General features: G+C 64.6%; 40 protein-coding genes and 4 tRNA genes (1 of these 44 running past the window's edge). 34 read left to right on the plus strand and 10 right to left on the minus strand.

Annotation, left to right across the window (positions count from 1 at the left end; genetic code table 11):
* Both kynA and kynU read right to left on the minus strand, forming a co-directional pair.
* Positions 1-353: the start of a tryptophan 2,3-dioxygenase gene (kynA, locus tag AC6H42_RS15900; RefSeq protein ID WP_057157941.1), read on the minus strand. The gene continues 544 nt to the left of window position 1, outside the view; 353 of the gene's 897 nt are visible here — the first part of the coding sequence; the start codon lies at positions 351-353; the stop codon falls past the left edge of the window.
* A gap of 11 nt (positions 354-364) precedes the next feature.
* Positions 365-1,624, minus strand: a complete 1,260-nt coding sequence (kynU, locus tag AC6H42_RS15905; RefSeq protein ID WP_057157942.1) for a kynureninase — start codon at positions 1,622-1,624, stop codon at positions 365-367.
* A 525-nt stretch (positions 1,625-2,149) separates the two neighbouring features.
* Between kynU and flhD the strand changes: the two genes are divergently transcribed.
* The 15 genes from flhD to AC6H42_RS15980 all read left to right on the plus strand — a co-directional run bounded on the left by flhD (position 2,150) and on the right by AC6H42_RS15980 (position 15,901).
* Positions 2,150-2,467, plus strand: a complete 318-nt coding sequence (flhD, locus tag AC6H42_RS15910) for a flagellar transcriptional regulator FlhD (protein ID WP_057157943.1) — start codon at positions 2,150-2,152, stop codon at positions 2,465-2,467.
* 44 nt (positions 2,468-2,511) lie between these two features.
* The gene (gene flhC / locus AC6H42_RS15915) at positions 2,512-3,054 is read left to right on the plus strand and encodes a flagellar transcriptional regulator FlhC (protein WP_057157944.1); all 543 of its coding nucleotides are present in this window, start codon (positions 2,512-2,514) and stop codon (positions 3,052-3,054) included.
* Between the two features lie 46 nt (positions 3,055-3,100).
* Complete coding sequence (locus AC6H42_RS15920) at positions 3,101-3,871, plus strand: SAM-dependent methyltransferase (RefSeq protein WP_057157945.1); 771 nt, start codon at positions 3,101-3,103, stop codon at positions 3,869-3,871.
* A gap of 94 nt (positions 3,872-3,965) precedes the next feature.
* On the plus strand, positions 3,966-4,826 hold the full coding sequence (gene motA, locus AC6H42_RS15925) for a flagellar motor stator protein MotA (RefSeq protein WP_057157946.1): 861 nt from the start codon (positions 3,966-3,968) through the stop codon (positions 4,824-4,826).
* A gap of 59 nt (positions 4,827-4,885) precedes the next feature.
* Complete coding sequence (gene motB / locus AC6H42_RS15930) at positions 4,886-5,851, plus strand: flagellar motor protein MotB (protein WP_057157947.1); 966 nt, start codon at positions 4,886-4,888, stop codon at positions 5,849-5,851.
* Positions 5,852-5,890: 39 nt separating this feature from the next.
* Positions 5,891-6,439 carry a hypothetical protein gene (locus tag AC6H42_RS15935; protein WP_057157948.1) on the plus strand — a complete coding sequence of 183 codons (549 nt, stop codon included), beginning with the start codon at positions 5,891-5,893 and terminating at the stop codon, positions 6,437-6,439.
* 63 nt (positions 6,440-6,502) lie between these two features.
* The gene (locus tag AC6H42_RS15940) at positions 6,503-6,868 is read left to right on the plus strand and encodes a response regulator (RefSeq protein ID WP_057157949.1); all 366 of its coding nucleotides are present in this window, start codon (positions 6,503-6,505) and stop codon (positions 6,866-6,868) included.
* Between the two features lie 38 nt (positions 6,869-6,906).
* Positions 6,907-9,120: a chemotaxis protein CheA gene (gene cheA, locus AC6H42_RS15945; protein ID WP_057157950.1), complete on the plus strand. Its 2,214-nt coding sequence runs from the start codon at positions 6,907-6,909 to the stop codon at positions 9,118-9,120.
* 77 nt (positions 9,121-9,197) lie between these two features.
* Positions 9,198-9,683 (plus strand): chemotaxis protein CheW, encoded by a 486-nt coding sequence (locus tag AC6H42_RS15950; protein WP_057157951.1) that lies wholly within the window; start codon positions 9,198-9,200, stop codon positions 9,681-9,683.
* 71 nt (positions 9,684-9,754) lie between these two features.
* Entirely contained in the window at positions 9,755-11,473 is a 1,719-nt protein-coding gene (locus AC6H42_RS15955; protein ID WP_497548461.1) for a methyl-accepting chemotaxis protein, read from the plus strand.
* A 67-nt stretch (positions 11,474-11,540) separates the two neighbouring features.
* Positions 11,541-12,371 carry a CheR family methyltransferase gene (locus AC6H42_RS15960; RefSeq protein WP_057157953.1) on the plus strand — a complete coding sequence of 277 codons (831 nt, stop codon included), beginning with the start codon at positions 11,541-11,543 and terminating at the stop codon, positions 12,369-12,371.
* A gap of 17 nt (positions 12,372-12,388) precedes the next feature.
* A complete protein-coding gene (gene cheD, locus AC6H42_RS15965; protein WP_496314151.1) occupies positions 12,389-12,988 on the plus strand; it encodes a chemoreceptor glutamine deamidase CheD in 600 nt (199 codons plus the stop codon).
* A gap of 36 nt (positions 12,989-13,024) precedes the next feature.
* Positions 13,025-14,095, plus strand: a complete 1,071-nt coding sequence (locus AC6H42_RS15970; RefSeq protein WP_057157955.1) for a protein-glutamate methylesterase/protein-glutamine glutaminase — start codon at positions 13,025-13,027, stop codon at positions 14,093-14,095.
* A gap of 122 nt (positions 14,096-14,217) precedes the next feature.
* Positions 14,218-14,607: a chemotaxis response regulator CheY gene (gene cheY, locus AC6H42_RS15975; RefSeq protein ID WP_028104141.1), complete on the plus strand. Its 390-nt coding sequence runs from the start codon at positions 14,218-14,220 to the stop codon at positions 14,605-14,607.
* Between the two features lie 70 nt (positions 14,608-14,677).
* Positions 14,678-15,901, plus strand: coding sequence for an EAL and HDOD domain-containing protein (locus tag AC6H42_RS15980; protein ID WP_057157956.1), 1,224 nt, complete (start codon positions 14,678-14,680; stop codon positions 15,899-15,901).
* Here the strand turns inward: AC6H42_RS15980 and AC6H42_RS15985 are convergent.
* From AC6H42_RS15985 to AC6H42_RS16000, 4 genes are all read right to left on the minus strand, one after another.
* Entirely contained in the window at positions 15,898-16,920 is a 1,023-nt protein-coding gene (locus AC6H42_RS15985; RefSeq protein WP_497548462.1) for a porin, read from the minus strand. The two genes, AC6H42_RS15980 and AC6H42_RS15985, sit on opposite strands and share 4 nt — an antisense overlap.
* A gap of 101 nt (positions 16,921-17,021) precedes the next feature.
* The gene (gene panC, locus AC6H42_RS15990) at positions 17,022-17,861 is read right to left on the minus strand and encodes a pantoate--beta-alanine ligase (RefSeq protein ID WP_057157958.1); all 840 of its coding nucleotides are present in this window, start codon (positions 17,859-17,861) and stop codon (positions 17,022-17,024) included.
* Between the two features lie 26 nt (positions 17,862-17,887).
* Positions 17,888-18,733 (minus strand): segregation and condensation protein A, encoded by an 846-nt coding sequence (locus tag AC6H42_RS15995; RefSeq protein ID WP_497548463.1) that lies wholly within the window; start codon positions 18,731-18,733, stop codon positions 17,888-17,890.
* Positions 18,734-18,765: 32 nt separating this feature from the next.
* Positions 18,766-18,975: a DUF3460 family protein gene (locus AC6H42_RS16000; RefSeq protein WP_057157960.1), complete on the minus strand. Its 210-nt coding sequence runs from the start codon at positions 18,973-18,975 to the stop codon at positions 18,766-18,768.
* A 95-nt stretch (positions 18,976-19,070) separates the two neighbouring features.
* On the opposite strand from AC6H42_RS16000, the gene AC6H42_RS16005 reads away from it, so the two are divergent.
* Positions 19,071-19,961 carry a DMT family transporter gene (locus tag AC6H42_RS16005; protein ID WP_057157961.1) on the plus strand — a complete coding sequence of 297 codons (891 nt, stop codon included), beginning with the start codon at positions 19,071-19,073 and terminating at the stop codon, positions 19,959-19,961.
* Between the two features lie 247 nt (positions 19,962-20,208).
* On the opposite strand, the gene AC6H42_RS16010 is transcribed toward AC6H42_RS16005, so the two are convergent.
* The gene (locus AC6H42_RS16010; RefSeq protein WP_057157962.1) at positions 20,209-21,144 is read right to left on the minus strand and encodes a LysR family transcriptional regulator; all 936 of its coding nucleotides are present in this window, start codon (positions 21,142-21,144) and stop codon (positions 20,209-20,211) included.
* Between the two features lie 153 nt (positions 21,145-21,297).
* Between AC6H42_RS16010 and AC6H42_RS16015 the strand changes: the two genes are divergently transcribed.
* From AC6H42_RS16015 to AC6H42_RS16030, 4 genes are all read left to right on the plus strand, one after another.
* Complete coding sequence (locus tag AC6H42_RS16015) at positions 21,298-22,071, plus strand: putative hydro-lyase (RefSeq protein WP_057157963.1); 774 nt, start codon at positions 21,298-21,300, stop codon at positions 22,069-22,071.
* Between the two features lie 84 nt (positions 22,072-22,155).
* Positions 22,156-23,442 carry an MFS transporter gene (locus AC6H42_RS16020; protein ID WP_057157964.1) on the plus strand — a complete coding sequence of 429 codons (1,287 nt, stop codon included), beginning with the start codon at positions 22,156-22,158 and terminating at the stop codon, positions 23,440-23,442.
* A 44-nt stretch (positions 23,443-23,486) separates the two neighbouring features.
* On the plus strand, positions 23,487-27,116 hold the full coding sequence (locus AC6H42_RS16025) for a hydantoinase B/oxoprolinase family protein (RefSeq protein WP_497548464.1): 3,630 nt from the start codon (positions 23,487-23,489) through the stop codon (positions 27,114-27,116).
* Between the two features lie 74 nt (positions 27,117-27,190).
* Positions 27,191-28,258, plus strand: coding sequence for a porin (locus AC6H42_RS16030; RefSeq protein ID WP_497548465.1), 1,068 nt, complete (start codon positions 27,191-27,193; stop codon positions 28,256-28,258).
* 4 nt (positions 28,259-28,262) lie between these two features.
* On the opposite strand, the gene AC6H42_RS16035 is transcribed toward AC6H42_RS16030, so the two are convergent.
* A complete protein-coding gene (locus AC6H42_RS16035; protein ID WP_497548466.1) occupies positions 28,263-28,742 on the minus strand; it encodes a GNAT family N-acetyltransferase in 480 nt (159 codons plus the stop codon).
* 4 nt (positions 28,743-28,746) lie between these two features.
* Entirely contained in the window at positions 28,747-30,918 is a 2,172-nt protein-coding gene (gene metG / locus AC6H42_RS16040; RefSeq protein WP_497548467.1) for a methionine--tRNA ligase, read from the minus strand.
* A gap of 133 nt (positions 30,919-31,051) precedes the next feature.
* Between metG and apbC the strand changes: the two genes are divergently transcribed.
* From apbC to AC6H42_RS16055, 3 genes are read left to right on the plus strand one after another with little or no spacing between them, the layout of a single operon-like run.
* Positions 31,052-32,140, plus strand: coding sequence for an iron-sulfur cluster carrier protein ApbC (gene apbC, locus AC6H42_RS16045; protein ID WP_057157969.1), 1,089 nt, complete (start codon positions 31,052-31,054; stop codon positions 32,138-32,140).
* Positions 32,133-33,317 carry a WD40/YVTN/BNR-like repeat-containing protein gene (locus AC6H42_RS16050; RefSeq protein WP_057157970.1) on the plus strand — a complete coding sequence of 395 codons (1,185 nt, stop codon included), beginning with the start codon at positions 32,133-32,135 and terminating at the stop codon, positions 33,315-33,317. Before apbC ends, AC6H42_RS16050 begins: the two co-directional genes overlap by 8 nt.
* 33 nt (positions 33,318-33,350) lie before the next feature.
* Positions 33,351-33,749 carry a DUF4399 domain-containing protein gene (locus AC6H42_RS16055; protein WP_497548468.1) on the plus strand — a complete coding sequence of 133 codons (399 nt, stop codon included), beginning with the start codon at positions 33,351-33,353 and terminating at the stop codon, positions 33,747-33,749.
* A 53-nt stretch (positions 33,750-33,802) separates the two neighbouring features.
* Here the strand turns inward: AC6H42_RS16055 and AC6H42_RS16060 are convergent, their stop codons facing one another.
* A complete protein-coding gene (locus tag AC6H42_RS16060) occupies positions 33,803-35,254 on the minus strand; it encodes a serine hydrolase domain-containing protein (RefSeq protein WP_497548469.1) in 1,452 nt (483 codons plus the stop codon).
* Positions 35,255-35,340: 86 nt separating this feature from the next.
* On the opposite strand from AC6H42_RS16060, the gene gltX reads away from it, so the two are divergent.
* From gltX to AC6H42_RS16115, 11 genes are all read left to right on the plus strand, one after another.
* Entirely contained in the window at positions 35,341-36,750 is a 1,410-nt protein-coding gene (gene gltX, locus AC6H42_RS16065; RefSeq protein ID WP_497548470.1) for a glutamate--tRNA ligase, read from the plus strand.
* An 85-nt stretch (positions 36,751-36,835) separates the two neighbouring features.
* Positions 36,836-36,911, plus strand: a tRNA-Ala gene (locus AC6H42_RS16070).
* 29 nt (positions 36,912-36,940) lie between these two features.
* Positions 36,941-37,016: transfer RNA gene (locus AC6H42_RS16075), tRNA-Glu, on the plus strand.
* Between the two features lie 188 nt (positions 37,017-37,204).
* Positions 37,205-37,696 (plus strand): hypothetical protein, encoded by a 492-nt coding sequence (locus tag AC6H42_RS16080; RefSeq protein WP_057157972.1) that lies wholly within the window; start codon positions 37,205-37,207, stop codon positions 37,694-37,696.
* Positions 37,697-37,789: 93 nt separating this feature from the next.
* Positions 37,790-38,977: a cytochrome c oxidase subunit II gene (locus AC6H42_RS16085; RefSeq protein ID WP_057157973.1), complete on the plus strand. Its 1,188-nt coding sequence runs from the start codon at positions 37,790-37,792 to the stop codon at positions 38,975-38,977.
* Between the two features lie 13 nt (positions 38,978-38,990).
* Entirely contained in the window at positions 38,991-40,817 is a 1,827-nt protein-coding gene (locus AC6H42_RS16090; RefSeq protein ID WP_497548471.1) for a cytochrome c oxidase subunit I, read from the plus strand.
* A complete protein-coding gene (locus tag AC6H42_RS16095; protein WP_497548472.1) occupies positions 40,814-41,560 on the plus strand; it encodes a cytochrome c oxidase subunit 3 in 747 nt (248 codons plus the stop codon). Before AC6H42_RS16090 ends, AC6H42_RS16095 begins: the two co-directional genes overlap by 4 nt.
* Positions 41,561-41,563: 3 nt before the next feature.
* Complete coding sequence (locus tag AC6H42_RS16100) at positions 41,564-42,241, plus strand: heme-copper oxidase subunit III family protein (protein WP_057157974.1); 678 nt, start codon at positions 41,564-41,566, stop codon at positions 42,239-42,241.
* A gap of 12 nt (positions 42,242-42,253) precedes the next feature.
* Entirely contained in the window at positions 42,254-42,571 is a 318-nt protein-coding gene (locus AC6H42_RS16105; RefSeq protein WP_497548473.1) for a cytochrome C oxidase subunit IV family protein, read from the plus strand.
* A 68-nt stretch (positions 42,572-42,639) separates the two neighbouring features.
* Positions 42,640-42,715, plus strand: a tRNA-Glu gene (locus AC6H42_RS16110).
* A 29-nt stretch (positions 42,716-42,744) separates the two neighbouring features.
* Positions 42,745-42,820 (plus strand) — tRNA-Glu (locus AC6H42_RS16115).
* The last annotated feature ends 63 nt before the right edge of the window (positions 42,821-42,883 follow it).

Here is a 42,883-nt window from a genome sequence, read left to right on the forward strand (position 1 = left end):
CAGGCGTGCACCAGCTGGTCCATGATGCGGGCCACGCGGGCCAGCATCTTGAACGCCGGCGATAGCTCGCCGGCCTGCAGCTTGGCGCACACGGCGTGCATTTCGTGCAGCATCAGCTTCATCCACAATTCGCTGGTCTGGTGCTGCACGATGAACAACATCTCATTGTGCTCGGGCGAGAGCGGGTGCTGGGCGGTCAGGATGCGGTCCAGGCCCAGGTAGTCGCCGTAGCTCATGGATTTGCTGAAATCCATCTGCGCGCCGTGCCACTGGGCGTTGCCGGTGTCGCCGGCCGGGCCGGCCGCGGCCGCGTGCATCGGGCAGCCGCTGGGGATAGTGTTGTTGTCGCTCATGGCATGCTTTCTCAGGTCACGGCGCCGCGCTCGGCGGCGACGTCGTAGTCTTCATTGTCCAGGATCTGTTTCAGGATTTCGACCGCATCCCACACGTCGGCGTAGCTGGTGTACAGCGGCGTGAAGCCGAAGCGCATGATTTCCGGTTCGCGGTAGTCGCCGATCACGCCGCGCGCGATCAGGGCGCTCATGACGGCGTAGCCGTGCGGGTGCGTGAAGCTGACCTGGCTGCCGCGCTGCGCGTGCCCGCGCGGCGTGACCAGGCCCAGCGGGTGGCCGCCGCAGCGCGCCTCCACCAGCTCGATGAACAGGTCGGTCAGCGCCAGCGACTTGCTGCGGATGGCGGCCATGCTGGTCTGTTCGAACACTTCCAGCCCGCTTTCCACCATGGACAGCGACACGATGGGCTGGGTGCCGCACAGCGCGCGGCCGATGCCGGTGACCGGCTCGAAGTCGGGCGCCATGGCGAACGGGGCGGCGTGGCCCCACCAGCCCGACAGCGGCTGGGTAAACGCGTCCTGGTGCTTTTTCGGCACCCAGATGAAGGCCGGCGCGCCGGGGCCGCCATTCAGGTACTTATAGGTGCAGCCGACCGCGAAATCGGCGTGGGCCGCGTTCAGGGCGACCGGCACTGCGCCGGCCGAGTGCGCCAGGTCCCACACCACCAGCGCGCCGCGCGCCTGGGCCAGGGCGGTGACGGCGGCCATGTCGTGCTGGTAGCCGGTGCGGTAGTTGACGTGGGTGAGCATCAGCACGGCGGTGTCGCCGTCCACGGCGGCAGGCAGCTCGTCCACGCTGTCGACCAGCTTGACGGTGTAGCCGCGCTCCAGCCAGCTCGACAGGCCCTGCGCCATATAGATATCGGTCGGGAAGTTGCTGCGCTCGGTTACGATCACGCGGCGCGTGGCGCGCGCCGGCGTTTGCGCCTGCAGGTGCACGGCGGCGGCCAGCGCCTTGAACAGGTTCAGCGAGGTGGTGTCGGTAACCACCACTTCGTCCTCGGCGGCGCCGATCAGCGGCGCCAGGCGGTTGCCCAGGCGCTTGGGCAGGTCGAACCAGCCGGCCGTGTTCCAGCTCTTGATCAGGTCCTTGCCCCATTCGCGGGCAATGACGTCCTGGGCGCGCGCCAGCGCCGCTTTGGGGCGGGCGCCCAGGGAGTTGCCGTCCAGGTAGATCACGCCGGTGGGCAGATCGAACTGGTCGCGCAGGGGGGCGAGCGGGTCTTGCGCGTCGCGGGCCAGGCAGTCGTTGCGGTTGGTCTGTGCAGTCATTGCTTTAGGCTTCAACTAGTGTGGGGATGGCGAAGTGTAGCAAACCGCGGGCGGGCGCGAAGTTTTTTGAAGTTTTTTGAAAAAAAAAGTCAAAGCCACCCTAAAGTTCCCCAAAACCCCGCCGTTACCTGTTCTAGATGCGGCGCAAAGCGTCTTCGGGAGTTGTCTGAGGGGCAAGAAAAAAACTTCAAAAATAGGCAAATATTTTTGTGCTGCCCCCTAAAGTTCCTGAAAACCGTGCCGTTACCGGTTTAGATGTAGCAAAAAAGAGTCAGATCACCCCTTTGTTTTTTGCCTGAAAACAAGGTTGTATCTTGAAAGTAATAAGTCCGCAAACCCGCACCAGCTCTGGTGTTGCACTATGATCGCCCTGCGTTTGTCAGACAAATGCTGACAGGGCGCGTCCGCCATTTCCCGACCCAAAATACAGCCGCCGTCCGCTTCTCGTGCTGTGTCCGCTCCAGCAGAATGTATCTCAACGGAAACGCAATTGCGTTACTAACGAGTGCTGATGAGGAGATGGAAATGACTGCGAACGACATGATGGCTGAGATCCGCGATGCAAACCTGAGCTACTTGATGCTGGCTCAGCAGATGATCCGTGCCGACAAAGTGACCGCAATCTTCCGCCTCGGCATCTCGGCCGACATCGCCGAACTGATCGAAGGCATGAGCAATGCCCAAATCCTGAAACTGGCCGGCGGCAACATGATGCTGGCCCGTTTCCGTTTCGACGACGGCGCCATCCTGGGCATGCTGACCAATTACAATAAAGACCGCTCGCTGGCCCAGTCGCACGCCGCCATCCTGATGGCCGGCCAGCCCGCCGAAGAAATCGCTTAAGATGCGCGCGTAAGATTCGTCTACCCAGGTTCCAGGAGCACACCATGAGCAAGAAGAGCGTCGTTAGCGAAGCGCAGGAAATCCAGCTGGCCATCGAGCTGATCAACCTGGGCGCCCGCCTGCAGCTGCTGGAGTCGGAAGTGTCGCTGTCGCGCGAACGCCTGCTCAAGCTGTACAAGGAACTGCGCGGCGTGTCGCCGCCCAAGGGCATGCTGCCGTTCTCCACCGACTGGTTCCTGACCTGGCAGCCGAACATCCATTCCTCGCTGTTCATCAACATCCACAGCTTCCTGGTGCTGCACGCCGGCGCCACCGGCATCCAGGCCGTGATGAAGGCGTACCAGCTCTACCTCGAACAAATGCCGCCGGAACCCGGCCAGGAAGCGGTGCTGTCGCTGACCCGCGCCTGGACCCTGGTGCGCTTCTTTAATAGCGACATGCTGAAATTGGCCCCGTGCGGCAAATGCCAGGGCAAGTTCGTGGTCAACACCATGGACCTGCACGGCGACTACGTGTGCGGCCTGTGCCACATGCCTTCGCGCGCCGGCAAGACCAAAAAAGCCAAAGAAGACGCGCTGGCCGCTTGAGCCACCTTACCCCCATCTTCCTCGCCAGCCGGGGCAGGGTGCGAGCATGAGTCTCCGCCTGCGCCGGCTGTTGCACGTTCCGGCCCTGCGCGCCGCCCTGATCCAGGCCGGCGCCTATCCCATCACGCTGGTCATCATCTACCTGCTGGCCACCCTGGGCATGAAGCCCGGCCTGCCGGACGTGGCCGTGGTGCAGGGCGTGATTGCCGCCTTGCTCACCGTGCGCTACGGCCTGGCGCCGTGGTGGCGCCTGATCCAGCTGCTGTTCCCGCTGGCGCTGGTGGCCGCCGGCACGCTGGCGCTGCCGCCGGCTTTCTATTTAATAGTGTTTGTTGTGCTGATGGGCCTGTTCTGGTCCACCTACCGCACCCAGGTGCCGCTGTATCCGTCCGGCCCGGCCGCGTGGGCGGCGGTGGCGGCCGAGCTGCCGGCCACGCCGGGGCTGCGCCTGATCGACATCGGCAGCGGCATGGGCGGCATGGCGCTGCACCTGGCGCGCGTGCGGCCGGACGCGCACGTGACCGGCATCGAACTGGCGCCGCTGCCCTGGCTGTATTCGACGCTGCGCGCCGCACTCAGCGGCAGCCGCGCCCGCTTCGTGCGCGGCGACTACGAGCAGCTCCATTTCGGCGACTACGACATGGTGTTCGCCTACCTGTCGCCGGCCGTCATGAGCGGCCTGTGGGCCAAGGCCGCGGTCGAGATGCGGCCCGGCAGCTTGCTGATCAGCTACGAATTCGAGATCGAGGCTTGTCCGCCCGTCAAGACCATAGTTACCACAGAGCACGGTCCCGCACTCTACGTCTGGCGCTTTTAACGCGTCTTTTGCTTGCCCGCCCCCCCTGTCTCACGCTATTGTAGTTCTACCTGTTAATTTAGCGTTCCCCTATCATTCTACGGAGCTGGCACTCTTGTTAGTCATACTTGGATATTTAGTCGTTCTCGCCTGCGTGTTCGGCGGCTTCGCCGCCGCCGGCGGGCACTTGGCCTCGTTGTTTCAGCCCATAGAACTGCTGCAGATCGGCGGCGCCGCAATCGGCGCTTTTTTTGTGGGCAATAACGGCAAGGCCATCAAGGCCACGCTGGCCGCCATCCCCGGCCTGTTCCGCGGCTCGCGCCACACCAAAGACCTGTACATGGAGCTGATGTCGCTGATGTTCGACGTGCTCTCCAAGGTGCGCAAGGAAGGCCTGATGTCCATCGAGGGCGACATCGATTCGCCCAGCGACAGCCCGCTGTTCAGCAAATACCCCGCGGTTCTGCAGGACCACCACATCGTCGAATTCATGACAGACTATTTGCGCCTGATGGTATCGGGGAATATGGATGCGTTCCAGATCGAGAACCTGATGGACAACGAGATCGACACCCACCACCACGAGGGCATGGTGCCGGCCGGCGCGATCGCCAAGCTGGGCGACGGCATGCCGGCGTTCGGCATCGTGGCCTGCGTGATGGGGGTGGTGCACACCATGGAATCGGTCGGCATTCCGCCGTCCGAACTGGGCCTGCTGATCGCCAAGGCGCTGGTCGGTACCTTCCTCGGTATCTTGCTGGCCTACGGCTTCGTCGGCCCGCTGGCCGGCCTGCACGAGCAGAAGCTGGAAGAAGAAACCAAGATGTACCAGTGCGTGAAAGTGACGCTGCTGGCCAGCCTGAACGGCTATGCACCGGCGCTGGCCATCGAGTTCGGCCGCAAAGTGCTGTACTCGACCGAGCGTCCGACGTTCTCCGAATTAGAAGAACACATCAAAAAATCCAAGACCAAATAAGCCCGGCTTGGCGTATGATTCGTATCATTATTGAATTATGGAAACACTAAGGAAACGCGATGGCTGATGAGGGCTTGCGGCCAATCGTGGTCAAGCGCATCAAGAAGGGCGGCCATGCCCACCATGGCGGCGCCTGGAAGATTGCGTACGCCGACTTCGTGACGGCGATGATGGCCTTCTTCCTGCTGATGTGGCTGCTGGGTTCGACCACCAAGGGCGACTTGAACGGCATTTCCGAATACTTCAAGACGCCGCTCAAGGTGGCCATGCAGGGCGGCTCCGGCAGCGGCGACAGCTCGTCCGTGATTCCCGGCGGCGGCAAGGACCTGACGCGCAAGGAAGGCCAGGTCAAGCTGGCCGACGACCCGACCGTGAGCAAGAAGACCTTCAACCTGACCGCCGCCAAGGCCGAGCTGGAGCGCCAGGAAACCGAGCGCCTGCAAAAGCTGAAGGAAAAAATCGAAGCCAAGATCGAGAGCAATCCGCTGCTGGCCAAGTACAAGAAGCAGCTGCTGCTGGACTTCACCAGCGAAGGCTTGCGGATCCAGATCGTCGACGAGCAGAACCGGCCCATGTTCGCGCTGGCCAGCGCCCAGCTGCAGCCCTACACCAGGGAGATCCTGCAGGAGATCGGCGTGGTGCTGAACGACGTGCCGAACAAGATCGGCCTGTCCGGCCACACCGACTCCACGCCGTACTTCACCGATGCCGGCTACAGCAACTGGGAACTGTCGGCCGACCGCGCCAACGCCTCGCGCCGCGCGCTGATCGCCGGCGGCATGGCCGACACCAAGATCCTGCGCGTGGTGGGCCTGGCTTCGGCCGTGCACCTGGACCGGCTCGATCCCTTCAATCCCATCAACCGCCGCATCAGCATCGTGGTGATGAACAAGAAAACCGAGGACGCGGTGTCGCGCGACGGCGCCAAACTGGACGTGGGCACCGACACCGACGCGACCAATGCAGCGGCGGCAGCGGCCGCAGCGGCGGGGCAGCCGGCGCCGGCCGCACCGAACAAGAAGTAGCAACGCCGCACCACGGCGGGTATCGAGAACGAGACTGATATGACGAGAAAAAAAATCCTGGGTTCCCATGTGAAGCGCCTGCTGTCGGGCGTTTCGGACCACGGGCGGCGCCACCTGACGGAAGTCGAGACCGACCTGATCCAGACCAATCTGCTGCTGGAAGAGGCGATCGACAAGCTGTCGCGCAATTTCATGGCCATCCATGAAACCGTGACGGCGCAGCAGGCCGCCATCAACCTGCTGCTGGACGGCGGCTCGCCGTCGCCCGAGCAGAAGGCCGAACTGTCGGCCCTGTCCGAGCAGGTGGGCGCCTATGTGAACGCGGCCGTGACCAGCATGCAGTTCCAGGACATGACCAGCCAGCTGATCGACCGCACCCTGAAGCGGGTGACCGGCCTGCGCGAATTCCTCGGCACCCTGGGCGCGCACGGCGCCGAGATGGTGCCCGACAGCGACAATGAAGAAATCGTGGACCTGCTTGGAAAAGTCAGCATGGCGCTGGCGATCCAGAGCCTGGAGCTGCGCAGCGTGCTACGCAAGGCGGTGAGCCAAAAACACCTGGAAAGCGGCGACATCGAGCTGTTCTGAGCCCGGTCTGCCGCCCTGAATGCAATTCGAATGTAACACCTTTGAACATAGCGAGAAAACATAATGGCTAAAACAATACTTGCAGTTGACGATTCCAGCTCCCTGCGCCAGATGGTGGCCTTCAGCCTGAAGGCTGCCGGCTACCAGGTGGTGGAAGCGGTCGACGGCCAGGATGGCCTGGAAAAAGCCAAGCTGCAGGCAGTGGACCTGGTGCTGACCGACCAGAACATGCCGCGCATGGACGGCCTGCAGCTGATCAAGCTGCTGCGCGAGCTGCCGACCTACCAGAAGACGCCGATCCTGATGCTGACGACCGAGTCGTCCGACGAGATGAAGGCCAAGGGCCGCGCGGCCGGCGCCAACGGCTGGCTGGTCAAGCCTTTCGATCCGCAGCGTCTCATCGAGGTTGTCAAAAAGGTCATTGGCTAAGGGGCTGCCATGTATTTAGCACTTGATGGAGTCGCGCCATGACCATCGACATTAGCCAGTTCTACCAGGTCTTCTTCGACGAGGCCGAGGAGCTGCTGGCTGAAATGGAACGGCTGTTGCTGGCGGTCGACCTGGCCGCGCCCACCGAAGAGGATCTGAACGCGATCTTCCGCACCGCCCATTCCGTCAAGGGCGGCGCCGGCACGTTCGGCCTGAACGACATGACGGAAGTGACCCACATCCTGGAAACGCTGCTGGACCGCATCCGCAAGGGCGAGATGGCGCTCACTTCCGAGCACGTGGACGCCTTCCTGGCGGCCAAGGACATCCTGAAGATGCAGCTGGACGGGCACCGCCTCGGTTCGGCGGTGGACCAGGACGCGGTGGCCAATGTGCGCATGATGCTGCAGTCGCTGTCGCAGGACGTGGTGGCCGAGCTGTCGCACGTGGCGCCGTCCTTCCTCAGCGCTGCGCAGGAGGAGGCCGTGGACCACAGCGGCGGACGGCGCTACCGCCTGGAACTGCCGCAGATGGAGCTGCGCGAGATCAACGCGCTGTCGGCCGAAGTGGGCCTGCTGGGCGCGGTGAGCACCACGCCGCTGGACGGCGGCCGCACCGCGCTGCTGGTGACCACGCACGAGAGCCTGGACGACATCATTTCGATCTGTTCCTTCATCCTGAACCCGGACGACATGCAGGTGTCCGAACTGCCGGCGCTCACGCCCGAGCAGCAGGCGGTCGAAAGCGCCGAGCGCAAGCGGGTGGAACAGGACCAGGGCTACGGCTTCTTCGACCCCGAGCCGGCGGCGGCGGCCGCCCAGCCGGCGGCCGCAGCAGGCCCGGGCTACGGCTTCTTCCAGCCGCTCGACCAGATCCGCGCGGACGCGGCCGCCGGCGCCGACGACGCGCGCGGCTACGGCTTCTTCGAGCCGGTGGAGGCGATCCGCGCCAAGGCCGGCATCAAGGACGAGCCGGCAGCGCCGGTGACGCCGGCCGAGGAGGAGAAGAAGGCCGCCGTGGTCAAGAAAGAGGCTGACAAGCCCGCCGCCGCGGCCGGTGGCGCCGAGTCGTCCTCGATCCGCGTGTCGATTGAAAAGGTCGACCAGCTGATCAACCTGGTGGGCGAACTGGTGATCACGCAGGCCATGATCGAGCAGCGCGTCGATACCCTGGACCCCATGGTGCACGAGCGCCTGCTCAACAGCGTGAGCCAGCTGACCCGCAACACGCGCGACCTGCAGGAAGCGGTGATGTCGATCCGCATGATGCCGATGGACTTCGTGTTCTCGCGCTTCCCGCGCATGGTGCGCGACCTGGCCGCCAAGCTGGGCAAGAAGGTCGACTTCATCACCAACGGCGCCGCCACGGAACTGGACAAGGGCCTGATCGAGCGCATCGTCGATCCGCTGACGCACCTGGTGCGCAACTCGATCGACCACGGCATTGAAATGCCGGAGGTGCGGCGCGCCGCCGGCAAGACCGACGCGGGACGGCTGTTCCTGTCGGCCAGCCACCAGGGCGGCAATATCATCATCGAAGTGTCGGACGACGGCGGCGGTTTGAACCGCGACAAGATCCTGGCCAAGGCCAGGTCTTCCGGCCTGCCGGTGGCCGACAACATGGCCGACGCCGACGTGTGGCAGCTGATTTTCGCGCCGGGCTTCTCCACCGCCGAGCAGGTGACCGACGTGTCCGGGCGCGGCGTGGGCATGGACGTGGTCAAGCGCAACATCACCGCCATGGGCGGCACGGTGGACATCCGCTCGGCCAAGGGCTTCGGCACCACGATTTCGATTTCGCTGCCGCTGACGCTGGCGATTTTGGACGGCATGTCGATCAAGGTGGGCGAAGAGATCTACATCCTGCCGCTGGGCTTCGTGATCGAATCGATGCAGCCGGTGCCGGAGGACGTGAAGGAAATTTCCGGCAAGGGCAAGGTCATCAAGGTGCGCGGCGAATACCTGCCGCTGATCCCCCTGTACCAGATGTTCGACATCACGCCCCGCTTCACGGACCCGTCCGAGGGGCTGGTGGTGATACTGGAAACAGAAGGGCGCAAGGCTGCGCTGTTCATCGACGACCTGGTCGGGCAGCAGCAGGTGGTGGTAAAAAACCTGGAGTCGAACTACCGCAAGGTGGCGGGCATTTCCGGCGCCACCATACTGGGCGACGGCGGCGTGTCGCTGATCCTGGATGTGGCGGCGTTGATACGCTCTTCGCGCCAACTGGCCGACGAATCCATTTTTTCCTGAATAAACCAATACACTGAGTTCGTATCGGTAAGCACGGTAAGTACATCAGTAAGTACATTAGCTAGAAGGAAGCCATCATGTCAGACGCAATCCAGAACGCCGGCGATATCGCCGGCCGAGAATTCCTCGCCTTCACCCTCGGTAAAGAGGAGTACGGCATCGACATCCTGAAGGTGCAGGAGATCCGCGGCTACGAAGCGGTGACCCGCATCGCCAACGCGCCGGAGTTCATCAAGGGCGTGATCAACCTGCGCGGCATCATCATCCCGGTGGTGGACATGCGCATCAAGTTCAACCTGGGCGAACCGGTGTACGACCAGTTCACCGTCGTCATCATCCTGAACATCAACGGCCGCGTGGTCGGCATGGTGGTCGATTCGGTGTCCGACGTGACCACGCTGATGCCCGAGCAGGTCAAGCCGGCGCCGGAAATGGGCACGGCCTTCAGCACCGAGTACATGATCGGCCTGGGCACGATCGATGAGCGCATGCTGATCCTGGTGGACATCGACAAGCTGATGTCGAGCCCCGAGATGGGCCTGATCGACAAGCTGGCTGCGTAAGACCGCGCAGTAGCGGTGGCGACTGCCCGCAGAGGCGGCGCCGCCGCGCATAAAAAAACAGGGAGATAGAGATGAATTTACGCGACTTTAAAATTGGTACCCGCCTGCGTTTGGGCTTTGGCAGCATTTTGCTGATCCTGGTCGCGATGGTGTTGCTGACGAACGTACTGAACTACCGCAACAAGGGCGAGCTGCGCACCGGCCTGGAACTGACCACGGCCAAGACGCTGCAGGCCGCCGCCATGAAGAGCGCGATGCTGGAAACCGGCATCGCCATGCGCAATATCGGCCTGCAGTCGGACGTGAGCCTGATGCAGAAGGAAGAGAACAAAGTCAAGGAACAGCGCAAGCGCTACGACGGCGCGCGCGAGAAGCTGCAAAGCCTGGGCCTGGACGACGCGGAAAAGAAAGCGCTGAGCGACATCGCCGCGCTCGACAAGGAAGTGGACGTGGCCTTCAAGGAAGCCATCGGCCAGGTACTGGCGTTTAACAGCGAAGGCGCGGCGAAAGTGATCGCCAGCCGCATCGACCCGCTCAACCAGCAGACGCTGGCGGCGCTGAACGGCCTGGTGGACATGCAGCAGAAAGCGGCCACCAACGTGCTGGAAGGCTCGGTCTCGGCCGACACCCGGCTGATGGTGATGCTGTTCGTGATGGGCGGCGTGGCCGTGGCCATCGGCGTGGTGGGCGCCATCATCATCACCAGCTCCATCGTGCGTCCGCTGCAGGGCGCGGTGGCGGTGGCGCAGAAGGTGGCCGGCGGTGAGCTGACCTCGCAGGTGCGGGTGGAGGGCAAGGATGAAACCAGCGAACTGCTGCAGGCGCTGAAGGACATGAACGACAGCCTGGTACGCACCGTCAGCGACGTGCGCACCAGCACCGAGACCATCACCGTGGCCTCGCAGGAAATCGCCTCCGGCAATGCCGACCTGTCCTCGCGCACCGAGTCGCAGGCCAGCTCGCTGGAGGAGACCGCCAGCTCGATGGAGGAACTGACCTCCACCGTGAAACAGAACGCGGACAACGCGCGCCAGGCCAACCAGCTGGCCGTGTCGGCCTCCTCGGTGGCGGTGAAGGGCGGTTCGGTGGTGTCGCAAGTGGTGGAAACCATGGGTTCGATCAAGGCCTCGTCCAGCAAGATCGTCGATATTATCGGTGTCATCGACGGCATCGCCTTCCAGACCAACATCCTGGCGCTGAACGCGGCGGTGGAAGCGGCGCGCGCCGGCGAACAGGGCCGCGGCTTCGCGGTGGTGGCATCCGAGGTGCGCAACCTGGCGCAGCGCTCGGCCGGCGCCGCCAAGGAAATCAAGGAGCTGATCGGCGATTCGGTGGACAAGGTGGACGCGGGCAGCCGCCTGGTGGACGAAGCCGGCCAGACCATGGAGCTGATTGTCACGTCGATCAAGCAGGTCGCTGATATCATGGGCGAAATCACCGCCGCCACGCAGGAGCAGAGCAACGGCATCGAGGAAGTGAACCAGGCCATCACGCAGATGGACGAAATGACGCAGCAGAACGCGGCCCTGGTGGAAGAGGCGGCGGCGGCGGCCGAGAGCATGCAGGAGCAGGCGCAGAACCTGGCGCACGCGGTCAGCATCTTCAAGCTGTCGAGCGACGCCATGCACCAGATGGCGCAGCCGGCGCCGCGCGCGGCGGCGGTCAAGTCCGTCGCCAGGCCGGCCCCGAAGCCGGCGCCGCGCACCGCGGTGGTGGCCACGGCCAGCCCCAAGGCGCCGCCCAAGAAGCTCGCCTCGGCAGCGCCGGGCGATGATTGGGAAGAGTTTTAACAGGCGATTTCAGGCAGCACGCCGTAGCAGGCATTGTTCCAAGGCAGGTTGATTTAAGGGTTTACAAATGCCGCATTCAAAAGACACCGTCAAAGAGTTTGATTTCAACTCCAGGGACTTCGAACGGGTCCGTGGCCTGATCTACAAGCGGGCCGGCATTTCGCTGGCCGACAGCAAGCAGGAGATGGTGTACAGCCGGCTGGCGCGGCGTCTGCGCGCCACCGGCATTTCGTCGTTCATGAAATACCTGGACGAACTGGAGGCGGGGCGCCTGGGCGACGAGTGGGAATCCTTCACCAACGCCCTGACCACCAACCTGACTTCCTTCTTCCGCGAGGCGCACCACTTCCCGCTGCTGGCCGAGCATGTGAAGAACAAGCGCGACATCACGGTCTGGTGTTCGGCCGCCTCCACCGGCGAGGAGCCGTACTCGATCGCCATGACCTTGTGCGAGGCCTACAACACGCTGACGCCCCCGGCCACCATCATCGCCACCGACATCGACACCAACGTATTGGCCGCGGGCGCGAACGGCGTCTACACCATGGACCGGCTGGACAAGATGTCGCCCGAGCGCCAGCGCCGCTTCTTCCTGAAAGGGAAGGGCGACAAGGAAGGCATGGCGCGGGTGCGTCCCGAGCTGCGCAACATGATCACCTTCAAGCAGCTCAACCTGCTGGCCGACCAGTGGCCGGTGACCGGCCCGTTCGACGTGATCTTCTGCCGCAACGTGATGATTTACTTCGACAAGGCGACTCAGCGTAAAATACTGTCCCGCTTCGTCCCGCTGATGAAACCGGACGCGCTGCTGTTTGCCGGCCACTCGGAGAATTTCCTGTATGTGTCCGATTCGCTGAAGCTGCGCGGCAAGACCGTGTATGAGCTGGACAGAAGATAGAACACTAAGGGCGCGCCATGGATTTAGAACAATTTGCCACCAACGTCTATTACGACCGGACCTTCGACTGCGACGCGGCCAAGATCCTGCCGGGCGAGTACTATTTCACGGCCAAGGACATGCTGATCGTGACGGTGCTCGGTTCCTGCGTGTCGGCCTGCATCCGCGACCGCGTGACGGGCCTGGGCGGCATGAACCACTTCATGCTGCCCGACGGCGGCAGCGATCCGAACAGCCCGATCTCGGCCTCGGCGCGCTACGGCACCTACGCCATGGAGATCCTGATCAACGACCTGCTGAAGGCGGGCGCGCGGCGCGACAACCTGGAAGCGAAGGTGTTCGGCGGCGGCGCGGTGCTCAAGGGCTTCACCGCCATCAACGTGGGCGAACGCAACGCCGCCTTCGTGCAGACCTTCCTGCGCAATGAAAAAATCCGCATCGTGGCCGAGGACCTGAACGACATCTACCCGCGCAAGGTGTACTTCTTCCCGCGCACCGGCAAGGTGCTGGTCAAGAAGCTGATGCAGTCGCACAACGACACGCTGGCCAAACGCGAGATCGAATACGCCAGCCGCCTCAAGAAGCAGCCCGTGGCCGGCGAGATCGAGCTGTTTTGACACAGCGTTCCAACCAATAAAAACACCGTACCCATCATGAAGATCAAAGTCCTGATCGTAGACGACTCCGCGCTGATCCGCAGCGTGATGACCGAAATCATCAACAACCAGCCCGACATGGAAGTGGTGGGCGCGGCGCCCGATCCGCTGGTGGCGCGCGAGCTGATCAAGCAGACCAACCCGGATGTGCTGACGCTGGACGTGGAAATGCCGAAAATGGACGGCCTCGACTTCCTGGAAAAGCTGATGCGCTTGCGCCCGATGCCGGTGGTGATGGTGTCCTCGCTGACCGAGCGCGGCTCGGAAATCACCATGCGCGCGCTGGAACTGGGCGCAGTCGATTTCGTCACCAAGCCGAAAATTTCCATCCAGAGCGGCATGCGCGAATACACCGACCTGATCGCCGACAAGATCCGGGCCGCCTCCAAGGCCCGCGTGCGCGCGCGTACCCTGCCGCAGGCCGGCGCCGCCGGCCAGGCCGCCTTGCCGCAGCTGCGCAACCCGCTGATGTCGTCGGAAAAACTGATCATCATCGGCGCCTCCACCGGCGGCACCGAGGCGATCCGCGAATTCCTGATGCAGATGCCGTCCGACTGCCCCGGCATCCTGATCACGCAGCACATGCCGGAGGGCTTCACCAAGTCCTTCGCCAAGCGCCTGGACTCGCTGTGCAAGATCGCCGTCATCGAATCGCAAGGCAACGAGCGCGTGCTGCCTGGCCACGCCTACATCGCCCCCGGCCATTCGCACCTGACCCTGGCGCGGTCCGGCGCCAACTACATGACCAAGATCGACCAGGGCGAACCGGTCAACCGCCACCGCCCGTCGGTCGACGTGCTGTTCCGCTCGGCCGCTCAGTTCGCCGGCAAGAACGCGGTCGGCGTGATCCTGACCGGCATGGGCAAGGACGGCGCGGCCGGCATGTTGGAGATGAAGAATGCAGGGGCGTATAATTTTGCCCAGGACGAAGCCAGCTGCGTGGTGTTCGGCATGCCGCGCGAAGCGATCGCGGTCGGCGCCACGCACGAGGTGGGAGCGCTGCAGGCCTTGCCGGGCATGGTGCTTGGTTACCTGGCAACGCACGGCATGCGCGCGTTGCGCGTATGACGTGCAGGGTGACGTATTACTGCTACTTTGTTCGCCTTAGGGCAACGAAAATGCTATGCTACAAATAGCTCGTGCTTATAGACACTATTAACAACCGCGTAAGAGAAACAACGGAGTAATTCATGGCAGATCCAAAGATGAAATTTTTAGTAGTTGACGATTTTTCGACGATGCGCCGCATCGTCCGGAATCTGTTGAAGGAACTGGGTTACGCCAATGTGGACGAGGCAGAAGACGGTGTCATGGCCCTGGCCAAGCTGCGCGCGGAGCAGTTCGACTTCGTGGTCTCCGACTGGAACATGCCGAATATGGACGGCCTGACCATGCTGCAAAATATCCGTGCCGATCCCGCGCTGGCCAAGCTGCCGGTGCTGATGGTGACGGCCGAAGCGAAGAAGGAAAACATCATCGCCGCCGCCCAGGCCGGCGCCAACGGCTACGTGGTCAAGCCGTTCACGGCCGCCACGCTGGACGAGAAGCTGAACAAGATCTTCGAAAAACTCGGCGCCTGACCGCAACGGCAGGCCCGCGGGGCACGGGCCGGCGCACGCGCCGGCCTTTTTGACTTTATGCGACCACAACATGCATCAGACCAATTATCTTGTTCGTGAACCGCTGCTGGACCCCAGGCAGCGCGTGGTCGGGTACGAACTGACGTGGCAGGGCGGCGCCGGCCAGGTCGCCTTGCCGACCCAGGCCGCGCTGGAAGACCTGGTGGCCTTCGTGGCCGCCGAAGTCAACAGCGAAGAACACGGCTGGCTGCTGCGCGACAAGACGCTGTTCCTGGAAGCGGTGCCGGGCATGCTGTCGACCGACGCGCTGTACAACATGCCGCCCGAGCACACGGTGCTGTCGCTGAAGGCGGTGGCGCTGGCCAACCCGGACACGCTGGCGGCGGTGCAGGCGCTGCGCGCCGGCGGCGTCGGCATCCTGCTGCGCGACGCCGACCTGGCCCGCGTGGGCAGCCGGCTGGGCACCATCGCCTCCTACGTGGAAGTGAAATTCACCGGCGCCGACGTGGCCGCGCAAGCGCGGTCCTACGCGGCGCTGAAAGCGTCCAACCTGCGCATGGTGGGCCGCCCGGTCACCACCTGGGCCGACTTCGACGCCTGCGCCGCGCTCGGCCTGGACGCCTTCGTCGGCAAGCTGCACCTGACGCCGCGCCCCGGCGGGGATGCCAAGGGCATGAACCCCGCGCAGACCATCATCATGCAGCTGATGCAGATGGTGAACGCGAACGCCGACATCAAGCAGCTGGAGGATGTGCTCAAGCGCGACGCCGCGCTGTCCTACAAGCTGCTGCGCTACATCAATTCGGCCGGCTTCGGCGCCGGGCGCGAGATCGCCTCGCTGCGCCAGGCCATCACCTTGCTGGGCTATGCGCCGCTGTACCGCTGGCTGACGCTGTTGCTGGCCACGGCCAGCACCAGCGGCTACTCGCCGGTGCTGCTGGAAACGGCCGTGGTGCGCGGCCGCCTGGCCGAGCTGCTGGGCGCCAAGGCGCTGGGCAAGGCGGACGCCGAGAATATCTTCGTGGCCGGCATGTTCTCGCTGCTGGACCGGCTGCTCGGCATTCCGATGGAGGAGGTGCTGTCCAGCATCCAGCTGTCGGACGACGTGGTGGCGGCGCTGCTGTCGCGCTCGGGCAAATACGGCCAGTACCTGGCGCTGGCCGAGGCGTGCGAACTGAACAGCAACCTGGTGTCCTCGCTGGCCGGCGCGCTCAGCCTGACACCGGCCGAGGTCAACAAGGCCCACCTGTCGGCGCTGGCCTGGACCCAGAGCATCTCCGGCGAAGCGGGCTAGAACTTGTGCCGGATGCCGAGGGCGAAGCTGTTGCCGTCGGCGGTGGTGCTGATCTTGTCGTACAGGTAGGACGCATACACGTCGGTGCGCAGCGACAGGTTGTAGTCGTAGCCGGCCGCCGCCGTGTCGCGCCGGAACGGCGCCTTCAGGAACGCGCGCTCCTGGGCGCGCGCCCAGGCCAGCAGCCAGCGCCCGGCGCCGTGCGGCACTTGCAGGCCCAGGTGCGTGGTGCGGGTGGTGCGCCCGCTGCCTTCCTGGGTATTGCGCGCCACGCTGGCATATGCCTTGACCACCTTGAAGTCATACGCCGCGCCGGCGAAATAGGTGCGCTGGCTGGGCGCCGCGTTGCTGATGCCGATGCCGTAGCCGATGTCCTGCGCCGCCACCGCCGCGCTCAGCGCCGATCCCGTGTATTTCAATACCGCCACCTTGTTGTTGCCGGGGCTGTTGGCCGCATGCTCGCCCAGGCCGTACTGCGCCACCACGTTGACGCCGTTGACCACCGGCGAGGTGTAGTGCACCGCATTGCTCCAGCCTGAATCGCCGGCCGAGGAACTGCCGTAAGGCACGATCCACATCTGCGTCATCAGCGGCGAGAGCCGGGTCGAGAAGCCGTAGGGGTTGAGCGCCGCCGAGGCCTGGAACAGCGGGTTCGGCACCCGGCCGATCTTGGTGGCGCCCCAGTTGCCGTTCAGGCCCACATAGGCGGCGCGCGTGAACTGGCCTTCGCCCGGTGTGCGGCCCTGCTCGCCGGTGTCGACGCGCATGAAGCCTTCGATGGCGAAGCTGGCCGATTGGCCGCCGCCCAGCTTCTCCAGGCCGCCCACGCCCCAGTAGGAGGTGGTCATGCCGCCGCTGTTGAGGACGTTGCCGCGCACGGGCACGCCGCTGGTGGCCGAGCGGCCGAGATACAGGTCGACCAGGCCGTAGACGTGGACGGTGCCGGGCTGGGCGCCGGCGGAAAGCGGCAGCAGGGCTGTGCAGAGCAGGGAAAGCAGGGCAGGGTGTGCAAACCGCATGGGGCGCCTCGCGATGGGAGCTGCAGCTCGGAAAGAACAGCTTAGCACGGTGGTGGCCGCTGCGGACCGCCACCGTTGTTTTGCCGCAGTGCCGCTCCGGCTCAGATTTCCAGGTTGTCGATCAGGCGCGTGGTGCCCAGCTTGGCGGCGGCCAGCACCACCAGCGGCGTGCCTTGCGCCAGGTCGCCGGCGGCCGGCGGCTGCAGGTCGTTGCGCTTGCGGATGGAAATATAGTCCGGCTGCCAGCCGCGCTTGGCCAGCGCTTCCATGGCCTGGTGCTCCAGCTGGTAGATGTCCAGGTGGCCGGCGCGCATTTCATTGGCCACGAAGTTCAGGCTCTGGTACAGCGCCGGCGCTTCGGCGCGCTCGTCCGGCGACAGATACATATTGCGCGAGGACAGCGCCAGGCCGTCGTCGGCGCGGTAGGTTTCGGCAGCGATGATCTCGGTGGGCAGTGCGAACTGGCGGCTCATGTTACGGATGATCATCAGCTGCTGGTAATCCTTCTTGCCGAACACGGCCACGCGCGGACGCACGCAGGAGAACAGCTTCATCACCACCGTGCTCACGCCGGTGAAGAAGCCGGGGCGGAACTCGCCCTCCAGCGTGTTGCCCAGGCCGTCCGGCGGCTGCACGCGGTATTCCTGCGGCTCCGGGTACATATCCTTCTCGGTCGGCGCGAACAGCACGTACACGCCTTCCTTTTCCAGCTTCTCCACATCGGCCTGGAAGGTGCGCGGGTATTTTTCAAAATCCTCGTTCGGGCCGAACTGCAGGCGGTTGACGAAGATGGACGCCACCACCGGGTCGCCGTGCTTGCGCGCCAGGCGCATCAGCGACAAATGGCCTTCATGCAGGTTGCCCATGGTCGGCACGAATGCGGTGCGCAGCTGGCCGCTCAGGTGGTCGCGCAATTCTTCGATGGAGGAAATGATTTTCATGGTCTTGTTCTCTTTTATCTTCTTATTCAGGCCGGCGAATACGCCAGCCGCACATAGATAGGCGCGAACGGTTCGGCCTGGGTAATTTCTATCAGCGTCTCTTTCGCCAGCTCCAGCAGGGCGACGAAATTGACCACCACCACCGGCGGACCGCCGGCCACGTCGAACAGCTCGGCGAACTCGACGAAGCGCTGCGACTGCAAACGGCGCAGGATGCCGGTCATGTGCTCGCGCACGGACAGCTCCTCGCGGCTGATCTTGTGGTGCTGCACCAGCTTGGCCCGCTTCATCAGGCCCAGCCAGGCTTGCTGCAGGTCGGCCGCGCACACGTCCGGCCAGGCCGGCGTCAGGCTCTGCTCGATGTACACCTGGCTGCGTACGAAGTCGCGTCCCAGCTGCGGCACGGCGTTCAGGTCGTAGGCCGCCAGCTTGATCTGTTCGTACTCCAGCAGGCGGCGCACCAGCTCGGCGCGCGGGTCGCCCGCCTCGATCTCGATCTCGGACTGCCGCTGCGGCAGCAGCATGCGCGACTTGATCTCGATCAGCATGGCCGCCATCAGCAGGTACTCGGCCGCCAGTTCCAGGTTGGACAGGCGGATCTGGTCCACATACTTCAGGTATTGCAGCGTCAGCTGCGCCATCGGGATGTCGAGGATGTTGAAGTTCTGCTTGCGGATCAGGTACAGCAGCAAGTCCAGCGGGCCTTCGAACGCCTCCAGGAAGATTTCCAGCGCATCCGGCGGAATGTAGAGGTCGTTCGGCATTTTTAGCATGGGCTCGCCATACAGGCGTGCCAGCGCGGCGCCATCCGCTACCGGTTCGGCGCTGTGTTCAAGCGCTGCGGCGACCTCCACCGCATCCGTCGGCGACATGCTGTGCCGTTCAGGTGTCGTTCAGGCCGGTCTTACAGTTTGTTCTGGTAGACGTAAGCCTGCTGCTTCACGGTCGAAGCGCGCACGCGTTCCTGTTCGGTCAGCGGAGTCGATTCCTTGTCCCACAGCAGGGCGCGGCCTTCGCGCTGGCCTTGCTCCATTTTTGGATTCTGGGCCTTCAGCTGTTTGATGAACAGGGTGTGGTCCGACTCGTACATGCTGTGCTGTTTGGAGAGTTTCATATTGTGAGAGTTCGTAGAAGAAGCAACGGCTATTTTACCGCGCCCCAGCCCCCGGCGGGAACTTCTCTTGCCGCCCCTGCTAGAATCCACCCTCTATGACTCCCTACACCATATTTCTCCTGACGCTCGCGCCGCTGCTGTGGGCGGGTAATGCCATTGTCGGCCGCATGGTCCATGACGTGGTGCCGCCCATTACGCTCAATTTCCTGCGCTGGGGCATCGCCCTGTTAATATTGCTGCCATTGGCCGGCCCGGTATTCCGGCGCGGCAGCGGCTTATGGCAAAACTGGCGCCGCTTTGCCTTATTGGGCCTGTTGGGTATCGGCTTATATAACGCGCTGCAATATCTCGCATTGCAAAGCTCCACGCCGATTAATGTCACGCTGGTGGCCGCGGGCATGCCGGTATGGATGATGCTGACCGGCTGGCTGTTTTTCGGCGCCAAGGTTTCGCGCCAGCAAATGATGGGCGCGGCATTATCGATCGCCGGCGTCTTGCTGGTATTGGCGCGCGGCGATGCGCGGCATTTGCTTGAATTGCGGCTGGTGGCCGGCGATATCTTCATGATATTCGCCACCATCGCCTGGTCTATATACAGCTGGCTGCTGACGCGCCCGATTGAACCGGCGGCGATACGTTCGCAATGGGCCAGTTTCCTGTTGGCGCAAGTGGGATTCGGAGTGATGTGGTCCGGCATATTTGCCGCCGGCGAATGGGCTGTTACCGATGCGCATATTCAATGGAGCTGGACGCTGGCGGCAGCGCTGGCCTATGTGGCCATCGGGCCGGCGGTGATTGCTTTCCGCTGCTGGGGCGCCGGCGTGCAGCGCGCCGGGCCCAGCGTGGCGGCGTTCTTCAGCAATCTCACGCCGCTGTTCGCCGCGCTGATGTCGTCCGCGTTTCTGGGCGAGGCGCCGCATCTGTACCACGGCGCCGCCTTCCTGCTCATTGTGGGCGGCATCGTGGTGTCCTCGCGGCGAACCTAAAACTGGCGCGTTCGCGCCGGAAGTTGGCATGAAAGTCACGCCGGCGGGGCCAGGCGTGCGGCCGCCGCGTGCGCCCATCTGCCGCGCTAGCTGCTATGCTGAAAGAACCGCAACGGGAGGGAGAACGTGATGCGAAACGTGACCTTGCTGACCTTGATGCTGGCTGCCGCCTTCACATTGGCTGCCTGCCAGGACAAACCGATTGAGCCGATGAAGCCCCGGGTGGCCTGGCACAGCGCTGTCCATATCAGCCCAGCGATTTAATATAGCGCGGATCGACTTGCGCGCAATAACCGGCGCACGCTTGCCGCGCTGCATTGGCGGCAGCATGCACCAGCATTTCCGCATTTGAATGAAAGCACATCGAAACGATAATCGACGGCGGTTCCGGCTGTACCGGCAATTCGATAAACTCGCCGCTGTCGAGCGAGCTGACGACAAACAGGCTGGGAATGGCGGCCACGCCATAGCCGTCTTTTATCAGCTGCACGATGGCGGCCACCGATGGCGAGCAGGTAATACGCGTTTGTTCCAGCGGTATCATCGCCAGATTTGCCATTTTGCTGACGATTTCTTCCACCATGCGGTGCGGTGCGGTTCCACGTCCAAAAGTTAATATGGGAAGCTGCAGCAGGCGCTGATTCAATCCCTCTTTGCGCGTGTCGATTAATCCGCGGCGCGCAATCCAGTGCAGCGGATATACCGCCAGCGCCTCCGATACGATATCGCTGCTTTCCACGCCTTCCACCTGGATCACCAGGTCCAGTTCGCGCGCCCGCAAGCGCCGCTCCAGCACATTGCTCATATCGACCGCGAGGTCGACTTCGAGTTCCGGATACAACACATTGAGCTCGCGGATGTATTGCGCCAGCCAGCTGTGGACCACCGATTCGATCACCCCGAGCCGCAGCCGGCCCCGGATTGCACTGTCCTTGTGCGCCGCCGTCTGCAGCCTGCGCACCGCGTCGACCACCGCTTTGGCGTGCCCCAGCAAGTACTCGGCGTTGGCCGTCAGGCGGAAATCCTTGCTGCCCCGGTCGATCAGTTCGGTCTGCAATTCCTCTTCCAGGGTCTTGATGCGCAAGGAAATGGCGGCCGGCGTCGCGTGCAGGGCGCGGGCCGTGGCACGGAAGCTGCGCAGCTGGGCGAGCGTGACGAAGGTTTCCAGGAAGCGGGTATTCATTAGTAAAGAATACCTTAACCCTCTGCACCGGGATAGCGCACGGCGGTAAGAAAAACTGAACAGCAACAGCAAAAATAACTAGATAGCAAGCGGTAAGGTTCAAGACTATTCTTCACTCATGCAGTTTTGTTCATCCTTTTCAGCGAGACACCCATGACCCCACTCGAATTACGGCACAAGGTACGCAGCGGCGAGTTCCGCTTGCCCACGGCAGGTTATTGCGGCGAGTACGCCCAGGCCAACCTGGTGATCCTGCCGCAGTCGCAGGCCGATGCCTTCCTGCTGTTCTGCCAGCGCAACCAGCGTGCCTGCCCGTTGCTGGCGGTGGGCGAGCCGGGGCAGTGGAATGTCGGCCGGCTGGGGGAAGACATGGACCTGCGCACCGACACGCCCGGCTACAACATCTATCGTGGCGGCCAGCTGGCGGAGCAGGCCTATGCGCTGCACGAGCTGTGGCGCGACGACCTGGTGGTGTTTGCCATCGGCTGCTCCTTCTCCTTCGAGCAGATGCTGATGGATGCCGGCATCCGGCTGCGCCACATCGAACAGCGCCGCAACGTGGCCATGTACCGCACCAATATCCTGAACCAGAGCGCCGGCCCGTTTGGCGGCCAGATGGTGGTGTCGATGCGGCCGATGAAGGCCGCCGATGCGATCCGCGCCATCCAGATCACCAGCCGCTACCCGGCGGTGCACGGCGCGCCGGTGCATCTCGGGGACCCGGCCACCATCGGCATTGCCGACATCCACCGGCCCGACTACGGCGACCCGGTCGAAATCATGCCGGACGAGCTGCCTGTCTTCTGGGCCTGCGGGGTGACGCCCCAGGAAGCCATACGGCAGGCCAAGCTTCCGCTTGCGATCACGCACCAGCCGGGCTACATGCTGGTGACGGACATACGCAATGCCTCATTAGCAGCATTCTAGTTTCATAAACCATGCAGCGCCGCCAACGGACCCGCCCAACGTGTCCGAACGGGGAGTGCTGCGCCAAAAAAACGGGAGACCAGCATGAACACATCAGCACTAAGCGGCGAACGCAAGGAAGGATTTTTTTCCTGGTTCTTTGAATTGACGGGCAAGGAGCGGCGCACCTTCTGGAGCTGCAAGATCGGTTACGCGCTGGACGCGATGGACACGCAATTCCTCAGCTTCGTGATACCGACCCTGATTGCCACCTGGGGCCTGTCCAAGGGCGACGCGGGCCTGATCGGCACTGTCACGTTGCTGACTTCCGCCGCCGGCGGCTGGATCGCCGGCATCCTGTCGGACCGCATCGGCCGCGTCAAGACGCTGCAGCTGACCATCCTGTGGTTCGCCTTCTTCACCGTGCTGTGCGGCTTTGCGCAGAACTTCGAGCAGCTGCTGTGGGCGCGCGGCCTGATGGGCTTTGGCATGGGCGGCGAGTGGACCGCCGGCGCCATCCTGATCGGCGAGGTGATCCGCGCCAAGGACCGGGGCAAGGCGGTCGGCATGGTGCAGGCTGGCTGGGCCATCGGCTGGGGCGTGTCGGCACTGCTGTACGCGCTGATGTTCTCGCTGCTGCCGCCGGAATGGGCGTGGCGTTCGCTGTTCCTGCTGGGAATACTGCCGGCGCTGTTCGTGATCTTCATCCGCCGCTTCGTCGATGAGCCGGAAGTGTTCGTGGCGCTGCAGAAGAAAGCCAGCACCGAGCAGCGCGCCCCGTTCACGGCGATCTTCTCGCCCAAGATGCTCAGCATTACGGTGCGCGCCGTGCTGCTGACCACCGGCGCCCAGGGCGGTTACTACGCCATTACCACCTGGCTGCCGACCTTCCTGAAGACCGAGCGCCACCTGACGGTGCTGGGCACCGGCGGCTACCTGGCCATGGTGATCGTCGGCTCCTACGTGGGCTACATCGTCAGCGCTTTCCTGACCGACTACCTGGGCCGCAAGAAGAACTTCATCCTGTTCGCCACCGGTTCCATGTGCGTCGCCCTGGCGTACACCCGCCTGCCGGTGACCGACAACGTGATGCTGTTCCTCGGCTTCCCGCTGGGCTTCTGCGTGTCCGGCGTGTTCAGCGGCATGGGCGCCTTCCTGACCGAGCTGTTCCCGACCGAGATCCGCGGCTCCGGCCAGGGCTTCAGCTACAACATGGGCCGCGCGGTGGGCTCGCTGTTCCCGCTGATGATAGGCCTGAGCAGCCAGTCGATGGCGCTGGGCGAGGCCATCGGCGTGTTCGCCGGCACCGCCTACGGCGTGATGATACTGGCGGCCCTGACGCTGCCCGAGACCGCAGGCAAGAAGCTTGAATCCGACCTGGTTGGCCATTGAGAAATCAAGAACTTCAGAAACCAAGAAATAACAGAGGCAACACCATGAAAAACGACATCCGTGCGCAACAACTCCGCTGGCAGTTCTGGGTAGACCGGGGCGGCACCTTCACCGACATCGTGGCGCGCCGCCCGGACGGCAAGCTGGTCACGCACAAGCTGCTGTCCGAGTATCCCGAACGCTATGCAGACGCCGTGACGCAAGGCATGCGCGACCTGCTGGGCCTGAAAACCGGCGATCCGCTGCCGGCCGAACAGATCGAAGTGATCAAGATGGGCACCACCGTCGCCACCAACGCGCTGCTGGAGCGCAAGGGCGCGCGTACCGCGCTGGCCATCACGCGCGGCTTCGCCGACCAGCTGCGCATCGGCTACCAGGACCGGCCGGACATCTTTGCCATGCGCATCGCGCTGCCGGACTTGATCTACGAGCAGGTGATCGAGATCGACGAGCGCATCGGCGCCCACGGCGAAGTGCTGCAGGCGCCGGACGAGGCGCAGCTGCGGCGCCAGTTCGCCGGCCTGCGCGAGCAGGGCATCGGGGCCATTGCGATCGTGCTGATGCATGCCTACCGCTACCCGCAGCATGAGCAGCGCCTGCGGGCGCTGGCCGAGCAAGCCGGGTTTGCGCAGATCTCGGTCAGCCACCAGGTCAGCCCGCTGATGAAGATCGTCGGCCGGGGCGACACCACGGTGGTGGACGCCTATTTGTCGCCGGTGCTGCGCGACTACGTGTCGCGGGTGTCGGCCGACACCGGGGACGTGCGCATCATGTTCATGCAGTCGAACGGCGGCCTGACCGACGCCGCCCGCTTCCAGGGCAAGGACGCCATCCTGTCCGGCCCCGCCGGCGGCATCGTCGGCGCGGTCAAGAGCTGCGAGGCGATCGGCCTGCAGCAGGTGATCGGCTTCGACATGGGCGGCACCTCGACCGACGTGGCGCATTACGACGGCGCCTATGAGCGCGTGTTTGAAACCGTGGTGGCCGGCGTGCGGGTGCGCGCGCCGATGATGCATATCCATACGGTGGCGGCGGGCGGCGGCTCGATCTGCAGCTTCGAGAACGGCCGCTTCAAGGTGGGGCCGGAATCGGCCGGCGCCAACCCGGGCCCGGCCAGCTACCGCAAGGGCGGCCCGCTGACCGTCACCGACTGCAACGTGATGCTGGGCCGGGTCCAGCCGGAGCACTTCCCGCACGTGTTCGGGCCCAGCGGCGACCTGCCGCTGGACCGCGAAGTAGTGGCGCGCGCCTTCGGCGAGCTGGCGCAGAAGATCGAACGCGAAACCGGCACCCGGCTGTCGCCCTCGGCCGTGGCCGACGGCTTCCTGGCGGTGGCGGTGGACAATATGGCGCAGGCCATCAAGTCGATTTCCGTCGAACGCGGCTACGACGTGAGCCGCTACGCCATGTGCTGCTTCGGCGGCGCCGGCGGCCAGCATGCCTGCCGCGTGGCCGACGTGCTGGGCATGACCAAGATCGTGATCCATCCCTTTGCCGGCGTGCTGTCGGCCTTCGGCATGGGCCTGGCCGATATCCGCGCCATGCGCGAAGGCGCCGTCGAGCAGCCGCTGACGGAGGCAGTGCTGGACGCGCTGCAGCCGCGCCTGGTCGCGCTGGCCAAGCAGGCCGCCACCGAACTGCTGGAGCAGCAGGTGGCGCAGGAAGACATCCGTGTTGAACTGTGCGCGCGCCTGAAATACCAGGACAGCGACTCGGCCTTCGTGATCGCGCTGGGCAGCGTGGAAGAGATGTCGGCGTCGTTCGCGGCGCTGTACCGCGCGCGCTTCGGCTTCGTCATGGAAGGCCAGCCGCTGGTGATCGAGTCGGTGTCGGCCGAAGCCATCGGCGCCGGCGGCGGCGCCAGCTTCGTCATCGAGGTTCCCGCCGCCGGGGGCGGCGAGGGCGGCGAGGGCGCCAGGAGCGCGGACAGCTACGTTGACAGCTACGTCGACGGCCGGACCGTGCCGATTGCGCTGCACGTGCGCGCCGAGCTGCCGGTGGGCAGCCGCATTGCCGGCCCGGCGCTGATCCGCGAGCAGATCGCCACCACGGTGGTGGACGCCGGCTGGAGCGCGCGGGTGCTGCCGGACCACACGCTGCTGCTTGAGCGCGTGGCCGCTGCCGGCAGCGCGCACCGGATGACCACCGCCGTGCACCCGATCCACCTGGAAATTTTCAACAACCTGTTCATGGCGATTGCCAAGCAGATGGGCACCACGCTGGAGAACACCGCCTACTCGGTCAACATGAAGGAGCGCCTGGACTTCTCCTGCGCCATCTTCGACAGCCACGGCAACCTGATCGCCAACGCGCCGCATATTCCCGTGCACCTGGGTTCCATGAGCGACAGCGTGCTGTGCGTGATCCGCGAGCATGCGGCCAGCATGGCGCCGGGAGATGCCTATGTGCTCAACGTGCCCTACAACGGCGGCACCCACCTGCCGGACATTACCGTGGTATGCCCGGTGCATGGCGACGGCCCCGAGCCGCTGTTCTATGTCGCCGCGCGCGGCCACCACGGCGACGTGGGCGGCATCACGCCCGGCTCCATGCCGCCCAACAGCACCACCATTGAGGAAGAGGGCGTGCTGCTGGACAACATCAAGATCGTCGACAAGGGCGTATTCCTGGAGCCGCTGGTGCGCGGCCTGTTTGGGGCCGGCCCCTGGCCGAGCCGCAATATCGACCAGAACATCTCGGACCTGATCGCCCAGCTGGGCGCCTGCGAAACCGGCGCCAACGAGCTGCTGAAAGCCGTGTCCACCTACGGCCAGGACGTGGTGCTGGCCTATATGCAGCACGTGCAGGACAATGCCGAAGCGGCGGTGCGCAAGGCCATCGGCGGCCTGCGCGACGCCAGCTTCGCCTACGAAATGGACGACGGCGCCATCCTCAAGGTGCGGCTGACCATCGACCATGCCAGCCGCAGCGCCACGGTGGACTTCACCGGCACCAGCGAACAGCGCCCGACCAACTTCAATGCGCCGCTGTCGGTCTGCAAGGCGGCCGTGCTGTACGTGTTCCGCACGCTGATCGACAGCGACATCCCGATGAACGAGGGCGTGCTCAAGCCGCTCAAGCTCATTATCCCGGAAGGCTCGATGCTCAATCCGCGCTATCCGGCGGCGGTGGTGGCGGGCAACGTCGAAGTGTCGCAGTACGTCACCGATGCGCTGTACGGCGCGCTGGGCGTGATGTCGGCCTCGCAGGGCACCATGAACAACTTCACCTTCGGCAACGATCAGCACCAGTACTACGAGACCATCGCCGGCGGTTCCGGCGCCGGACCGGGTTTCGATGGCACGGCCGCCGTGCAAACCCATATGACCAACTCGCGCATGACCGATCCGGAGGTGCTCGAGTGGCGCTTCCCGGTGCTGGTGGAGACCCACGCCATCCGGCGCGGCAGCGGCGGCAAGGGCGCGCGGCAGGGCGGCGACGGGGCGCTGCGCCGCATCCGCTTCCTGGAAGCGATGACGGCCAACATCCTGGCCGGCCACCGCCGCATCGCGCCTTTCGGCCTGCAGGGCGGCGCGCCGGGCGCGCTGGGCCGCAACTGGGTGGAGCGCGGCGACGGCTCCATCGAGGAGTTCGGCGCCACCCACACGGCGGACATGAAAGCCGGCGACGTGTTTGCCATTGAAACGCCGGGCGGCGGCGGCTTCGGTTCGTAAGCGCCATACAGGCGGGATGGCCAGGCTCGCTATCCCGCCTTCATCGCGGAGCCACCTAAAAACAGGGACAAAAAATGAAGAAGACCATGCTTGCGCTCATGCTGGGCGCATCGGCAGGGGCGGCTGTCGCCCAAAGCAACGTAACGGTGTACGGCATTGTGGACGTGGCGCTGGTGCGCGAAAGCGGCGGCGCGGCCAGCAGCACCAGGCTCACATCGGGGGTGGAAGCCGGTTCGCGCCTCGGGTTCAAGGGCACCGAAGACCTGGGCGGCGGCATGTCGGCCGTCTTCCTGCTGGAGAACGGCTTCCAGGCGGACACCGGCGCCATGGGGCAGGGCGGCTTGCTGTTCGGCCGCCAGGCTTATGTGGGCCTGCACAGCAAGCACGCCGGCACGCTGACCCTGGGCCGCCAGTACACGCCGCAGTACCTGGCGGTGGCCGCGGCGGACCCGTTCGGCTCCGGCACGGCGGGCGACACCAAGAACCTGATGGCGGCCACCGGCAACAGCGCCAGCCGCATGGACAACGCGGTCAAGTATGCGTCGCCGGTGTTCAAGGGCTTCAATGCGGAAGTGGTGTACGGCGTGGGCGAAGTGGCCGGCGACAGCACAGCGCAGCGCCAGTTCGGCGCTGCGCTGGCGTACGCCGCCGGCCCGCTGGTGCTGCGCCTGGCCCACCACAACCGCAACAACGACACGGCCGCGCTGAACAACACCGGCAATGCGAAGAACACGGTGCTGACGGCGCTATACGATGCAGTCTTCCTCAAGGCCCACTTCGCATACGGTGTGGACAAGGGCCTGAACAGCGCCTTGCCGCGCAACCTGGCCAACCCGTACGGCTACGCCGCCGCGCCGGTGCCGTCCATCGACAGTACGGCGGTGCTGCTGGGGGTGAGCGTGCCGCAAGGGGCGGGCGTGTGGCTGGGCTCGTACATCCGCAAGGACGACAAGACCCGCTTCAACCAGGACGCGGAGCAGCTGGCGGCGGGCTATCGCCACTACCTGTCGAAACGCACCGACGTGTACGCGGTGTACGCCTATTTGCGCAACAAGAACGGCGCCGGCTACACCGTGGGCAGCGCCATCGAGGGCGGCACCGGCAACCGCGGTTTCAACCTCGGGCTGCGGCACATGTTCTAGCGCGTCAGTACTTCAGCAGGCGCCGCATGACAAAGGGCGCCGGTTCCAGCGGGTTGGCGTGGGTATATTCCAGCTCCTCCGCCAGTTCGAACTCGAAGGCGGTGTAGAAGTCGATCAGCTTGGGCTGGTCGGCGCGCACCGCCATGCGCAGTTCTTCCACACCGGTTTCCAGGCCATGGTGGATGACCGCTTCCAGCAGGTGCTGGGAGATGTTCTTGCCGCGCCAGGCGGGCAGCACGCCCATGCGCAGGATTTCCCGGATGTGGGTTTCCGTTTCCAGCGGCAGCCAGCGCACCGAACCCACCGGCACGTCGTCCACCAGTAAAATAAAACCGCCGCCGTCGCGCAAATGCTGCGTGACGAGTACGGCGGTTTCACGGTGGCCACTGGATGTGACGCTGACCTTGCCGGCCCACGCGGCGCGCGTGAGCTCGGCAATCAGTTTGGCATCGTCATCCGTTGCTTCACGTACGACTATGTTCATATGCTTAGCGGATGCGCATGCCCGGTTCGGCGCCAGGCCACGGGTTCAGGATGTAGATGCCCGGCTTGCTGTTTTCATCGGCCGCCGAAGCCGCCATGACCATGCCTTCCGAGATGCCGAACTTCATCTTGCGCGGCGCCAGGTTGGCCACCAGTACCGTCAGTTTGCCGATCAGGTCTTCCGGCTGGTACATCGACTTGATGCCGGAGAAGACGTTGCGGTGGCGGCTTTCGCCTGCGTCCAGGGTCAGGCGCAGCAGCTTGTCCGACCCTTCCACGTGCTCGCAATTGACGATTTTTGCGATGCGCAGGTCGACCTTCATGAAGTCGTCGATCGCGATTTCCGGCGCCAGCGCTTCCACGCCGTGCTTGGCCACCAGCGGTTCCAGCGGCGGCGCTTTCGGCGCCTTGGCAGGCTTGGCTGCGGCAACCGCCGGCGCGCTGGCGGCGGCGGCGATCTGGTTCTGCGCGTCGAACAGGTCTTCGATCATCTTGGCGTCGACGCGGGTCATCAGGTGGTTGTAGGCGCCGATGGTGCGGCCCAGCATGGGCTGGAAGGCCGCGCCCGAGGCCAGCCCGGTGTCGGCCCAGACCAGCTTGTCGTCGTTGAGGAAACGGCTCACGTTGGCGGCCACGCCCGGCAGCACCGGCGACAGCAGGATGGTCAGCTGGCGGAACAGGATCAGCGCGGTGGTGCACACCTCGTGCAGCGCGGCGGCCTTGGACTCGTCCTTGGCCAGCGCCCATGGCTTGTTCTCGTCGACGTACTGGTTGGTGACGTCGGCGATCTCCATGATTTCGCGCAGCGCCTTGCCGAATTCACGGTTCTCGAAGTTGGCGGCGATGCTGGCCTGGCGCTCGGCGCCGTCGGCGGTGCTCAGCGCGCGCTTGATCCAGCCCATGGCGTTGTCGGACAGGCTGGAGGCCAGCTTGCCGTCGAACTTCTTGTTGATGAAGCCGGCGCAGCGGCTGGCGATGTTGACGTATTTGCCGATCAGGTCCGAGTTCACGCGGGCCACGAAGTCGTCGCCGGTGAAGTCCAGGTCTTCCACCTTGGCGTTCAGCTTGAAGGCGATGTAGTAGCGCAGCCATTCCGGGTTCATGCCCAGGTTCAGGTAGCGCAGCGGCGAAATGCCGGTGCCGCGCGACTTGGACATCTTTTCGTTGTTGACGGTCAGGTGGCCGTGCACGTTGACTTTCAGCTTGTCGATCACCGGGTGGTCGGCGAACTTGAGCATGGCCGGCCAGAACAGCAGGTGGAAGGACACGATGTCCTTGCCGATGAAGTGGATCTGCTCGGTGCCTTCGTCGTTCAGCAGTGCGTTGAAGTCGATGCCTTTCTTCTCGCAGTAGTTCTTCAGGCTGGCCAGGTAGCCGACCGGCGCGTCCAGCCAGACGTAGAAGAACTTGCCCGGCGCGTCCGGGATCGGGATGCCGAAGTAGGGCGCGTCGCGCGAAATGTCCCAGTCGGCCAGCTTCTCGCCGGCTTCGCCCAGCCATTCGCTGACCTTGTTGACCATTTCCGGCTGCAAGCGGCCGGGCGTGTTGAGCCAGTCGCGCAGGAACTCGAAGCAGCGCGGGTCGGACAGCTTGAAGAAGTACTGCTCCGACGGCTTCAGGATCGGGGTGGCGTTGGTGAACACGGAGAACGGATTCACCAGTTCGGTCGGCTGGTAGGCCGCGCCGCACACTTCGCAATTGTCGCCGTACTGGTCCTTGGCGCCGCACTTCGGGCATTCGCCCTTGATGTTGCGGTCGGCCAGGAACATGCCCTTGACCGGGTCGAAGAAGCGGTCGACGATCTTGGTGGCGATCAGGCCGGTGTCGCGCAGCTTGCGGTAGATGCCTTGCGACAGCTCCACGTTTTCCGGCGAATCGGTCGAATACCAGTTGTCGAAGGCGATATGGAAGCCGTCCAGGTACTGCGCGCGGCCGGCGGCGATCTTGGCCACGAATTCCTGCGGCGTGATGCCTTCTTTTTCGGCAGCGATCATGATCGGCGTGCCGTGGGTGTCGTCGGCGCCGACAAAGTGCACTTCGCGCAGACCGTCGCCTTCGCGCTGCATTCGCTGGAAACGGACCCAGATGTCGGCCTGGATGTACTCCATCATATGGCCGATGTGGAAGGCAGCGTTTGCGTAGGGCAGGGCAGTAGTGACGAACAGCTTGCGGGTCATGATTGATGCACTTTGTTGGTGGGAAAAAGAGCATTTTACCAGCGCTGGCCGCCGATGCGCACCGGGACGGGGACGGCACGCTGTTTTTCTGTCTATTTTGCGCTAGACTGCGGGATCACTTACGGAGATTCAGATGAGCATCACGGTAGAAGACGTCAAAGCGGCATTGTCTAAAGTTACAGACCCGAACACGGGCAAGGATTACTGCACCTCGAAGGAAGTGCGCAACCTGAAGGTGGACGGCGCCGACGTTTCCTTCGACATCGAGCTGGGTTATCCGGCCAAGAGCCAGGTGGACGCCATCCGCGCCAGCGTGACGGACGCCGTGGCGGCGCTGCCGGGCGTGGGCAAGGTGTCCGCTAATGTATACAGCAAGATCATTTCGCACACGGTGCAGCGCGGCCTGAAGCTGATGCCGAACGTGAAAAACATCATCGCGGTGGCTTCCGGCAAGGGCGGTGTTGGCAAATCGACCACGGCAGTCAACCTGGCGCTGGCGCTGGCGGCCGAAGGCGCGTCGGTCGGCGTGCTGGACGCGGACATCTACGGCCCGTCGCAGCCGATGATGCTGGGCATCAGCGGCCGCCCGGAGAGCAAGGACGGCAAGACCATGGAGCCGCTGGAAAACCATGGCCTGCAGGTGTCGTCGATCGGTTTCATGATCGATCCGGACGAGCCCATGGTGTGGCGCGGTCCGATGGTCACGCAGGCGCTGCAGCAGTTGCTGGAGCAGACCAACTGGCGCGACCTGGACTACCTGGTGGTGGATATGCCGCCCGGCACCGGCGATATCCAGCTGACCTTGTCGCAGAAAGTGCCGGTCACCGGCGCGGTCATCGTCACCACGCCGCAGGACATTGCGCTGCTGGACGCGCGCAAGGGCTTGAAGATGTTCGAAAAGGTGGGCATCCCCATCCTGGGCGTGGTGGAGAACATGAGCACGCATATCTGCTCGAACTGCGGCCATGAGGAGCATATCTTCGGCCATGGCGGCGGCGCCAAGATGTGCGCCGACTTCGGCGCCGAGTACCTCGGCTCGCTGCCGTTGACGATGGCCATCCGCGAGCAGACCGACTCCGGCAAGCCGACCGTGGTGGCCGAGCCGGACGGCCCGGTTGCCGCCGTCTACAAGCAAATCGCCCGCAAAATTGCGGTAAAAGTCGCGGAAAAGGCGAAGGACATGACCAGCAAGTTCCCCAGCATCGTGATCAAGAATGATTAGGCGCTCAACGCCGGCGGCGGGCTGCGCCGCGCAGGCCGCAGGTGCCGGGCTGGCGTCCGTGGCATCCGTGGCGGCGCTGGCGCTGGCGGCGTTCGCCGTGCCGGGATGCGCCATGGCGCAGGACGCGGCCGGCGCCCCGCGCGGCTTGCCGTTGCCGCCGCCTTCGGCCGTGGGGCAGGCGCTGGTGCAGGCTGCGGGCTGGCAGCCGCTGGCCAGCGGCACCAGCGCCGAGCTGCGCGGCCTGTCCGTGGTGAGCGAGACTGTGGCCTGGGCCAGCGGCGCCAAGGGGACGGTGCTGCGCACGGTGGACGGCGTCTCCTGGCAGCAGCGGTCCGTGCCCGACGCCGACAAGCTGGACTTGCGCGACATCCACGCCGTGGACGCGAACACCGCCATCGCCATGAGCGCCGGCCCCGGCGCGGCTTCGCGCATCTACCGCACCACGGACGGCGGCGCGAGCTGGAAGCTGCAGATCACCAATCCCGACGCCGAAGGTTTCTGGGATGCGATCGCCTTCTGGGACGCGAAACACGGCATCGTGTTCGGCGACCCGGTCAAGGGCGCCTTCCAGGTGCTGCTGACGGCGGACGGCGGCGCCACCTGGCAGCCGGTGGCCGACGCGAAAGGACTGGCGTCCTTACCCAATGAGGGCGCGTTTGCCGCCAGCGGCACTTGCCTGACGGTGGCCGGCAGTACCGACGCCTGGTTTTCCACCGGCGGCGCCGAGCACGCCCGCGTATTCCATTCTTCCGACCGTGGCCGCACCTGGCGCGCCTCGGCGGTGCCGATGCCGGCCGGCGCGCCCGCGCGCGGCATTTTCTCGGTCGGCTTCCGCGATGGCAAAGTGGGCCTGGCGGCCGGCGGCGACTACAAGGAAACCTCGATGGCGACCGTGAACGGCGCCCGCACCGAAGACGGCGGCGCCAGCTGGAGCCCCGCCCCCATCCTGCCGACCGGTTACATGTCTGTGGTGGTGCCCGTGCGCGGCGCGGCGGACGCCTTCGTGGCGGCCGGGCTGGCCGGTTCCGGCTACAGTAACGACGGCGGCAAAAGCTGGGTCATCCTGGACCGCACGCCGGTGAACACGGTCGGCTTCGCATCGCCCGCCGTGGGCTGGGCGGTCGGTCCCAAAGGCCTGGTGATGAAATACGCAGGGCCGATACTCGGCAAGAAGTAATCCAACGATGGGAAACAACGATTAGGAGAGTTTATGCAGAAATTCCTGAAGCGCGCCTTGTTGGCGCTGGCACTGGGCGGCGCCAGTTTTGGCGCTGCGGCGCAGGCGGTGTCCTTCGCCGAGCCGGCCGACGGCGCGGTGGTCGGCAGCCCGTTCAAGGTGAAGTTCTCGGTCAGCGGCATGGAAGTCAAGCCGGCCGGCGAGATGGCCGCCAACACCGGCCACCACCACCTGATCATCAACGGCAGCAGCATCAAGGCCGGCGAATCGATTCCCTTCGACGACACGCACCTGCATTTCGGCAAAGGCCAGACTGAAGCCGAGGTGAAGCTGCCGCCCGGACAATACAAGCTGACCATGCAGTTCGCCAACGGCGCCCACCAATCCTATGGCCCGGGCGCCAGCAAGACGATCAACGTGACGGTCAAGTAAGCGGCCGCGTTGGCGGGTTGGGGCGCTCCGCGCCCGGCCCGCCAGACCGGCGCTTAATCCTTGGCGCGGGTAAACGGTATCTCGGTCGTGCCGTGCGTGTAACGGCCGGCATCCTTGCCGCTGAAGTGCAGCTCTGCTTCGCGGGACTGCATGAAATAGCTACCGCTCGGCGCCGCCAGCAGCGTTTCGCTGGTTCCGTTCCCCAGTTCGACCACCAGCCCGTCGCCCGCGCGCCGGATGGTGAAGCCCTCGCCTGCAATCACATACCTGCCCGGCAGCGTGGCCAGCGCATCCGCTGTCAGCGCCACATTGCGGCGCACCTTGGCGCCCATGGTGGGCCAGCCGTATTCCGCCGCCACCGCGCGCACCAGTGCGCCCGCCAGCTCATCCCCGCCGTCGCCGTTGGTCATGACCACGATGCCGTCGCCGCGCTCCGTATAGGCTGTCATGCGCGCGCGATAGCCAGCATTGGAGCCGCCGTGGCCGAAGCTTTGCGTCTGGCCGTCGCCCTCGATGCCCAGGCCGAGTCCATAGTTCTGCATCACCGGCGTCAACATCAGATAAGTCATGGCTTGCGACAGCACCGCGTTGGACTGGCCGGCGGCCGAACGCCGCGTTTCAAGGGCGAACTTGGCCAGGTCGGACGGCGTGGTCCACAGGCCGGCCGCAGCCTGCTCGGGATAGGTGTGCGGGCCGCCTGGAATCGGCTTGCCGCTGCGGTCGTGCGGCAGGGCGGCGCGCGCCAGCAGGGGCTGCGGCAGCGGCTGGGCGAAGGTGCTGTCCGTCATCGCCAGCGGCTTGAGTACCTTCTCTTGCATCAGGTCGGCAAACGGCGTCTTGCTGCGCTCCGTCATCACGTGCTGCACCACCTGGTAGCCGCCGCCGGAGTAGCGCCAGCGGCTGCCGGGGCGCGCGTTGACATGCACGCCGCCGGTGTTGGCGGGCTTGGCGCCGTTCAGGATCTGCACCAGCGTCGGCAGCGGCGCGCCGGCGGCGTAGCCGGGGAAGCCGTGCCCCGTGGTGCCGGCCGTGTGCGACAGCAGCTGGCGCAGCGTGACGGGGTTGTTGTCGGCGTCCTTGGGCAGCTTCCACAGCGCGGTGTAGCTGTTGACGTCGCGGTCCAGCTCCAGTTTGCCTTCCTCCACCATCTTGAGTGCACCCATGGCGGCCACCGGTTTGCTGATGGAGGCGGCCTGGAACAGCGTGGAGGTGGTCAGCGGCGCGCCGCCCGGCGTGACCACGCCGTAGGCCTTGGCCCATTCAACCTCGCCGCCATGGATCACCGCGATGCTCACGCCCGGCACACCCAGCCGCGCCATCTCGTCGGCCAGCTTGCGCCGGGCCGGCGGTGCGCCTTCCAGCGCGATGGCCGGCAGCAAGCCCTGTTCCACTCTGGCGATGCGCTGCTGCAGCGGATCTTCCGCAGCGAAGGCGGTCATGGCGGTCATTGCCGGCAGGGCGGACAGCAGGCCGATGGCGGCGTACAGGCGGGTGCGTGGATGCAAGGCGGGCTCCTTTGTAGTGGTTTGGTTCGAGTATATAACCATAGCGGGTTAAAATACCCGTTTAATCCATTTGCTTCAGTCCAGAGATGACCACCACACCTGCAACTCCCGTCCGTACCCGTTTCGCTCCCAGCCCGACCGGCTATCTGCACCTCGGCGGCGCCCGCACCGCGCTGTATTCCTGGGCTTACGCGCGCCACTTCGGCGGCACCTTCGTGCTGCGCATCGAGGATACCGACCTGGAGCGGTCGACCCCGGAAGCGGTGCAGGCCATCATCGAAGGCATGGCTTGGCTGGGCCTGAATCATGACGAAGGTCCGTTCTACCAGATGCAGCGCATGGACCGCTACCGCGAAGTGGTGGGCCAGATGCTGGCCGCCGGCACGGCCTACCATTGCTACTCGTCGCCGGAAGAAGTGCAGGCCATGCGCGACAAGGCCGCCGCGGCCGGCGAAAAGCCGCGCTACGACGGCACCTGGCGTCCGGAGGCAGGCAAGACCCTGCCCGCCATCCCGGAAGGGCGCAAGCCGGTGGTGCGCTTCAAGAACCCGCTGGACGGCGAAGTGACGTGGAACGATTTCGTCAAAGGCACCATCACCATCGGCAATAAAGAACTGGACGACCTGGTGATCGCGCGTCCGGACGGCACGCCGACGTACAACTTCTGCGTTGCCATCGACGACCTGGACATGGAAATCACCCATGTCCTGCGCGGCGACGACCACGTCAACAACACCCCGCGCCAGATCAACATCCTGCGCGCCATTGGTGCGCCGCTGCCGCAGTACGGCCACCTGCCGATGATACTGGGCTCGGACGGCGCCAAGATGTCCAAGCGCAAGGATGCCGTCAACGTCATGCAGTATCCAGCGGAAGGCTATCTGCCGGAAGCCATTTTGAATTACCTGGCGCGCCTGGGCTGGAGCCACGGCGACGACGAAGTGTTCTCGATGGAGCAGGTGTGCGCATGGTTCGACGGCACGCACCTGAGCAACTCGGCCGCGCAGTTCAACATTGAAAAGCTGAACTGGCTGAACAACCACTATATCAAGCAGGCCGACAATGCGCGCCTGGCCGGACTGGCCAAGCCGCGCATGCTGGCCGGCGGCGCCGTGTTCGACGGCGCGCCGGCGCTGCCGGTGGTGCTGGGCTTGCTGAAGGAGCGCACCAATACGGTCAACGAGCTGGCCGATGCCGCCATGCTGTTCTACCGCGCGCCGCAGCCGGACGCCGCGCTGCTGGCCCAGCACGTGACCGACGCCGTCCAGCCGGCGCTGGCCGACTTCGCCGAGCGCTGCAAAACCGTGGAGTGGAACAAGGCCGCGCTGGCCGCCATGATCAAGGAAGTGCTGGCCGCGCACGGCTTGAAGATGCCGCAGATCGCCATGCCGCTGCGCCTGTTCGTCACCGGCCAGCTGCAGACGCCGGCCATCGACGCGGTGCTGGAAATCTTCGGCCGCGACACGGTTGTGGCGCGCATGTCAAAGTTCCTCTGATTTATTTCTTGAAGCAGGGGCAAAGTTGCAAAAGGGTATTTGCATAATACGGCGCCTCTGCTATACTCTTGTCTCTCGCGCAAACGGGGGTATAGCTCAGCTGGGAGAGCGCTTGCATGGCATGCAAGAGGTCAGCGGTTCGATCCCGCTTACCTCCACCAACAGCGCAGAAGCACATCGGAAGTTCCAGGTCCCCATCGTCTAGAGGCCTAGGACATCACCCTTTCACGGTGAGTACCGGGGTTCGAATCCCCGTGGGGACGCCAGTTCTGGCAAACATCACAGTTAGTCGACAAGCAAGCTGCCACGGGCGGCTTTTTTCGTTCTCGCACGCCGGTTTCCCCTCTCATTGTCCTGTATCTGCGCACAAGCTTAACGAGATTGCATGTTGGCGAAACTGTTCTACACTGGACGAGGGTGGCCACCGTAGCCGCCTATCAAAAGGGAGACGGACATGGAACTCCATATGCACTCGCACCGCTGGGTGGCGCGCCAGCCTGACTGGGCGGCCGCGGCGGTAGCCGGCTTTGGCGCCGGCGGTATCCTCATGGTACTGGAAGTGGCCTGGGCCGCGCTGGCGGGCGTGCCCGATCCGTGGCAGGTGACGCACATGGTCGCCGCCATGGTGCTCGGCTGGGAGGCGCTGCAGTCCACCGGCTATATATTCGGCCTGCTGGCGGCCGCGCTGGTGGTCCACTATGTGCTCGGCATCATGTTCGGCATCATGCTGGCAGCCATCATCGCGCCGTTCCAGCTCGATTCGAGTACCGGCATGGTGCTGCTGGCCGGCGCGGTATTCGGGCTGGTGCTGTACGTGCTGAATTTCTACGGCATGTCCGGCGCGTTCTCGTGGTTCGCCGAGATGCGCGGCTGGGCGACCGCAGTGGGCCATGTGGTGTTCGGCATGTCGGCCGCCTATATTTACCGCAGGATGGAAAAACCGTAATCAGCACCGTTGTTGCGTGGTTCGTTGAGCATGTTGTAGGGCACCAGTTGCACATGGCTTAGAGCGAAACATCTGACAGAAACGGGGCGGCTTATGGCGTTGGCACTGGCTTTGATCCTGATCGTGGTGGGTACGCTTGCGTTCCACTTCTGGAGCCCATGGTGGCTCACTCCGCTGGCGTCGAACTGGCAGGCAATGGACGACGCCCTGATGCTGACGCTGGTGATTACCGGCGCCATCTTCGTCATCATCAATCTGTTCGTGGCCTACGCGGTGATCAAGTTCCGTCACCGCGACGGCGTGCGCGCGTCCGCGGAGCACGGCAGCAAGAAGCTCGAATGGTGGCTGATCGGCGTGACGACGGTGGGCATCGTCATCATGCTGGCGCCCGGCCTGGACGTGTATGCCAAGCTGATCACGGCGCCGGACCATGCGATGCAGTTCGAAGTGATGGGGCAGCAATGGCAATGGCATTACCGGCTGCCCGGCAAGGACGGCCGCATGGGGCAGACCGACGTCACCCACATCAGCCCCGAAAACCCCTTCGGCGTGAACGCCAAGGATCCCTACGGCCAGGACGACGTGCTGGTCGACACGCAGGAAATCCACATTCCGCTCGACCGGCCGGTCAAGGTGCTGCTGCGCTCGCAGGACGTGCTGCATGACTTCTATGTGCCGCAGTTCCGCACCCGCATGAATATGGTGCCGGGCATGGTCACGTCGTTCTGGTTTACCCCCACGCGCACCGGCCGCTTCGAAGTGATGTGCGCCCAGCTGTGCGGCATCGGGCACGCCAATATGCGCGGCTACGTGGTGGTCGAGGACGACGCGGCGTATGCGAAATGGCTGGCGGCGCAGCCGACCTTCGCGGCCAGGATGCGGGCCGGGGCGGCGGGCGGCACCGGGGTTGCCGCCGCTGCCGCCGGCGCCGGCGCGGCGGGCGCGGAAGGCACGGCGGCCGGCACGGCCGGCGCCGGCGAGAGCGCGCCGGCCAGCGATACGGCTGCGCAAGGCAAGCTGCTGGCGCAGGCGCGCGGCTGCATGGCCTGCCACAGCGTGGACGGCAGTCCCGGCGTGGGGCCGACCTGGAAGGGCTTGTACGGCAAGACTGAAACACTGGACAGCGGCAAGAGCGCCGTGGCGGACGATGCCTACCTGAAGCAGTCCATCGCCGATCCCAAGGCGGCCATCGTGCGCGGTTTCCCACCCATCATGCCGCAGCAGCCGCACACCGAGGCGGAGCTGGCGGCAATGGTGGACTACATCAAGACTGTGAAGTAAGGCGGAGGTTGCGATGGCATATGGCAACGGACACGGCAGCGGGCACGATGGGCACGGTGACCACCATGGCGGCCACGACCATGGCCCCCAAAGCTGGGTCACCAAGTACGTGTGGAGCCAGGACCACAAGGTGATCGCGGTGCAGTACGCGCTGACGGCCATCGTGGTGGGGCTGATCGGGCTGGTGCTGTCGGACCTGATGCGGCTGCAGCTGGGCTATCCCGGCAAGTTCTCCTTCATCGACGCGTCCAGCTACTACCAGTTCATCACCATGCACGGCATGATCATGGTGGTGTACCTGCTGACCGCGCTGTTCCTGGGCGGCTTCGGCAACTACCTGATCCCGCTGATGGTGGGGGCGCGCGACATGGTGTTTCCCTTCCTGAACATGCTCAGCTTCTGGTTCTATTTGCTGTCGGTCTTGATCCTGATCGGCAGCTTCTTCGTGCCCGGCGGGCCCACCGGCGCAGGCTGGACGCTGTATCCGCCTCAGGCGATCTTGCAGGGCACGCCGGGCGTGGAGTGGGGCATCATCGTGATGCTGATCTCGCTGGTGGTGTTCATCGCGGCCGCCACCATGGGCGGCCTGAACTACGTCACCACCATCCTGCAGGCGCGCACGCGCGGCATGACGCTGATGCGCATGCCGCTTACCGTGTGGGGCATTTTCGTGGCCACCATCCTGGCGCTGCTGGCCTTTCCCGCGCTGTTCGTCAGCGGCGTGATGATGCTGTTCGATAAGACGCTGGGCAGCAGCTTCTTCATGCCGGCCGTCGTGTCCATGGGCCAGCACCTGGCGCACCAGGGCGGCAGCCCCCTGCTGTTCCAGCACCTGTTCTGGTTCTTTGGCCACCCCGAGGTGTATATCGTGGCCTTGCCCGCCTTCGGCATCATCTCCGACCTGATCAGCGTGCACGCGCGCAAGTGCATCTTCGGCTACCGCATGATGGTGTGGGCCATCGTGATCATCGGCGGGCTGAGCTTCGTCGTGTGGGCGCACCATATGTACGTGAGCGGCATGCATCCGCTGTTCGGCTTCTTCTTCGCCACCACCACCCTGATCATCGCGGTGCCGACCGCCATCAAGGTCTACAACTGGACGCTGACCCTGTGGCGCGGCGACATACACATGACCGTGCCCATGCTGTTCGCGCTGGGCTTCATCAGCACCTTCGTGCTGGGCGGCGTGACCGGGCTATTCCTCGGCAATGTCAGCGTCGATATCCCGCTGTCGAACACCTATTTCGTGGTGGCGCACTTCCACATGGTGATGGGCGTGTCGCCTGTGCTGGCGGTGTTCGGCGGGATTTACCACTGGTACCCGAAGATCAGCGGCCGCATGTACAACGACACCCTGGGCAGGCTGCATTTCTGGATCACCTTCCTGGGCGCTTACGCGATTTTCTTCCCCATGCACTATCTCGGGGTGCTGGGCATGCCGCGCCGCTACTACGCCTATGACAACTACGCCTTCATCCCGCCGTCGGCGCAGCTGATGAACGAGTTCATCACCATCGCCGCGCTGGTGGTGGGCGTGGCGCAGTTGCTGTTTATCTTCAATCTCGCCCATAGCACCTTCAAGGGCAAGGTGGCGGACGGCAATCCGTGGCGCGCGGCCAGCCTGGAGTGGTTTACGCCGCAGACGCCGCCGGCGCACGGCAACTGGGGGCCGCAGCTGCCGGTGGTGTACCGCGGCGCGTACGACTATGGCCAGCAGACCGGCGACAGCGACTACATTGCGCAAAACGTGGGGCCGGACGATGATCCTCCCGGTGCGCCGGCCGGATCCCCGGGCGGCATCCCCGGCGCGCGGCCAGTGGCCGGCGGAGGTGTGGCGTGAGCGCCGCGTCCGGCATGCAGGCGCCGATGGCGGGCGGCGCCGGCGAGGGCGGGTTGGCCAGACGGGATGGACCGGACGGGCCCGGCGCGCGCAAGGTCGGCCTGTGGGTCTTCATGGCGGTGGTGACGTCGCTGTTCATGCTGTTCAGCGTCGCCTACGTGATGCGGATGGCGACGGCCGACTGGCAGCCGCTGCGCTACATTCCGTGGCAGCTGTGGCTGAGCACGGCGGTGCTGGCGCTTGCCAGCGCAGCGTGGGAGTTGGCGCGGCGCGCGGCGCAGCAGGGCAGGGCGCGTATGGCGGACTGGACGGACAGCGCGGACATCGAGCGCGGACCCAGGGCCGGCGCGGCAGGCGACGGTGCGGCCCGGCGCGCGGGGCTGCTGGCGTGCGCCTTGTCGCTGGCCTTCCTGGCGGTGCAGCTGTGGGCCTGGCAAGCCATGACGGCCATGAACGTCACCGTCAACGGCAATCCGGCCAGCAGCTTCTTCTACCTGCTGACCGGCTTGCATGGCCTGCACGTGTGCGGCGGCCTGGTGGCGGCGCTCCTGGCCGGCGTCTCCGCCAGGCGCGGCAAGGCCGCGTTCGCCACCTTCGCAGCGCATGCCGCGCTGTGCGCGCGTTACTGGCATTTCTTGCTGTTGCTGTGGCTGGGATTGTTTGCGCTGCTGTTCCTGGTCACGCCGGACCTGGTGCAGGTGGTGTGTGAAAGCGTCGGCATCCGGCCGCCGCAAGCGAGGTGAACCATGAATACGCCGAGTGACGGCTTGCAGGGCCTGGTCAGCGACTTCTCGGCCGACCAGGTCGCCTACCAGGTGCCGTGGGGCAAGCTGATGATGTGGATCTTCCTGCTCAGCGACACCTTCATCTTCGGCAGCTTTCTTACCGGATACATGACGGTGCGCCTGTCGGCCACCGCCGCCTGGCCCAATCCCAGCGAGGTGTTCGCGCTGACCATAGCCGGTACCAATCTGCCGCTGATACTGATCGCCATCATGACTTTCGTGCTGATCACCAGCAGCGGCACCATGGCCATGGCGGTCAACTACGCCTACCGGGGCGAGCGCGCCGTGGCTGCGCGGCTGATGCTCATCACCGCCGTGTTCGGCGCAATGTTCGTCTGCATGCAAGCGTTCGAGTGGACCAAGCTGATCCATGAAGGCGTGCGGCCCTGGTCCAATCCCATGGGCGCGGCGCAGTTCGGCGCCTGCTTCTTCATGATCACGGGCTTTCACGGCCTGCACGTGTCGGCTGGCGTGATCTACCTGCTCATCGTGGCGCGCCGCGTGCAGCGCGGGCACTACGAGCGCAGCCGCGGCGAAGCGCACGGCGGCAAATACGACATTGTAGAAATCGCCGGCTTGTACTGGCACTTCGTGGACCTGGTGTGGGTCTTCATCTTTGCGCTGTTCTACCTGTGGTAGGGAGGAGGGGCCATGGCCACCGTGACCGAGCACACGCAGCATCCGATCGGCGTCTACTTCAAGATATGGGGCTTGCTGTTCGTGCTCAGCGCCTTCTCCTACGCGGTCGACTTTTTCCACCTGCAAGGCTATCTGCGCTGGACCCTGATCCTGCTGCTGATGGCGGCCAAGGCCGGCTTGATCGTGGCCTATTTCATGCACCTGAAGTGGGAGCGGCTGGCGCTGATCTACACCATCCTGATACCGCCGTCCGCGCTCATCGTTCTGGTGTGGCTGATGATGGTGGAGGGCGACTATACTTTCCTCACGCGCATGACGCATTTTGGATGAGTCCTCGCATGGCGTTGCCTTGATTTTCAAGCTTTTACCATGCTACAATTCGCGCACGCTTTTACGACGTCCCCATCGTCTAGAGGCCTAGGACATCACCCTTTCACGGTGAGTACCGGGGTTCGAATCCCCGTGGGGACGCCAAGTCAACATATTCAAAGTGTACCGATCATGTCCCCATCGTCTAGAGGCCTAGGACATCACCCTTTCACGGTGAGTACCGGGGTTCGAATCCCCGTGGGGACGCCAGACAATGAAAGCCGCCTTGTGCGGCTTTTTTGTTACTTGCATGGCTACCGACATGGCTACCGA

Source organism: Massilia sp. NBRC 108631 (genome assembly GCF_059704565.1).

Excerpts from the sequence above, each read along its gene's own strand:
- kynU (WP_057157942.1), bottom strand. The coding sequence starts at position 1,624 with ATGACTGCACAGACCAACCGCAACGACTGCCTGGCCCGCGACGCGCAA.
- flhD (WP_057157943.1), top strand. The coding sequence starts at position 2,150 with ATGACTGCGAACGACATGATGGCTGAGATCCGCGATGCAAACCTGAGC.
- flhC (WP_057157944.1), top strand. The coding sequence starts at position 2,512 with ATGAGCAAGAAGAGCGTCGTTAGCGAAGCGCAGGAAATCCAGCTGGCC.
- AC6H42_RS15920 (WP_057157945.1), top strand. The coding sequence starts at position 3,101 with ATGAGTCTCCGCCTGCGCCGGCTGTTGCACGTTCCGGCCCTGCGCGCC.
- motB (WP_057157947.1), top strand. The coding sequence starts at position 4,886 with ATGGCTGATGAGGGCTTGCGGCCAATCGTGGTCAAGCGCATCAAGAAG.
- AC6H42_RS15935 (WP_057157948.1), top strand. The coding sequence starts at position 5,891 with ATGACGAGAAAAAAAATCCTGGGTTCCCATGTGAAGCGCCTGCTGTCG.
- AC6H42_RS15940 (WP_057157949.1), top strand. The coding sequence starts at position 6,503 with ATGGCTAAAACAATACTTGCAGTTGACGATTCCAGCTCCCTGCGCCAG.
- cheA (WP_057157950.1), top strand. The coding sequence starts at position 6,907 with ATGACCATCGACATTAGCCAGTTCTACCAGGTCTTCTTCGACGAGGCC.
- AC6H42_RS15950 (WP_057157951.1), top strand. The coding sequence starts at position 9,198 with ATGTCAGACGCAATCCAGAACGCCGGCGATATCGCCGGCCGAGAATTC.
- AC6H42_RS15955 (WP_497548461.1), top strand. The coding sequence starts at position 9,755 with ATGAATTTACGCGACTTTAAAATTGGTACCCGCCTGCGTTTGGGCTTT.
- AC6H42_RS15960 (WP_057157953.1), top strand. The coding sequence starts at position 11,541 with ATGCCGCATTCAAAAGACACCGTCAAAGAGTTTGATTTCAACTCCAGG.
- cheD (WP_496314151.1), top strand. The coding sequence starts at position 12,389 with ATGGATTTAGAACAATTTGCCACCAACGTCTATTACGACCGGACCTTC.
- AC6H42_RS15970 (WP_057157955.1), top strand. The coding sequence starts at position 13,025 with ATGAAGATCAAAGTCCTGATCGTAGACGACTCCGCGCTGATCCGCAGC.
- cheY (WP_028104141.1), top strand. The coding sequence starts at position 14,218 with ATGGCAGATCCAAAGATGAAATTTTTAGTAGTTGACGATTTTTCGACG.
- AC6H42_RS15980 (WP_057157956.1), top strand. The coding sequence starts at position 14,678 with ATGCATCAGACCAATTATCTTGTTCGTGAACCGCTGCTGGACCCCAGG.
- AC6H42_RS15985 (WP_497548462.1), bottom strand. The coding sequence starts at position 16,920 with ATGCGGTTTGCACACCCTGCCCTGCTTTCCCTGCTCTGCACAGCCCTG.
- panC (WP_057157958.1), bottom strand. The coding sequence starts at position 17,861 with ATGAAAATCATTTCCTCCATCGAAGAATTGCGCGACCACCTGAGCGGC.
- AC6H42_RS15995 (WP_497548463.1), bottom strand. The coding sequence starts at position 18,733 with ATGTCGCCGACGGATGCGGTGGAGGTCGCCGCAGCGCTTGAACACAGC.
- AC6H42_RS16000 (WP_057157960.1), bottom strand. The coding sequence starts at position 18,975 with ATGAAACTCTCCAAACAGCACAGCATGTACGAGTCGGACCACACCCTG.
- AC6H42_RS16005 (WP_057157961.1), top strand. The coding sequence starts at position 19,071 with ATGACTCCCTACACCATATTTCTCCTGACGCTCGCGCCGCTGCTGTGG.
- AC6H42_RS16010 (WP_057157962.1), bottom strand. The coding sequence starts at position 21,144 with ATGAATACCCGCTTCCTGGAAACCTTCGTCACGCTCGCCCAGCTGCGC.
- AC6H42_RS16015 (WP_057157963.1), top strand. The coding sequence starts at position 21,298 with ATGACCCCACTCGAATTACGGCACAAGGTACGCAGCGGCGAGTTCCGC.
- AC6H42_RS16020 (WP_057157964.1), top strand. The coding sequence starts at position 22,156 with ATGAACACATCAGCACTAAGCGGCGAACGCAAGGAAGGATTTTTTTCC.
- AC6H42_RS16025 (WP_497548464.1), top strand. The coding sequence starts at position 23,487 with ATGAAAAACGACATCCGTGCGCAACAACTCCGCTGGCAGTTCTGGGTA.
- AC6H42_RS16030 (WP_497548465.1), top strand. The coding sequence starts at position 27,191 with ATGAAGAAGACCATGCTTGCGCTCATGCTGGGCGCATCGGCAGGGGCG.
- AC6H42_RS16035 (WP_497548466.1), bottom strand. The coding sequence starts at position 28,742 with ATGAACATAGTCGTACGTGAAGCAACGGATGACGATGCCAAACTGATT.
- metG (WP_497548467.1), bottom strand. The coding sequence starts at position 30,918 with ATGACCCGCAAGCTGTTCGTCACTACTGCCCTGCCCTACGCAAACGCT.
- apbC (WP_057157969.1), top strand. The coding sequence starts at position 31,052 with ATGAGCATCACGGTAGAAGACGTCAAAGCGGCATTGTCTAAAGTTACA.
- AC6H42_RS16050 (WP_057157970.1), top strand. The coding sequence starts at position 32,133 with ATGATTAGGCGCTCAACGCCGGCGGCGGGCTGCGCCGCGCAGGCCGCA.
- AC6H42_RS16055 (WP_497548468.1), top strand. The coding sequence starts at position 33,351 with ATGCAGAAATTCCTGAAGCGCGCCTTGTTGGCGCTGGCACTGGGCGGC.
- gltX (WP_497548470.1), top strand. The coding sequence starts at position 35,341 with ATGACCACCACACCTGCAACTCCCGTCCGTACCCGTTTCGCTCCCAGC.
- AC6H42_RS16080 (WP_057157972.1), top strand. The coding sequence starts at position 37,205 with ATGGAACTCCATATGCACTCGCACCGCTGGGTGGCGCGCCAGCCTGAC.
- AC6H42_RS16085 (WP_057157973.1), top strand. The coding sequence starts at position 37,790 with ATGGCGTTGGCACTGGCTTTGATCCTGATCGTGGTGGGTACGCTTGCG.
- AC6H42_RS16090 (WP_497548471.1), top strand. The coding sequence starts at position 38,991 with ATGGCATATGGCAACGGACACGGCAGCGGGCACGATGGGCACGGTGAC.
- AC6H42_RS16100 (WP_057157974.1), top strand. The coding sequence starts at position 41,564 with ATGAATACGCCGAGTGACGGCTTGCAGGGCCTGGTCAGCGACTTCTCG.
- AC6H42_RS16105 (WP_497548473.1), top strand. The coding sequence starts at position 42,254 with ATGGCCACCGTGACCGAGCACACGCAGCATCCGATCGGCGTCTACTTC.